At 64.9% G+C, this 56,907-nt stretch carries 55 protein-coding genes and 1 other RNA gene (1 of these 56 only partly in view); 22 read left to right on the forward strand and 34 right to left on the reverse strand.

The window, feature by feature from the left end; all coding sequences use genetic code 11:
- Positions 1-149: 149 nt before the first annotated feature.
- The gene (locus F812_RS0115295; RefSeq protein ID WP_020086858.1) at positions 150-926 is read left to right on the forward strand and encodes a helix-turn-helix domain-containing protein; all 777 of its coding nucleotides are present in this window, start codon (positions 150-152) and stop codon (positions 924-926) included.
- Between the two features lie 301 nt (positions 927-1,227).
- On the opposite strand, the gene F812_RS0115300 is transcribed toward F812_RS0115295, so the two are convergent.
- Together F812_RS0115300 and F812_RS0115305 are read right to left on the reverse strand one after the other, a co-directional pair.
- Positions 1,228-2,319: a patatin-like phospholipase family protein gene (locus F812_RS0115300; protein WP_020086859.1), complete on the reverse strand. Its 1,092-nt coding sequence runs from the start codon at positions 2,317-2,319 to the stop codon at positions 1,228-1,230.
- Positions 2,320-2,445: 126 nt separating this feature from the next.
- Complete coding sequence (locus tag F812_RS0115305; RefSeq protein ID WP_020086860.1) at positions 2,446-3,372, reverse strand: metallophosphoesterase family protein; 927 nt, start codon at positions 3,370-3,372, stop codon at positions 2,446-2,448.
- A 75-nt stretch (positions 3,373-3,447) separates the two neighbouring features.
- Between F812_RS0115305 and F812_RS24150 the strand changes: the two genes are divergently transcribed.
- Positions 3,448-3,915, forward strand: a complete 468-nt coding sequence (locus F812_RS24150) for an NUDIX domain-containing protein (RefSeq protein ID WP_020086861.1) — start codon at positions 3,448-3,450, stop codon at positions 3,913-3,915.
- A 183-nt stretch (positions 3,916-4,098) separates the two neighbouring features.
- Positions 4,099-4,608, forward strand: coding sequence for a GNAT family N-acetyltransferase (locus F812_RS0115315; RefSeq protein ID WP_020086862.1), 510 nt, complete (start codon positions 4,099-4,101; stop codon positions 4,606-4,608).
- 30 nt (positions 4,609-4,638) lie between these two features.
- Here F812_RS0115315 and F812_RS0115320 read toward each other — a convergent pair whose 3' ends face one another.
- The 24 genes from F812_RS0115320 to ruvC all read right to left on the reverse strand — a co-directional run bounded on the left by F812_RS0115320 (position 4,639) and on the right by ruvC (position 29,853).
- On the reverse strand, positions 4,639-5,931 hold the full coding sequence (locus F812_RS0115320; RefSeq protein ID WP_020086863.1) for an adenylosuccinate synthase: 1,293 nt from the start codon (positions 5,929-5,931) through the stop codon (positions 4,639-4,641).
- A 191-nt stretch (positions 5,932-6,122) separates the two neighbouring features.
- Positions 6,123-7,841, reverse strand: coding sequence for a mucoidy inhibitor MuiA family protein (locus F812_RS0115325; protein WP_020086864.1), 1,719 nt, complete (start codon positions 7,839-7,841; stop codon positions 6,123-6,125).
- Positions 7,842-8,153: 312 nt separating this feature from the next.
- Entirely contained in the window at positions 8,154-8,987 is an 834-nt protein-coding gene (locus tag F812_RS24155) for an outer membrane beta-barrel protein (RefSeq protein ID WP_020086865.1), read from the reverse strand.
- A gap of 203 nt (positions 8,988-9,190) precedes the next feature.
- Complete coding sequence (glmM, locus tag F812_RS0115335; protein WP_020086866.1) at positions 9,191-10,543, reverse strand: phosphoglucosamine mutase; 1,353 nt, start codon at positions 10,541-10,543, stop codon at positions 9,191-9,193.
- A gap of 409 nt (positions 10,544-10,952) precedes the next feature.
- On the reverse strand, positions 10,953-12,053 hold the full coding sequence (gene folP, locus F812_RS0115340; RefSeq protein WP_020086867.1) for a dihydropteroate synthase: 1,101 nt from the start codon (positions 12,051-12,053) through the stop codon (positions 10,953-10,955).
- 77 nt (positions 12,054-12,130) lie between these two features.
- Positions 12,131-14,056 carry an ATP-dependent zinc metalloprotease FtsH gene (gene ftsH, locus F812_RS0115345; protein WP_020086868.1) on the reverse strand — a complete coding sequence of 642 codons (1,926 nt, stop codon included), beginning with the start codon at positions 14,054-14,056 and terminating at the stop codon, positions 12,131-12,133.
- Positions 14,057-14,259: 203 nt separating this feature from the next.
- Positions 14,260-15,609 carry a tRNA lysidine(34) synthetase TilS gene (gene tilS, locus F812_RS24160; protein WP_020086869.1) on the reverse strand — a complete coding sequence of 450 codons (1,350 nt, stop codon included), beginning with the start codon at positions 15,607-15,609 and terminating at the stop codon, positions 14,260-14,262.
- Between the two features lie 87 nt (positions 15,610-15,696).
- Entirely contained in the window at positions 15,697-16,782 is a 1,086-nt protein-coding gene (gene ybgF, locus F812_RS24165) for a tol-pal system protein YbgF (protein ID WP_020086870.1), read from the reverse strand.
- 213 nt (positions 16,783-16,995) lie between these two features.
- On the reverse strand, positions 16,996-18,057 hold the full coding sequence (locus tag F812_RS25595; RefSeq protein ID WP_020086871.1) for an OmpA family protein: 1,062 nt from the start codon (positions 18,055-18,057) through the stop codon (positions 16,996-16,998).
- Between the two features lie 268 nt (positions 18,058-18,325).
- Positions 18,326-18,835 (reverse strand): peptidoglycan-associated lipoprotein Pal, encoded by a 510-nt coding sequence (gene pal / locus F812_RS0115365; RefSeq protein WP_020086872.1) that lies wholly within the window; start codon positions 18,833-18,835, stop codon positions 18,326-18,328.
- A gap of 571 nt (positions 18,836-19,406) precedes the next feature.
- Complete coding sequence (locus tag F812_RS27140; protein ID WP_020086873.1) at positions 19,407-19,529, reverse strand: hypothetical protein; 123 nt, start codon at positions 19,527-19,529, stop codon at positions 19,407-19,409.
- A gap of 40 nt (positions 19,530-19,569) precedes the next feature.
- The gene (locus F812_RS27145; RefSeq protein ID WP_020086874.1) at positions 19,570-19,704 is read right to left on the reverse strand and encodes a hypothetical protein; all 135 of its coding nucleotides are present in this window, start codon (positions 19,702-19,704) and stop codon (positions 19,570-19,572) included.
- 271 nt (positions 19,705-19,975) lie between these two features.
- Positions 19,976-21,505, reverse strand: coding sequence for a Tol-Pal system beta propeller repeat protein TolB (gene tolB / locus F812_RS24175; protein ID WP_245257687.1), 1,530 nt, complete (start codon positions 21,503-21,505; stop codon positions 19,976-19,978).
- 64 nt (positions 21,506-21,569) lie between these two features.
- Positions 21,570-22,652, reverse strand: coding sequence for a hypothetical protein (locus F812_RS0115385; RefSeq protein ID WP_020086875.1), 1,083 nt, complete (start codon positions 22,650-22,652; stop codon positions 21,570-21,572).
- 204 nt (positions 22,653-22,856) lie between these two features.
- Positions 22,857-23,315, reverse strand: coding sequence for a protein TolR (gene tolR / locus F812_RS0115390; protein ID WP_020086876.1), 459 nt, complete (start codon positions 23,313-23,315; stop codon positions 22,857-22,859).
- A gap of 171 nt (positions 23,316-23,486) precedes the next feature.
- Positions 23,487-24,200, reverse strand: a complete 714-nt coding sequence (gene tolQ, locus F812_RS0115395) for a protein TolQ (RefSeq protein ID WP_020086877.1) — start codon at positions 24,198-24,200, stop codon at positions 23,487-23,489.
- Between the two features lie 384 nt (positions 24,201-24,584).
- Positions 24,585-24,911 carry a YnfA family protein gene (locus tag F812_RS0115405; RefSeq protein WP_020086879.1) on the reverse strand — a complete coding sequence of 109 codons (327 nt, stop codon included), beginning with the start codon at positions 24,909-24,911 and terminating at the stop codon, positions 24,585-24,587.
- Positions 24,908-25,576 carry a carbonic anhydrase gene (locus F812_RS0115410; protein ID WP_020086880.1) on the reverse strand — a complete coding sequence of 223 codons (669 nt, stop codon included), beginning with the start codon at positions 25,574-25,576 and terminating at the stop codon, positions 24,908-24,910. Before F812_RS0115410 ends, F812_RS0115405 begins: the two co-directional genes overlap by 4 nt.
- 67 nt (positions 25,577-25,643) lie before the next feature.
- Complete coding sequence (locus F812_RS0115415; RefSeq protein WP_020086881.1) at positions 25,644-26,144, reverse strand: YbgC/FadM family acyl-CoA thioesterase; 501 nt, start codon at positions 26,142-26,144, stop codon at positions 25,644-25,646.
- Between the two features lie 35 nt (positions 26,145-26,179).
- Positions 26,180-27,115 carry a metallophosphoesterase gene (locus tag F812_RS0115420; protein WP_020086882.1) on the reverse strand — a complete coding sequence of 312 codons (936 nt, stop codon included), beginning with the start codon at positions 27,113-27,115 and terminating at the stop codon, positions 26,180-26,182.
- A gap of 142 nt (positions 27,116-27,257) precedes the next feature.
- Entirely contained in the window at positions 27,258-28,307 is a 1,050-nt protein-coding gene (gene ruvB / locus F812_RS0115430; RefSeq protein WP_020086883.1) for a Holliday junction branch migration DNA helicase RuvB, read from the reverse strand.
- 82 nt (positions 28,308-28,389) lie between these two features.
- Positions 28,390-28,632, reverse strand: coding sequence for a hypothetical protein (locus F812_RS0115435; protein WP_020086884.1), 243 nt, complete (start codon positions 28,630-28,632; stop codon positions 28,390-28,392).
- A gap of 67 nt (positions 28,633-28,699) precedes the next feature.
- On the reverse strand, positions 28,700-29,326 hold the full coding sequence (gene ruvA, locus F812_RS0115440; RefSeq protein ID WP_020086885.1) for a Holliday junction branch migration protein RuvA: 627 nt from the start codon (positions 29,324-29,326) through the stop codon (positions 28,700-28,702).
- On the reverse strand, positions 29,323-29,853 hold the full coding sequence (gene ruvC, locus F812_RS24180) for a crossover junction endodeoxyribonuclease RuvC (protein WP_020086886.1): 531 nt from the start codon (positions 29,851-29,853) through the stop codon (positions 29,323-29,325). The genes ruvA and ruvC overlap by 4 nt, the downstream gene beginning before the upstream one ends.
- Before the next feature lie 98 nt (positions 29,854-29,951).
- Here ruvC and F812_RS25600 point away from each other — a divergent pair, with 98 nt between their 5' ends.
- The 3 genes from F812_RS25600 to F812_RS0115460 all read left to right on the forward strand — a co-directional run bounded on the left by F812_RS25600 (position 29,952) and on the right by F812_RS0115460 (position 32,121).
- Positions 29,952-30,275 (forward strand): hypothetical protein, encoded by a 324-nt coding sequence (locus F812_RS25600; protein ID WP_020086887.1) that lies wholly within the window; start codon positions 29,952-29,954, stop codon positions 30,273-30,275.
- A 65-nt stretch (positions 30,276-30,340) separates the two neighbouring features.
- Positions 30,341-30,688, forward strand: a complete 348-nt coding sequence (locus F812_RS0115455; protein WP_020086888.1) for a hypothetical protein — start codon at positions 30,341-30,343, stop codon at positions 30,686-30,688.
- A gap of 95 nt (positions 30,689-30,783) precedes the next feature.
- Positions 30,784-32,121: a ferredoxin reductase family protein gene (locus F812_RS0115460; protein WP_020086889.1), complete on the forward strand. Its 1,338-nt coding sequence runs from the start codon at positions 30,784-30,786 to the stop codon at positions 32,119-32,121.
- Positions 32,122-32,185: 64 nt separating this feature from the next.
- On the opposite strand, the gene gap is transcribed toward F812_RS0115460, so the two are convergent.
- Positions 32,186-33,193, reverse strand: a complete 1,008-nt coding sequence (gap, locus tag F812_RS0115465) for a type I glyceraldehyde-3-phosphate dehydrogenase (RefSeq protein ID WP_020086890.1) — start codon at positions 33,191-33,193, stop codon at positions 32,186-32,188.
- A gap of 284 nt (positions 33,194-33,477) precedes the next feature.
- Here gap and F812_RS0115470 point away from each other — a divergent pair, with 284 nt between their 5' ends.
- From F812_RS0115470 to F812_RS0115490, 6 genes are all read left to right on the forward strand, one after another.
- Positions 33,478-33,729 (forward strand): DUF4164 family protein, encoded by a 252-nt coding sequence (locus F812_RS0115470; protein ID WP_020086891.1) that lies wholly within the window; start codon positions 33,478-33,480, stop codon positions 33,727-33,729.
- 34 nt (positions 33,730-33,763) lie between these two features.
- Positions 33,764-33,927: non-coding RNA, 6S RNA (gene ssrS / locus F812_RS26130), on the forward strand.
- Between the two features lie 59 nt (positions 33,928-33,986).
- Complete coding sequence (locus F812_RS0115475) at positions 33,987-34,589, forward strand: 5-formyltetrahydrofolate cyclo-ligase (RefSeq protein ID WP_026868170.1); 603 nt, start codon at positions 33,987-33,989, stop codon at positions 34,587-34,589.
- 238 nt (positions 34,590-34,827) lie between these two features.
- On the forward strand, positions 34,828-35,652 hold the full coding sequence (locus F812_RS0115480) for a TIGR00282 family metallophosphoesterase (protein WP_020086893.1): 825 nt from the start codon (positions 34,828-34,830) through the stop codon (positions 35,650-35,652).
- A 341-nt stretch (positions 35,653-35,993) separates the two neighbouring features.
- Positions 35,994-36,743, forward strand: coding sequence for a YebC/PmpR family DNA-binding transcriptional regulator (locus tag F812_RS0115485; protein ID WP_020086894.1), 750 nt, complete (start codon positions 35,994-35,996; stop codon positions 36,741-36,743).
- A gap of 57 nt (positions 36,744-36,800) precedes the next feature.
- The gene (locus F812_RS0115490; RefSeq protein ID WP_020086895.1) at positions 36,801-37,835 is read left to right on the forward strand and encodes a class I fructose-bisphosphate aldolase; all 1,035 of its coding nucleotides are present in this window, start codon (positions 36,801-36,803) and stop codon (positions 37,833-37,835) included.
- Between the two features lie 207 nt (positions 37,836-38,042).
- Here F812_RS0115490 and F812_RS24190 read toward each other — a convergent pair whose 3' ends face one another.
- Positions 38,043-39,779: a L,D-transpeptidase family protein gene (locus F812_RS24190; protein ID WP_156827450.1), complete on the reverse strand. Its 1,737-nt coding sequence runs from the start codon at positions 39,777-39,779 to the stop codon at positions 38,043-38,045.
- Between F812_RS24190 and F812_RS26625 the strand changes: the two genes are divergently transcribed.
- From F812_RS26625 to F812_RS0115510, 4 genes are all read left to right on the forward strand, one after another.
- Positions 39,712-40,668: a hypothetical protein gene (locus F812_RS26625; protein ID WP_156827451.1), complete on the forward strand. Its 957-nt coding sequence runs from the start codon at positions 39,712-39,714 to the stop codon at positions 40,666-40,668. The genes F812_RS24190 and F812_RS26625 overlap by 68 nt on opposite strands.
- A 206-nt stretch (positions 40,669-40,874) precedes the next feature.
- A complete protein-coding gene (locus F812_RS25610; RefSeq protein ID WP_020086898.1) occupies positions 40,875-41,519 on the forward strand; it encodes a thiamine phosphate synthase in 645 nt (214 codons plus the stop codon).
- Between the two features lie 32 nt (positions 41,520-41,551).
- Positions 41,552-42,550 (forward strand): tetratricopeptide repeat protein, encoded by a 999-nt coding sequence (locus F812_RS0115505; RefSeq protein WP_020086899.1) that lies wholly within the window; start codon positions 41,552-41,554, stop codon positions 42,548-42,550.
- A 168-nt stretch (positions 42,551-42,718) separates the two neighbouring features.
- Complete coding sequence (locus tag F812_RS0115510) at positions 42,719-43,507, forward strand: inositol monophosphatase family protein (RefSeq protein WP_156827452.1); 789 nt, start codon at positions 42,719-42,721, stop codon at positions 43,505-43,507.
- Between the two features lie 445 nt (positions 43,508-43,952).
- Here F812_RS0115510 and trpE read toward each other — a convergent pair whose 3' ends face one another.
- A complete protein-coding gene (trpE, locus tag F812_RS0115515) occupies positions 43,953-45,512 on the reverse strand; it encodes an anthranilate synthase component I (RefSeq protein WP_020086901.1) in 1,560 nt (519 codons plus the stop codon).
- A gap of 15 nt (positions 45,513-45,527) precedes the next feature.
- Positions 45,528-47,432 (reverse strand): SurA N-terminal domain-containing protein, encoded by a 1,905-nt coding sequence (locus tag F812_RS0115520; RefSeq protein ID WP_020086902.1) that lies wholly within the window; start codon positions 47,430-47,432, stop codon positions 45,528-45,530.
- A 280-nt stretch (positions 47,433-47,712) separates the two neighbouring features.
- Between F812_RS0115520 and tpiA the strand changes: the two genes are divergently transcribed.
- The 5 genes from tpiA to F812_RS0115545 all read left to right on the forward strand — a co-directional run bounded on the left by tpiA (position 47,713) and on the right by F812_RS0115545 (position 52,081).
- Positions 47,713-48,480: a triose-phosphate isomerase gene (gene tpiA / locus F812_RS0115525; protein ID WP_020086903.1), complete on the forward strand. Its 768-nt coding sequence runs from the start codon at positions 47,713-47,715 to the stop codon at positions 48,478-48,480.
- A 100-nt stretch (positions 48,481-48,580) separates the two neighbouring features.
- Complete coding sequence (locus tag F812_RS25615) at positions 48,581-49,087, forward strand: hypothetical protein (protein ID WP_156827453.1); 507 nt, start codon at positions 48,581-48,583, stop codon at positions 49,085-49,087.
- 157 nt (positions 49,088-49,244) lie between these two features.
- The gene (gene secG / locus F812_RS0115535; RefSeq protein ID WP_020086905.1) at positions 49,245-49,598 is read left to right on the forward strand and encodes a preprotein translocase subunit SecG; all 354 of its coding nucleotides are present in this window, start codon (positions 49,245-49,247) and stop codon (positions 49,596-49,598) included.
- A 180-nt stretch (positions 49,599-49,778) separates the two neighbouring features.
- Positions 49,779-50,270 carry a CC0125/CC1285 family lipoprotein gene (locus F812_RS0115540; protein ID WP_040498527.1) on the forward strand — a complete coding sequence of 164 codons (492 nt, stop codon included), beginning with the start codon at positions 49,779-49,781 and terminating at the stop codon, positions 50,268-50,270.
- 182 nt (positions 50,271-50,452) lie between these two features.
- The gene (locus F812_RS0115545; protein WP_020086907.1) at positions 50,453-52,081 is read left to right on the forward strand and encodes a CTP synthase; all 1,629 of its coding nucleotides are present in this window, start codon (positions 50,453-50,455) and stop codon (positions 52,079-52,081) included.
- Here the strand turns inward: F812_RS0115545 and F812_RS26630 are convergent.
- Positions 52,044-52,937: a hypothetical protein gene (locus F812_RS26630; RefSeq protein WP_156827454.1), complete on the reverse strand. Its 894-nt coding sequence runs from the start codon at positions 52,935-52,937 to the stop codon at positions 52,044-52,046. The genes F812_RS0115545 and F812_RS26630 overlap by 38 nt on opposite strands.
- A gap of 704 nt (positions 52,938-53,641) precedes the next feature.
- Entirely contained in the window at positions 53,642-54,790 is a 1,149-nt protein-coding gene (locus F812_RS0115550) for a hypothetical protein (protein WP_156827455.1), read from the reverse strand.
- Between the two features lie 884 nt (positions 54,791-55,674).
- Between F812_RS0115550 and F812_RS0115555 the strand changes: the two genes are divergently transcribed.
- Positions 55,675-55,908 carry a hypothetical protein gene (locus F812_RS0115555; protein ID WP_020086909.1) on the forward strand — a complete coding sequence of 78 codons (234 nt, stop codon included), beginning with the start codon at positions 55,675-55,677 and terminating at the stop codon, positions 55,906-55,908.
- On the opposite strand, the gene F812_RS0115560 is transcribed toward F812_RS0115555, so the two are convergent.
- Entirely contained in the window at positions 55,880-56,467 is a 588-nt protein-coding gene (locus tag F812_RS0115560; RefSeq protein WP_020086910.1) for a hypothetical protein, read from the reverse strand. The genes F812_RS0115555 and F812_RS0115560 overlap by 29 nt on opposite strands.
- Before the next feature lie 198 nt (positions 56,468-56,665).
- Positions 56,666-56,907: the 3' portion of a PepSY domain-containing protein gene (locus tag F812_RS0115565; protein WP_333780418.1), read on the reverse strand. It continues 34 nt past the right edge of the window; only the last 242 of its 276 coding nucleotides appear in the window; its start codon lies beyond the right edge, outside the window; its stop codon occupies positions 56,666-56,668.

Genomic DNA, 56,907 nt, shown 5'->3' on the forward strand with positions numbered 1-56,907 from the left:
CGCCTTTCTTCTTTAAACTGACAGTCTGAGCGGGCAAAAAAGGCGGGCCGTACCGCGCTCTTCACCACCATGTCGCTTAGCGCTTGGGGTGTCGGCAAAATTCGGTATATTGCGGAAAGTTGTTATCTGCGACTTGGGCCTCCGCCGCGATGAAATCGACACCCAACACGAAGGAGCGGGCAGCGGCGGTTCAGATCATCCGCACCGCCATGGTCGAGAAGAAGCTGACGCAAGCCGAGCTGGCCGACGCAGCCGACTGCCACGAGAAGACCATCCAGAACCTTCTGCACGGAAAGCCCGTGCGCGAGCAGACCCTGTTCGACGTGGCGATGGTGCTTGGGCTCGACTATCAGCGGCTCAAGGAATCCTGGTTCGGCTCCATGTCGACAGCCCAGCCCATGGAGCTCAAGGGCGAAGGCGGCGTCGTCGCTCCCGTCTATATGGGCGCCTACACCCGTGCCGCAGTCGACCACTATATCGGCAGCTACCTCACCATCCGCCCGGCCTTCGCCAAGCCCGATGCCATCGTCGCCTATCGCACCGACATCGTGTGGGATCCGGAGTGGCCGAGCCTGCTGTTCGAGGAGCGCGAGCGCCCGGACGCGCCATTCTCCCACCGCGGCCGCCTCTACGTGCCCGCATCCTCCATGTACATTCATCTGGTCTCGTTGACCAAAGGCGCCATGCGCATGGTTCTGATCTCACAGATCGACCAGAGCGGAGAGATGCGCGGCCTCATCACAACCCTCAACAAGCAGCGCGCAATGTTCGTGCCCGTCTCGGCACCCATCGTCTATCTGAAGCGGCAGGAGTTCAAATCGCTGTCGCTGGGCGAGATCATGCCCAAGAACCCCGACTACAAGATCTACAAGGGCCTGCTCGAAACCTCGATGGAGGAAGGCTACGCCCGCCTCGTCGGCCCCTGATCACCCGGTTTGCCGGACGCGCGTTCGTCGGACCGAGGGGCAACGCCGACATTCACATGCGGGAGCCACGGACGCAGCGTCCGCAAGAGCACATTCATAACCGAACGGCCGTCGCCCGCTCCATTGCCCGCAAATCCGGTTCAGGCCCATAATTCATCGGTCTAGACACCGGCCTTCGCCGGTGTGACGTGCAGTTTGCACTTGCGCGCACGCCCGCCAAAACATCATGCCGGCGATCATGGCGGAGCCATGCTTCGCAGGGACGGCCGGCATCCAGACACGCGAGCCGCAAAACGTCCGCTCAAGCGCGCGACGAGACGGCCTCGGTGTCGCTGCTCGCGATCGGCTCATCCTCCGCCGCCGTGAGGCTGCCGGCTGCCTGAAAGCGCTGCGCGAGATCCACCGTCTCCTGCTTGCCGATGAACTTGAGGTTCTGAGCGAGCCATTTGTGGGTCTGCGTGCGCCCGGCGGAATGCAGATAGGTGAGCAGCCCAAGATCGGGCTTGAGCTTGCTGTCGTCCGAAAGGGACGAGGTGTAGCGCCCCGCCTCGATCATGTGAAAACGATGCGCGGCGAGCGGATTCTGCCGCCCGCGCCGGATCGATCCGAACCGCCCGCGCATCGCTTCGCGCACGGCCAGGATCAATTCCACGTCCCTCAACAGCGGTGCGTTGAAGGTCAGCCGGTTCGCCGTCCCAGCGATCTCCCGCGCCCCCTTCGGCAACTCGCGGCGCACCAGCGGATTGATCTCGATGATCAGCGTGTCCCTCACCGGACTTTCGAGCGCGAGCGTCACGATGTCAGGGTTCTTAGAGAACCCGCCATCCCAATAGCCGACGCCGTCGATCTCGACTGTCCGGTGCAGTGTCGGCAGGCACGCCGATGCCAGCACCGATTCCACGGTGATCTCCTCACGCCGGAACAAGCGCGGACGCCCCGTCGCAACCTCCGTCGCCGCGATCAGGAGACCGACCGGCGCCTTCTCGCGAATGGCTTTGAAGTCGATTGTCTCCGCGAGCAGGTTGCGCAGAGGATCGAAGCCCAGCGGATTGAAGTCATAAGGCGAGAGGATGCTCGCCACCTGCGCGAGCGTGGTCGCATTGCTGAGACCGAACAGGAACGGGTTGAGACGCAGGAGATCCGGCACACCGGCCTTGTGCACCGCTTCCCACACTTGCCGAAGCTTCGCGCGCGCGCCTTCGCGTCCACCCTCGGCAAGACCCGCAGCCAGCGCAACCGCGTTCACCGCACCCGCGCTCGTGCCCGAGACCCACTCGAACGAAAGGCTCTCCTCCTCGAGCAGGCGATCGAGCACGCCCCACGTGAAGGCGCCGTGTGCGCCGCCACCCTGGAGAGCGAGGTTGATCTTGAGATGACGTCTGAAGCGCGGCAAAAAACGAGGCTCCTCGAGTGCGTTCAGAGAAGCGCGAACCCTAGCACGATCGCGGCGCGTGTCTGCCCCCGCAATCAGCCGCACGAGCGGTGCGTGCCTGCCACAATTGCTGTCACAAACTGCGTTTCATCGAGGCGGAGCAACGAGATCGCGCCGGCCGAGACTGATCACCTCGCCATCCGGTGAGGCAAGTCCGCGCGTCTCGCAGTGAATGTGAACGGCGCCATCGTCGCGCTTGATACGCAACAGATAATAGCGTGCCAGCGGTTCGTCCTTATGCGCATGCGCGCTCGAGGCGGAGGAAACACCGAGAACCGGTACGCCACGGCCGGAATGGGCGCGCCACGAGAGCATCTCCCGATGGTTGTGCCCGTGCAGAACCAGCTCCGCGCCGTATCTGTCGAGCACGTCGGAGAACGCGGCCGCATCCTGAAGCGCGCGTCGCGGCGGAGCGAGGCCCGGAAGTGGCGGATGGTGGATCAGCACGACACGAATGAACTTCGCCTCGGCGAGCCGTTCGAGACAAAGCGCAAACTGTTCGAGCTGCGCCCGCCCGAGCTCTCCCGCCGCAACGAACGGCGGCGTGGGCACCGCGGAGTTGAGACCGATCAGCGCCACCGGGCCTTGCGTGCGCACGTAAGGAAATCGCACCGCCTCGTCCCGCTTCCAGCTTTCGCTGTTGCGCATGTAGGGCGCCCAGCTATCGAGACACGAGGCGCCGCCGAGGCGGCCCGTGTAGATGTCGTGATTGCCCGGCACCACCGAGACACGCTCCGGCTCGCCCAGGGCCTTAAGCCACTCGAGCGCGGCGGCGTATTCGCCCGGCAGGCCGAGGTTCGCGAGATCGCCCGTCACCGCGATATGATCCGGCGCCTGCGCCAGCGCATCCGCCGCAAGCCTCTCCGCGACTGATCTCAGATGCACGCGCCGCCGTCCGCGTTGCCAATTCAGGAATCCAAGCGCACGCTTGGCATTCCAATGCCGCGCATGAAAGCCCGTGATCGGCGAGAGATGGACGTCCGAGAGATGGACAAGCGTAAAAGTGTCAGTCATATGCCCTCGAGCCGTGGCGGCTTGCGTCGTCCTTCGACCGCCGCCGCACGGCGATCATGATGCGGGAGAACGCGCGTGTCGCCTGACAAGATGATCAGCAAGGTGTTGCAACGCTACTGGCGCCACTCTCGCGGCTTGACGCTGGGTGCGCAAGGCGTCGTGCTCGATGACGCGAACCGGGTGCTCCTCATCCGCCACACTTACCGCCCCGGCTGGCATTTTCCCGGCGGCGGCGTCGAGAAGAACGAGACGGTGGAGGATGCGCTCACCCGCGAGCTCAGGGAGGAAGCGGGCGTCGATCTCAAAGGCCCGCCGGAGCTGTTCGGCATCTACGCCAATCACCGCCTGTTCCCGAACGATCACATCGTCCTGTTCCTCGTGCGGGCCTGGCACCAGCCCGCGATCCCCCGCCCGAATGCCGAGATCGCCGAGCAGAAGCTGTTTCCCTGGGACGCGCTCCCCGAGGCCGTGAACGGCCCGACCCGCGAGCGCATGCTCGAAATCAGGGGCCTCCGGCCACGCTCCCACAACTGGTCTCCGTGACGGTTATGCGACGATTTACGACGTCGGACCAAGGGTCTGGACCCATCCCGGACCCCGTGCTAAAGCCCCGCCCATGAGCAGTCTATCCGCGAGCCTGAGACCGATGCCGCCGCGACGAGCGCGCTCGTCGCGCCATGCGCATTGAAAGATAGCCGTCCGCACTCAGCCCAGGATCTGCCCCCGATGCTCTCGAAAGTCTTGAGCCGGCCCGCGACGCCGGAAGACATCCCTCTGATCTCCGCCCTGCACGACCGCGTGTTCGGCCCAGGCCGTTTCGCGCGTACGGCCTATCGCGTGCGCGAGCAGAAGGGCACCGGCGCCGAAATCTCCCGCTTCTGCCGGCTCGCCGCATCCGACGACAACCGGCTGATCGCGGCTCTCCGCATGTCCGAGATCTCCATCGGCGGAAAGAAAGGCGCAATCCTTCTCGGGCCGCTCGTCGTCGCGCCGGAGTATGCAGGCCAGGGCTACGGCCGTGCCTTGGTCACGGAAGTAATCGAGGCCGCGAAAGCCGCGGGCCTCAAGCTCATGGTGTTGGTCGGAGACGAGCCCTACTACGGTCGCTTCGGCTTCAAGCCCGTGGCTCCCGGCACCATCACCTTCCCGGGCCCCGTGAACCCGCAGCGCATTCTCGCGCTCGAGCTGGAAAGCGGGGCGCTCGCAAGCTTCAGCGGCCAGATCTCCGGCCGCTGACGGCACCCAGTCAGCGCAGGCCTACTGCCCTCAATCCGCAAACGGATCGCGCATCAGGATGGTGTCGTCGCGCTCGGGGCTCGTCGAGAGCAGCGTGACCGGGCACTCGATCAGCTCCTCAATGTGGCGGACATACTTGACCGCCTGCGCCGGAAGGTCCGCCCAGCGCCGCGCGCCCCGCGTCGACTGCGACCAGCCCTCGAACGTCTCGTAGACCGGCTCGACACGCCCCTGCGCGTGCGCGCACGCCGGAAGACGCTGCAGCTTCTTGCCGTCGAGCTTGTAGCCGACGCACACCTTGATCTCGGAGAAACCGTCGAGCACGTCGAGCTTCGTCAAGGCGATGCCGTTGATGCCGGAAACCTTCGCCACCTGCCGCACCAGCACCGCGTCGAACCAGCCGCAACGCCGCTTGCGTCCGGTCACCGTGCCAAACTCGTGGCCGCGCACACCGATGGTCTCGCCGATCTCGTCGGTGAGCTCTGAGGGGAACGGCCCCGCGCCCACGCGCGTCGTGTACGCCTTGGCGATGCCGAGCACGAAGCCGAGCGAGCCCGGCCCCATGCCGGACCCGGTCGCGGCCTGCGCCGCTACCGTATTGGACGAGGTGACGAACGGATACGTGCCGTGATCCACATCGAGCAGCGCACCCTGTGCGCCTTCGAACAGGATGCGCTTACCCGCCTTCCGCTCTTGGTCCAGCAGATCCCACGTGACATCCACGTAAGCGAGCACCTTGGGCGCGATCTCCTGCAGATCCGCCATCACCGCGTCCTTGCTGATCTCGGGCTTGCCGAGGCCGCGGCGAAGCGCGTTGTGATGCAGTAGAAGACGGTCGACCTTGGGGCCGAGCGTGTCGACGTTGGCGAGATCCTGCACGCGGATCGCGCGCCGCCCCACCTTGTCCTCGTAGGCCGGCCCGATGCCGCGCCCCGTGGTGCCGATCTTCCCGTCTCCGGCCGCGTCCTCGCGCATCACGTCGAGCTCGCTGTGGAACGGCAGGATGAGCGTCGCGTTCTCCGCGATACGCAGGTTGTCCCGGGTGATGGAAACGCCCTGCGCCTTGAGCTTCTCGATCTCGGCGGAGAGCGCCCACGGATCGACCACCACGCCGTTGCCGATGATGCCGAGCTTGCCCTCGCGCACCACCCCCGAAGGCAGCAGCGAGAGCTTGTAGGTTTTGTCGCCGATCACCAGCGTATGGCCTGCGTTGTGTCCGCCTTGGAAGCGCACCACCACATCGGCCCGCTCGGAGAGCCAATCGACGATCTTGCCCTTCCCCTCGTCGCCCCACTGCGCGCCGACGACCACGACGTTAGCCATGTCTTCCACCAATTCTCATGAAATGGCCCCGGCTGATCGAGCCGGGGCCGGAACCATCTGATTTACATTTAGCGTCGGTCGCGGCCCTGGCCAACAACTATCCGCCACCGCCCGCACGGCTCCGCAGGAAGGATTTCCCGGGACAGAAATACTCCGACCAAAGTCGTGCAGCCACAACCGCGCCTGCGCGATTATTGCCGGTAAATTATGGACTTAGCGGAGGGCCAGGAGACCCGGTAACCAAACTCGATGGTCTGCTCCTGGTCCGGTTCGAGTTTGCCCTCCCACACGAGAACGCCGCGCTTGTCGTCGACGTTCTGCTTGCTCGGCGTCGTCCGGCCCGTCAGCTCCACCTTGATGTCCTGGTTGGCCGAAACCGGGATCTGATCGAACACCGCGAGCGCGATCGCCCGCTCGTGCATGCTCTTCACCGACAGCACGTAGTTGCGGCTGTCCGTGCGCGAGGTCGAGATCAGGCCCGTCTCCCCGCGCGTCTCCTGCGCAACGGCATGACGCACGCGGACGAGGTCGTCCGTGCCGAAGCCGAGCTCGTGCTCCTCGCCCGGCGAAAGCAGCGGCAAGCGCCCCGTGCCGACGAACGTGCCGTCACGGAAGAGCGCGACGGAGCCCGGCAGTAGCGGCGACCCCTTCGGCAGCGTGAACTTGGCATAGAGATAGGCCTTGGCATCGACCTTCGGCACCGCGCGGATCGTGAGCTGCGGCTCGATGGTCTCGGCGCCGAGCTGAACGCGCTTGGCTTCCCCCGTCTCCGGAATGGTGAGCCGCCCCGGCACCGCATAGAGCGCGTGGAACGGCGCCTGCACGACCTCCGCCGGACGCTCCGCCAAGGCCGCCCTCTTGCGGGGGGCCGGAGCGGCAAGGCCGTCGTTGTCCTTGAAGCGGGCTTCCGCCTCGAACTGCGGGGCGGCCTCCTCCGGCGCCATGGCGCGTCCCGCTGCGGGAGCGGTCGTCGGCATCGCGACAGGCGGCGGAGGCGCCGGACGCACCTCCGGCTCGAAATCGACGATCAACGGCTTGAGATCCGGCGCGGCAGCCCCGGCGGTGGGGCGCGTCGTGGAAAGCGTGAGCGCGACGTTGTCCCAGCTCTCGCCCGTCTTCTGATTGATCGAAGCGCGCCGCGCGAGATCGATCTTGGGGGCAACCGTCTTGGCGCCCGTGGCGAGACGCACATCATAGAGAGGCGTCCAGGACGCATGCGAAACCTGATAGCGGATCGTGATGTCCGCTTCGAGCGGGGCCTGCGCCACCACGAACACCTTTGCTTCTGTACGCTCGGTCTTCTCCGGGGCAATCGACGCGAGCGACTTCTCGAGATCCTCGATCTTGCGGTCGGTCTCGCGAATACGAACCTGCGCATCCTGGATGGTACGCTGCGCGTCCGCCGAGCCTGCCGAGATCAAGGCCAGGATCGCAGACCAATCCTCGCCGCGCTCCGCACCCGCCGTGGGCGCCGGCCGCGTCGGAAGCTGTGTGAGATTGGAGATGAGCGTCTTCTGCGTCTCCGCGCTCTGCACCAGCGCATCGAGCCTGGCGCGATCGTCGCGCAGCGCTTCGATCTCCGTTTCGATCTTGCGCCGCTCCGTGGCGGAGACTTCCGCATCCGCGCGCGGCACGAGCAGCTTGCGCGTATCGACGGAGCCGATTTCGAGCTTGCCCGTGGCGTTGCCTTCGACGCGGATTGAGCCCTCGACCGCGCTCGCCGGCAGATCCTTGAACAGAAGCGTGTGCTCACCCTTCTCGAGCTGCACCTTGGCGACACGCAGAACCTCGGCTCCCATCGGGAACACGGTCACCGCATCGACGCGCGACTGGGCATCGACCTCGGCGGCGCGCACGAGCCCTGTGCTCGCCATGAGAGACAGAAGCGTGACAACAAGGACTTGCTTCACGGGGCGCGACCTTTCCGCTGGAAGTGAGATTGAGATGAAGGCGTATGGCATACGTCGCCACGGTTGCTCAGGCGTTTATGCTCCGAAGCGCGGCAGCCATCCGATGGCTCGTGTGCGGCCGTTTCGAGACCAAATTATGGCCGGGGCGTCCTTTTCTCACGAGCGTGCGACACGTCAGTGTCCGCACCGGCGCACATCCGTTAACCGTACCGAAAAACGAAACGGGGCCGGCAACAGCCAGCCCCGTTCGAGCGGTGAAAACCAACGAAGACGCAGCCCGGGACACGATACGTCGGGCCGCGCCTTCTATTCCTATTTGAACGACACCGGGTAGACCGGCTGCGGCTGATCGAGGCGATAGCGCGCGCTGAACAGAAGGTCGTGCGAGACGATGTCGCGAATTTCGAGGCCGCTGTAGCTGCTGGACCCGTCGAAAGCCGTCGCACGGCCGGTCTTGGCGTCGCCGAGATCGGTGTAGCGATAGCCGAGGTCGAGCGTGAACTGCGGGGTCACGTCGTAGCTGATGCCCGCATAGAGCGCCCAGGCGAAGTTGGTCGTCGCGGTATCCTTGTCGCCGTAGAACACGCTGTTGTTCGGGACGTTCACGTCCTTGAAGCCCTGCACATCGAGCGAGGCGATACCGATACCGCCGCCGACATAAGGCGTGACGCCGCGCCAGGTGCCGAGGTCGATATAGGCGTTGACGAGGCCGAGCCAGCTTTCGATATCGGCGGTGTATTCGTTCGTGCCGCAGTTTCCGGGCACGCCGCAAGCGCCATGGATGTAGGAATCCTGCGCGACGAAGAGCTGCTTGCCGCGATACTCACCAGTGATGTCGAAGCGCAGCCAGCGGCTGTGCTCGATACCGATGCCGAAGCCGTAAAGAGCCGTGCTCTTGATGTCTTCGTGATGCGTGGTGAAATCGCTGTTGTAGGACGGCTCGTTGATGTTGATGCTGCCGGGCTCGGCGTTCTTCATACCGATGGTGCCCTTGAGATACCAGGCGCGGCCCGACGGCGGCGGAGGCGGAATGTCCTTCACGCTTCCGTATCCAAGATCGGCAGCCTGTGCAGGCGCGACGGAGAACGAAAGAATAGCTGCGCTGACCGCTGCGCCCGCGAGGACGCAAACGCGTGAGAATCTCATGACTGTCCCTTTCGAATGCGGCCGCGCATGGGCACGCGGGCCTTAAACAGACGCAGCACTTCCTTCGAAGGACTCTGTCGGAGAACGTTTAATATACACTTAAGCGGTGTGCCGTTTCAGTGCGCACAACATGGCGACACCCGCACCTTGCGGCACGGGTGTCACACAGTCGTCGATGAAAGATTTCGTTAAGACTTGAAGCCCTACGCGGCCTGCGCGGCGGCCTTCACTGCTTCCACGATGTCGCCCACCACAGTGTTGACGAGCTTCTCGTCGTCACCTTCCGCCATCACGCGGATCACAGGCTCCGTACCCGAAGGACGAATGACGAGACGTCCGGCATCGCCCAGCCGCTCCTTCGCGCCCTCGATGGCGCGGCGGACACGATTGTCGTCGAGCGGCTTGCCGTTGGCATAGCGCACGTTCTGCAAAACCTGCGGCAGCGGCGTGAAGCGCGCGCACACTTCCGAAACCGGCTTGCCCGTTGCCACCACGCACGCGAGGACCTGCAGCGACGACACGAGACCGTCGCCCGTCGTCGTGAAGTCCGACAGCACGATATGGCCGGACTGCTCGCCGCCCACGTTGTAGCCGTGACGGCGCATGTGCTCGACAACATAACGATCGCCCACCGGCGTGCGCACGAGCGACAGGCCGTGCGACTTGAGATAGCGCTCGAGGCCGAGGTTGCTCATCACCGTCGCGACGATGCCACCCGCGCTGAGCTTTCCGCGCCGGTGCCAGCTTTCGGCGATCACCGCCATGAGCTGGTCGCCATCCACGATGTTGCCCTTCTCGTCGACGATCACCACACGATCCGCGTCGCCGTCGAGCGCGATGCCGATGTCCGCCCGGATCTCGCGCACCTTGTCGATCAGCGCTTCGGGCGAAGTGGAGCCGCACTTGTAGTTGATGTTGCGCCCGTTCGGATCGACGCCGATCTTGATCACCTCGGCGCCGAGCTCCCAGAGCGCTTCCGGCGCCACCTTGTAGGCGGCTCCGTGCGCGCAATCGATCACGATGCGCAGGCCGTTGAGCTTGAGGTTCTTCGGCAACGTCCGCTTGGCGAACTCGATATAGCGTTCCTGCGCGCTGTCCACGCGCGTGGCCCGGCCGATGCGGTCCGCCGGCGCCAGCAATTGCTCGCTCGGCCCATCTATCAGACGCTCGATCTCGAGCTCCGTCTCGTCGGAGAGCTTGTAGCCGTCCGGATCGAACAGCTTGATACCGTTATCGTCGTAGCGGTTGTGGGACGCGGAGATCATGACGCCGAGATCGGCGCGCAAGCTGCGCGTCAGCATGGCGACGGCAGGCGTCGGCATCGGCCCCAGCAGGAACACGTCCATGCCGACTGACGTGAAGCCGCTCATCAATGCCGCCTCCAGCATATAGCCCGAGAGGCGCGTATCCTTGCCGATGACGACCCTGTGGCGGTGCGTGCCGCTCTGGAAAAGCTTGCCGGCAGCCATGCCGACCTTGAGAGCGACCTCGGACGTCATCGGATGCTTGTTCGCCAAGCCCCGAATGCCATCGGTCCCGAAATAGCGGCGTGTCATCTGTTCCCTCACACGGAAGATCAACCCCGTGACCGCGCCCCGCAAAGGCTCCCCAGCCTCTTACCGCGAAGCGGTGTCTACGCTTTGAACCAGAGCCTGACCGGAGGATCGTTTCGACCGCCGCCCGCTACACCCGACTCTGGAAAGGAACTTTAGAGCACGTTTGTGCCCTGAAAAACGATTCCAAATTTTGCCTGTCGCAAGCCCCGGATGCTATCGGGCCGCTGTGCGCTCAACTGATCTTACGGCTGCGATTTTAAGCCGCCCGCGCCCCAGCGCCAAGACACCTTGGCGCACAAACCCCAGCCGGTTTGCGATGCCGTTTTGAACTGAAATTATTGACGGATTCGAAGACCACGCATGGGCGGCACGTCCGGCGCAAAAAAAATGCACGCGCCGCCTCGTCCCATCAGACCAGATTCGCCTCCGAGCCCGCCTGCGCCGCTTCCCAAACCGCGAGCGCCTGGCGCGTTTCCGCGACATCGTGCACGCGCACGATCTGAACACCTTGCGAAACAGAGTGCAGAGCCGCCGCGATCGACCCCGGCACGCGGTCGCGAGGTGCTTCGACATTGCAAAGCTGCCCGATCAGCTTTTTACGGCTCGCGCCCAGCAGCACCGGCACGCCGAGCCCATGATAGAGGCTCATCGCATTCAGCACGGCAACGTTGTGATGGAGGTGCTTGCCGAAGCCGATGCCGGGATCCGCGATGAGCCGCGACTTGGGAATGCCCGCCTCCATGCAGGCGCGGATGCGCTGCTCCAGGAAGTCGAACACGTCGAGCACCACGTCGCTGTATTGCGGATTGTCGTTCATAGTCTTGGGATCACCCTGAGCGTGCATCAGCATGACCGGCAGCCCGCTTTCCGCCGCCACGTCGAGAGCCGCCGGATCGTGCGTGAGCGCGGAGACGTCATTGAGAATGTCGGCTCCCGCCGCCGCCGCCCGCTGCATCACCTCCGCCTTGCGCGTATCGATGGAGATCAACGCGTCGGTCTTTGCGCGCAGCCCCTCGATCACGGGTATGACACGCCTCAGCTCCTCCTCCACCGGCACCGCATCCGAGCCGGGACGCGTCGACTCGCCGCCGATGTCCAGAATGTCGGCTCCCGCCTCCGCAAGCGCGAGACCGTGCGCCACCGCCGCTCCCCCCGTATCGTGCTGCCCGCCGTCGGAGAAACTGTCGGGCGTCACGTTCACGATGCCCATGATGCGCGGACGATCGAGCGAGAGCCCCGCGAGCCGGGGCCTGGGCGCGCGGATTTGCTCAAGGAGATCGGACGCGGCCAGCGTGTTCCGCCCCCAGTCGCGCTCGAACAGGTCTCCGAGGCCGATGGTCCGGCGCGACGTTCCGCGCGGACCACGCTCCAGCACTTCGAGCGCGGAGAAGGCAAGTGGCCCGCCCGCGAGCGGCAGACCGCCCCAGATCTCCTGCTGGGCCTCGAGCGTCTGGTCTCCCTGCCTCGCGGCATAGATCCCGAGCGGACGGATATAGAGGGAGCGTTGCATAATGAGACCCCGAAAAGAGAACGGCCGCGAAACCCTTCGCGGCCGTTCGAACTCTTAAGCGAGCACCCAGTGAGGCATCAAGCCTGCGGCTGAGGCTCCATGCCGCCGGTGCCGGGCTCCTCGCGCGGGCGCGTGCGGCCTGCGGTCGGAACAGCCGGGCCAGCCGAGCCCTTGGAAGAGTCGTCGTCACGGCGGATGATCTTATCGCCGCGCATGATCGCCGACACCTCTTCGCCCGAGATCGTCTCGAAATCGAGCAGCGCCTTGGCAACGGCATGCAGCTTGTCGATGTTGTCGGTCAGGATCTTCTTTGCCTTCTCCTCACCCGCGTGGATGAGGTTGCGGATCTCCTCGTCGATCAGCTTCGCCGTCTCGTCGGAGATGTTCTTGGTCTGGGTGACCGAGTGACCGAGGAAGACCTCCTGCTCGTTGCCGTTGTAGCGCACGCGTCCGAGCCTGTCGGACATGCCCCACTCCATGACCATGGCGCGCGCAAGCTGCGTCGCCATCTGGATGTCGCCGGTCGCGCCGTTGGTGACGTTGTCCGAGCCGCCGAGCAGGATCTCCGCCTCGCGGCCGCCGAACAGCACCGCAAGCCGCGCCTCGCACCACTGGCGCGTGCGGCTGTAGCGATCGCCTTCCGGCAGGTTCATGGTCACGCCGAGAGCGCGGCCACGCGGAATGATGGTCACCTTGTGCAGCGGGTCATAAGGCACCGACAGACCCACGATGGCGTGTCCCGCCTCGTGATAGGCCGTGTTGCGCTTCTCTTCCTCGCTCATCACCATGGAGCGCCGTTCCGCGCCCATCATGACCTTGTCCTTGGCGTCCTCGAACTCCGCCTGCGTCACGAGCCGCTTGTTGCGGCGCGCGGCGAGCAGCGCAGCCTCGTTGACGAGGTTCGCGAGGTCCGCGCCCGAGAAACCGGGCGTGCCGCGTGCGATGGTCTTGGCATCGACATCCGGAGCAATCGGGCTCTTGCGCATATGCACGCGCAGGATCTTCTCGCGGCCGATGATGTCGGGGTTCGGAACTACGATCTGGCGGTCGAAACGGCCGGGACGCAGCAACGCGGGATCGAGCACGTCGGGCCGGTTGGTGGCCGCGATGATGATGATGCCTTCGTTGGCCTCGAAGCCGTCCATCTCCACGAGGAGCTGGTTGAGCGTCTGCTCACGCTCGTCGTTGCCGCCGCCGAGACCCGCGCCGCGATGGCGGCCCACCGCGTCGATCTCGTCGATGAAGATGATACAGGGCGCGTTCTTCTTCGCCTGCTCGAACATGTCGCGCACGCGGCTTGCGCCGACGCCCACGAACATTTCCACGAAGTCGGAGCCCGAGATCGTGAAGAACGGCACGTTAGCCTCGCCCGCGACCGCACGCGCGATCAGCGTCTTGCCGGTGCCCGGAGGACCGACCAGAAGCGCGCCGCGCGGAATGCGTCCGCCGAGCCGCTGGAACTTCTGCGGATCGCGCAGGAACTCGACGATCTCCTCGAGATCGGACTTCGCCTCGTCCACGCCAGCCACGTCCTCGAACGTCACGCGGCCCTGCCGCTCGGTCAGGAGCTTTGCACGGCTCTTCCCGAAGCCCATGGCCCGGCCGGAGCCGGACTGCATCTGGCGCATGAAGAACACCCACACCGCGATCAGCAGCAGCATGGGGAACCAGTTGAGGATGACGGACAGGATCGACGGCACGTCCTCGTCCGACGGGCGAGCCTTGAACTTGACGTCCTTGGCTTTCAGCCGCTCCACGAGGCCCGGGTCAGCGGGCGCATAGCTGGTGAAGGGCGTCGCGTTCTCCCGCATCGTACCGTAGATGCGGTTTCCGGCCAGCGTCACCTCGGAAACGGTGCCCGCATCGACGGCGCTCAGGAAATCAGAGTAGCTGATCTCGCTCCCGCGACGGCTCTGTGACGGATTGTTGAACAGATTGAAGAGCGCGGCGAGCAGCACGAACACGGCTACCCAGATCGCAAGCTTCTGAAAGTTCGGATTCATCTGTGTTCCCAAAAAACCGGCCCAATACCGAGGGGCCGGAACGATCCGCGTCTAACTGGATGGTAAGATAGGTGCCGCGATCCTGTTTGCCAAGTTTATTGCCGGTCGCATCTGCCTCTATGACGAGGTAACGCTGCGGATTGGTGAAGGATATCGACACCGCGTTCAACAATGGCCCGCCGAAGCTGCCTTTGCGGCCCCTTTCAGCGCGTGCCACGCTTGAGCCCCAGGAATTGTGCCGTAAACCGGCTGTCGCTTTGCAGCGAGGGTACCGCAAGCAGCCGGTCCCCGTCCCAAAAAGCCGGCAAGCCCGCCGCGGCCCGTGCCGGCGGCCGGGAATAGGGGGAAAGACCATCCTTTAGGGTTGCATAAGCGGCCAGCCCGAGCGGTCGCACACTCACCGCCTGCGGGATGGGGGCCGGCGCGCCGCCAGCCTCCCCTTCGCCGTCACCCTCGCCTTCGAGAGGCTGATGCGGCTCGTAGCGCACCCGGAACCGCCAATCCCAGAGCGCCTCCCCGCCGCGAGACAGCATCATCTCGGGAAGCGCATGATGCCCGGGCTCCCGATAAAGCCGCAGCGTCGTGCGCCCTTGCGAGACGATGCAGCCGCCGAGCGTCTGGGCGAAAGGCATGCCCTGCGCGAGCACAGCCTCGAGCGCCTCCACCTGGGAGAGCTGGGCGGGCTTGGCATCGCCGCCAAAGGCCGCCAGGAGACGGGCGAGCATACGCACCCTCACCTCGCCCGGCTCGCCCCGCCAGACCCCTTGCGCCACCGATGCGAAGACGCCGTTGTGCTGGTCGACGAGGGCCGCGAGCCGCGCTTCCGTGATCTGCTCGAGCGCATCGCGCACTCGCAGCAGACGCGCCGCGCTGAGCGCAAGCTTCTCGTTGGAAAGGCCGAGCGCGCTGAGATGCTCACGGGCCATCCGCAGCCGGACCCGCTCGAAATCGAGCCGCTCGTTGGAGGGATCGTCGAGCCACGCTCCGTCCGTCTTCTTGAGAGTTCCGGCCAACTGCTCTTTCGAAAGGCCGAGCAGCGGCCTGACGAGATGAACGGAGCCGTCCGGCAGCAGCAGGCGGGACGGCGCCATGCCCGAAAGGCCGTCGAGGCCGCTGCCCCTGCCGAGGCGCATCAACAAGGTCTCGGCCTGATCGTCGGCCGTGTGCGCCGTCACGACGGCCGAAGGTGCCCCGCCGCGTGCGTGCGCGGCCAGCAAGGCATAGCGCGCCTCGCGCGCCCGTTCCTGGATGCTCGCGTCCGGCTTGTCGCCGCTCCACACCAGCGTCGTATGCTGAAAGCCCAGCGCCTTCGCGCGGTCCGCGACCCAGTCCGCCTCGCGTGACGACCCGGCACGCAGCCGATGATCGACCGTCGCGACATCGATGACGAGATCGTGCGGCGCCTGGCCGGACGCAATCCACCGCGCCGCGAGCACCATGAGCGCCATGCTGTCGGAGCCGCCGGACACGGCGAGCACCACGCGCTTGAACGGCGCCAGCAGCGGCGCGAACAGAGTTTCCAATGAATGATCGTGAAGGGGGCGCTCGTTCAAAGCCCGCTCCTGCTCCCCGGACGCAGTCCACGCAGGAGGATGTCGCCCGGAGCGGCCGTCATGCTTCCCACCGGGCCGCCGGCGCCGTCACGGGCAGCCGATCCTCTGCCGCTCGCTGTCCGCCTTCGCCTTGAGATGCGCCGGCGCGTTCGGATACTTCGAGGTGACCGCACGCAGGCTCGTGCAGGCATCCTGACGCTTGCCGAGCTGCGCCAGCGCCATGCCGCGCTTCAACTGGGCATCGGCCGCCTTGCCGCTGGTGCCATAGGCCGAGATCACGAGGTCGAATGCTTCCGCCGCGTCCGCGTAGTTCCGCTGCACGTAGTGAGATTCGCCGAGCCAATAGAGCGCGTTCGGCGCCAGCGGATCCTGCGGATAGGACTTCAGGAAATCGCGAAACCCGGCTTGGGCCGCACCATAGTCCTGCTGAAGCAGATGCCCGTAAGCCGTTTCATAGAGCTGCTTCGGATTGCCCGCAGCAGCCGGATCCACGGCCGCGAGTTGATTGCCGCCAGTGGCAGCCCCACCCGGCGGCGGGAGAGTTTCGGCGCCGTAGGTCGAAGGAGGCACGGGCGGCGCACCGGCTTGTGTACCGGGCGCGTAATTCGGGTCGGCGAGCGCCCCGATTGGATCGGCGTTGTCCGAGGTCACAGTGGTCGAGCCGAAGCGGCTCGTTTGCGGCTGGTCAAAGCCCGGTTGAGCTGCCCCGCCCGCATCCGAGCGGCGTTGCCCGCCAGCAGCCTGCTGGGCCCGCACCTCGCCCGCAAGCTGCTCGACCTGCGCGGTGAGAGCACGGATCTGTGTCTCAATGCTATCGAGCCGGGCGCGATCGCCGGCCGCCACACCGCCACTGGCCTCCGAACGCACCGGAGCCGGCGCAGCTCCGCCCGTGCGCGCGAGGGATTCGAGGGTTCCGATCACCACCTGCAGATCGACGAGCTGCTCCTCGAGCTGCTCCACACGCTGACGCAAACCGGCAGACTCGCCGCCCCCCGCCGGGGCCGTCGCCGCAGGCGCCTTCTGCGCCTTTCCTTGCGCGCCCTTCACATCCGGAAGCTGCTCGCTCTGAACCGTCTGGGCCGTGGCTGCGCCAGCGCACCACAGCGCCGTGAGCAGAACGCCGGCCGCAGCTCCAAACGAGCGCCGCATGGAAAAGGACTTGACCGAATACATGGGCGAAACGCCCTCCTTCCCTGAAACGGCCGGATCACCGGCGAAACTCAAATCGCGAATTTCGGGCCCACCTTAGGTCGCGCCTTCGGCGAAGACCATGGCGCAGAGCCCGATGCCGCACCGTGCGCGGACCTCTCCGCCATGGTGCTCGCAATCGGCCCTGCTGTCAGTCCTTCACACGCGCTTGTCAACTTGAACGATCCCGCCGCGGGCTCACTGTGTGGGCGAAAACCCCAAATCCGAGCTTTCTCCCTGGACGCGGCGTATGGCGCCGTCGCCCAGCAACAGCCGCCCATCCAGAAGAACGGTGATCGCACGCCGGTTCTGAGCCAGACATTCGGGCGCCGGACAGTCGGAAACACGATCCTCCCGCCCCCGGCCATAGGCCGTGAGCCGGTCGGCCTCGACCCCCTCGGCGATCAGCCGGTCGCGCACGACGGCCGCCCGCTCGTCAGAAAGCCTCTGCGTCTCGGCATCCGGCAGCGCGCCGTCATCCGCGTGGCCTTCCACGGCCGCCGAAAGCTCGGGATGGCGAATGAGGAATCGCGCCTGCGCCTGGATCACAGCCCGCGCCCGCACGCCGAGGTTCGCGCTCCCGGCGCTGAAGAACACCCGGTCACCCGCATCCGAAAGGAATTGCCCGTCGATCGCCGACGATACGCGCGCCCGGTAGAGCACGGAGCGCGGGAGCACCGGAGCGGTGTTCACCGAAGCCGTCGTGGCTGGCGCACCCTGCGTCGACCACGGCAGCGCGCCGGTTGCTGTGTCCGGGCTCGTGAGCGGAGAGCCGGCAACAGGAGCGGCCTCGGCGGGCTGCGAGGGCTTGGCGGCGACGCCGCGATAGATTCGGCCGAGATGCTGGCGCGCCTCGGTGGCCTCGGTGCTGGCCGGCGCTTCCGCGACGAGGCGTTCGAACAGGCGCTGTGCCTCGTCCGTATGGCCGGCGTCGAGCGCCTTCATCGCGTCACTGTAGAGGTCTGCGGGCGCATCCTGCGGCGGCGAGGTCTTCTCCCATCGCTGGAAAAACCAGCGTCCGCTGCCGTTGTCGGATTCGTCGTCCTTGGCTTCCGGCACGCCCGCCGGCGGCTCGACGACCGAGAAGCCGTCATGCGGCTTGCCAATCGTGAACGTGCCGATCGGAACCTCGCGAAATTCTTGATTGTCTTGAGCTTGCGCGACCTGCGCCACGCCGCCGAGCACACTCGCGGCCGCCAAGACGCTTGCGGCGATCGTGATCCGAAGTTTGCTGACGTCCGCCGCGCCCCGCTTGCGCATGGATGGCATCCTCACCTTCCGCGAGCGCCCGGATAGAGCCAAACGCCCAGATAGTCGGGAAAACCTGTGCGCTCGCAATGCGGCTAAACTTTGCCACCTAACAGCCGGTTTGAGCGGAAAAATAACGCGTCTCGTTAAGAGACGGAGGCGTGTGACGCACATCGCTCACACCGCCGGCTTGCAACACAGTGCGAGCAGAGGCCATGCACCGTCACGGCCTCTAAATCATATCCTATGGAGGACTTGAGCGGATCGCGCAGAGACGCCCTTACGACGCGACGCGGTTGTTGAGCACCGTTTGCGCGCGGCGATTCTGCGACCAGCACGAGATGTCGTTGCACACCGCCACCGGTCGTTCCTTGCCGTAGGAGATCGTGCGAATGCGATTCGCTGCGACACCATTCTGAGCGAGATAGTTGCGAACCGTCGTCGCGCGCCGGGCGCCGAGCGCGATGTTGTACTCGCGCGTGCCGCGCTCGTCGGCGTGGCCTTCGACGGTGATCGTGAACTGCGGATACTGGCGCAGCCACTGCGACTGCTTCTGCAGGATCGACTGAGCTTCCGGCGTCAGGTCGCTGCTGTCGGACGAGAAATAGACGAGGTCGCCCACGTTCACGCTGAAATCGCGCTGCGTGCCGGGCGTGACCGGACCCTTGCCGTCCGGGCCGAGCTGAGACGAAGGATCGTTCTGAGTGTTCGCGCAGCCTGCCATGGCCGCGGCCGCAACGAGAAGCAGCAGAGCGCTAGCGAACTTCGAGGCCCGAGAAACAGGCGCCATAAACATCATCCTTTCATCGGCTCGACGGCGCAGCGCGATGCACACCGGAACCAAATAATCCCCACGACCGACGGAAATAACCGAGCGATCGTACGAAAATGTGGCCACCCACTCTACCCAGTGCGGCAAATGACCATCGGAGTGGCCGTCTCCGTTGGCCCGCGGCGCATGCGAAATCCGCAAGACTTGCCTGCCGCCCTCTGCTCCCGAGCGTTTCCCGAATGCGTCGCCCGTGTCTCTCTGGACCGTCGAGGGACAGTCGGACGCGAACGGCATGAGCCGCCACGGCATTTGCCCCCGGGCACGCTTCAGCCGCGAAAATGAGCGATCTGGTTCGCGGCGACAAGCAACGAATGCGATCCCAATCAATTCCCCTGGGGAAAGGATCACCAATGCCACGCATGGCCTTGCAGCAAACGGCGCAGGTGAAAACCACCATGCGCGAGCGGAGCTCTCCCGCACTCGTATGAGCGTGCCCAAAAAGAAAAAGAGCTGTCGCAGCATTCGCTACGACAGCTCTTTTTTCTCCAAGTCAGCCAGAGCTTACGCCCAAGCCAACTTTGAATTCGCTTTAGCGAACGTCGGCAACAGCCGGAGCGTCGACGCCGAGCTTGAGCGGAGCAGCCTCTTCACGACGGCAAGCGCCGAGAGCGACAGCAACGATAGCGGCAGCGAGAACGATAGCGCCCTTCATGGTAGTATCTCCTGTTGTGTCCCAAAATAAATTTCGGACGTTAGCGAGCCACTTCCGTGGCAGTCGGAACCTCGACGCCGAGCTTCAACGGCGCCGCTTCTTCACGACGGCAAGCGCCGAGCGCAACAGCGACAACGGCAGCCGAAAGAACGATCAGCCCCTTTACACCCTGCATGGTCTTATCTCCTGATGCTTGTTCGGCAACGAGCCGAATATTTGGGTACTGGCCCGGCATGATTTGATCAAGAACTGAGGGTCGTGCGACACTGTTTTCCCCCCTCGTTGATGCGAAAATGCCACGCCGTTGTTGGTGCTCCTCGAGCCTCTGGACGGCCGCCGCACGCCGCATGGAAGCCCCTGATTTACAAAGATTAATGCCTCACCCTGACGCAGAGGCGCAGATGCAAGAATACGCGCGCCCGGTTAAGCTCCGGTTAAACACTGTATCAGTTTAAGAGGGGGGACCAAGCAGGGTCCGACCCGAACGAAGGGGTGTTCACGACTCGCTCGTTGTAGCCGGTGAGATCGACCGAGTAGATTCGCGCTCCGCCGGTCTCGCCCTGGCTCTCCCGGAAGAACATCAAAACACGCCCGTTCGGAGCCCAGGTCGGCCCCTCGTTGTGGTAACCCTCCGTCAGGATTCGCTCTCCGGACCCATCCGGACGCATCACACCGATCAGGAAGCGGCCAGCTAACTGCTTGGTAAACGCGATATAATCGCCGCGGGGCGACCACACGGGCGTGGAGTAGCGCCCCTCGCCCACGCTGATCCGCCGGGCTCCCGAGCCGTCAGCCCCCATCACGTAGAGCTGCTGGGTCCCCTCGCGGTCCGACTCGAACACGATCGAGCGCCCATCCGGCGAGTAGCAGGGACTCGTATCGAGCGCGCCGGAGTTGGTGAGCTGGCGCGACTGCCGGGTCCTGAGATCCATTTCGAAGATGTTGGAATCGCTTCCGTTCTGAAGGCTCATGATCACGCGCTGCCCGTCCGGCGAGAAGCGAGGCGCGAACGTCATGCCCGGAAACTCGCCGACGGCCTCACGCTTGCCGGTCTCGAGATTCATCAGGAACACATGCGGTTGATCGCGGGTGTAGGCCATGTAGGCGATCTCGCTCGCGACCGGATTGAACCGCGGCGTCAGCACCAGCTCCTGTCCCTGCGAGAGCAGCCGCACGTTGGCACCGTCCTGGTCCATGATCGCGAGGCGCTTAACCCGCTTCGCCTTGGGACCGGTCTCGTCCACGAACACGACACGCGTGTCGAAGTAGCCCTTCTCGCCCGTCAGACGCTCGTAGACCTGGTCGGCGACGAGGTGGCCGACGCGGCGCCAGTTCTGCGCGCCGGTCGTGAAACGCTGGCCCGCAAGCTGCTTGCCGCTGGTCACGTCCCAAAGCCGGAACTCCGAGGTGAGACGTCCGTCCGGACCACGCGTGACGCGGCCCACGGCGAGCGCTTCCGCGCCGATCTGGCGCCAATCGGGAAAGCGCGGCAACGCGTTGACATCACGAATGTTTTCAAGGAACGACGCCGGATCCAGAGGCTGAAACAGGCCCGACCGCTCAAGGTCCGCCATCAGCACTTGCGCAACGTCTGCGGCGAGCTTCGGATCATCCCCCACGAACACCGGAATCGCGATCGGAATCGGCGCAACCGTGCCCTGTCTCTGGGTGCCGCGAAGGCCTCCGCCTTCGCCTCCCGAGAAGCCGCCCCCTCCGCCTCCGCCGCCGCCGGCGCCACCACCGCCGCCACCCGGAGGCGGCGTCTGATAGCCCTGCTGGCGAAGCTGATCCTCGAAACCACCGCCGCCGCCTCCCCCGCCGGCCGGCGGGCGATAGGCGTCATCCACTTGCGCAAACGAGGCGGGCGCGAACGTCGTCATGGCCAACAGAACGAGCGTCGCGGCGAGCAAAGGGAGCTTGAGCATCAGGGTCCGGGCCAGGAGAGCGATGTGAGAAGGGGAACGGGGATCAGTCATGGTCCTCATCTTCAATACAAATCGTGGCACCAGAGTGCTTCCGGAAAGGTTTCAGCCGTAACGCTTACAGCATTTCGCGCGGATCAAAATCCCAGATGATCGATTTCCAGGCCCAGTAGCTATCGGGCGGAAGGTTGAACGGCGAGCACATCTTCACGGCGCGGATCGCCGCTTCCGCCGCGATCTGGAACACGGGCCCCGTCTGCGGCGCCTCGATAGTGGGCTCGCCGTCGAGCGAGCCGTCGGGATGAAGCCGCCAGCGGATCGTCACCACCGTCGTCTCGATACCGCCGCCACCGCCCGGAAGCTTCCAGCAACCCCGCAGCTGAGCGCTGATCTGGCTCTTGAGAATGTCCTGCTCGCGCGCCGATAGCCGCGGTGCGTCGCCCTCGCTCGCACCCGCCGTCGGCCCCGTATAGTCCGTCGGATTGGTCGGCGGTGTCGCGGAATTGGGCGCGCCCTTGCGTGTCGGATCCTTGTCCAACAACGCCGCGAGGCGGTCGGCCTGCTGCTGCTTTTTCTTCTTCTCTTCCTCTTTGCGCTTCTGCTCGGCGAGCTTTTTCTTCTGCTCCGCCTTCTTCTTCTCCTCGGCTTTGCGCTTCTCCTCGGCCTTCTTCTTTTCCTCTTCCGCCTTCTTCTGCTCTTCCGCCTTGCGCTTCTCTTCGGCCTGCCGCTGCTCCTCCGCCTTCTTCTCTTCCTCAACCTTCTTCAGCTCGTCGGGCGTCGGCCCCGGCGGCGGATCGGGCGGCATGGCAGCCAGCTTCTCCGCGATCGGATCGGATTTCGGGGGTTCCTGCTTAGGAGGCTCTTGCTTGGGAGGCTCAGGCGGGGGGGCCTCGGCCGCTTTCTTCTCCTCCGGAGGCGGCGGCGCAGGCTCGACCGGAAGCTCGGGCGCCGTCACCGGCTTGGGCTTCTCAGCTTCGAGCTTCGACACTTCGGGCTTGGGTTCGTCCTTGGCTTTCGCTTCGAGCTCCTTCGCCGTCTCGCTGCCCTTCTTGAGCGCGAGCAGCTCGGACGGCGTGATGAGCGCAACCGCAATCGGTTCGGGCTCGGGCGGCGCCAAAGGCGGCGTCGCGGCCATGGCGAGATACGCCCATAACAGGGCGCCGCCGTGTAGAAGAATGGAAACGGCCAGTCCGAACTGCACGGCTAGCCCCCGCTACGTGGCGTGAGGAGGCCGCCGGAGTGCGCGCAAGCACGCACGCTCAACTGCGCGCGAAGCTTCGCCCGGAATGATGTCGGGCGGCCGGCGCCTTGCGCCTCATGTGCTCGCCTGTGCTGCATCATGCCATTGTCCTCGTGCGGGCCCGGCGCCGGGCGTCGTCTCCGATCCGCGAGCCCGTCTCGATTCTCAAGGGGCCTTGGCCCCATCCTCCACCTCTGTTACGAGCGACACCTTCTTGAAACCGCCGGCACTGATGCGCCCCATCACGAGCATGACCGTGCCGTAGGTGATACCCTTGTCGCCGCGCACGAAGATCTGCTCGTCCACGCCGTTCTTCGCGATGGCCTTGAGCTTCTCCGCCACCTCGTCGAGCGCGACCTTCGTCTCACCGATGAAAACATCCCCGTTGGCCGAAACCGAGATGGTGAGCGGCTCCTTGTTGCTTTCGAGCTGCTTGCCCTGCGATTGGGGAAGCTCGATCGGCACGCCCACCGTGAGAAGCGGCGCCGCCACCATGAAGATGATGAGCAGCACGAGCATCACGTCCACCATCGGCGTGACGTTGATCTCGCTCATCGGCGCATGGCCGCGACCGCGCCGGCCCCGGCGCCTGCCGCCACCCCCCGCTTTGATGCTCATCCCCATCTAGTGTCCCGATTCCGAAGTTCGCTTGAGTTTGCGGCTAGGTCCCAGAGCGAACTTCGGAATCACAGGGGACACTAGAATCAAAGATTTACTCGTGTGGTTCAGATCGAGAAATGCGCTCTGAACCTGATCGCTCGATATGGCGAATTTCCCGATCATCCCACGAGGTCGTCAGCTCCTCACGTCGATCTGGCGAGAGACGATCGCGGCGAACTCGTCCGCGAAGGCTTCGAGGCGCTGGCTGATCTGCGCCGAGTCGGCTGAGAACTTGTTGTAGAAAACCACCGCCGGAATGGCCGCCATGAGGCCGAGCGCAGTGGCGAACAGCGCCTCCGCGATGCCCGGCGCGACGACGGCGAGGTTGGTATTCTTCGAGACGGCGATGGCCTGGAAGCTCGTCATGATGCCCCACACCGTGCCGAACAGACCGACGAACGGCGCCGTGGAGCCGACCGTCGCGAGAAACAGAAGCCTGCGGTCCAGCCGCTCCATCTCGCGGCTGATGGTGACGTCCATCACCTTCTCGACGCGAAGCTGGATGCCGCCGAGCGCACGGATGTTGCCCTCGACGGAGCGCTTCCACTCGCGCATCGCGGCGACGAACAGCGCGGCCATGGTGATCGTGCGCCCGCGCGAGAGCCCATTGTAGAGCTCGTCCAGCGACTGGCCCGACCAGAAGGTCTGCTCGAAGCGGTCCGCCTCGATCCGCGCGCGCCGGAACGCGATCAGCTTCTCGATGATGATCGCCCACGACCACACGGAGGCCAGCAGCAAGCCGCCCATCACGAACTGGACGGTCGGCGAGGCCTGCATGAAGAGTTCGATGAAGGATACGCCATGCGCCTGGGGCGCAAGGGTGGTTTGCGTCACGTCTGCGGGATTCATTGCGTCAACCGTCTTTCGAGACTTGGACCGTGATCGCCGCGGATCCTATCCATCCGAAGCGCAACTCGCCGGCATCGTCAGAGACCGAGAGCCCGGCCGCCGAGATGCGAGCGGAGCGCGCACCGGGAGCGAAACCGGACTCGAAACCAAAACTTAGCGCACGCTCCCCCTCACGGCCCGTTTCGAAGAAGAGCGAACGTGCTCTGGAGCGGGCGGCCGAGTGCCCCGTCGACATGTTGGTGCAGAATCAGCACTCCGCCCCCTGGCGTGTGCAACGTGCACTGGCGCGCACGGACCATCAAGACCCATGTTGCCGCGCAATATGACAAAACAAGGGCCAGCGACCGGTGCGGACAGCCTCGGGACGAGCGAAAAACGACACGCTCAGGCTGAACGCGGTCCATAGAGAATGAGCGCCGTTCCGGCGAGGCAGATCGCCCCGCCGATGAGGTCCCACCGGTCCGGACGGAAGCCTTCGTAAGCCCACAGCCATCCGAGCGACGCCGCGATGTAGACCCCGCCGTAGGCCGCATAGGCCCGCCCGGCGAATTCCGCATCCACCCGCGTCAGGAGCCAGGCGAAAGCGACGAGCGACATCACGCCCGGAACGAGCCAGAACGCTGGCGCGCCCTGCCGCGCCCAGGCCCAGAAGGCAAAGCATCCCGCGATTTCGCACAGCGCGATGAGCACGAAGAGAGCGATCGAGGTCATGCCGTCCCCGCCGCGGCGTCCTGAAGCCCGCGCCACGCGCCGGTTTTGGGATCGTAGGCCAGGATCTCGCCCAGCTCCATGTCGTAGAGCCAGCCGTGAATGCCGATCCGCCCTTCGGCGACGCCCTGAGCGACGATCTCGTAGGTCATCAGGTTGTCGAGCTGGAACTGGATGTGCGCCCGGATGGTCGCCGCCATACGTTCGGCCTCCGGCACGCGCGCGGCCGCCACGAGCTGATGGGCCCGCCGCGTGTACTCCACCCAGCGCCCCAGGTGCGCCTCCTGGCCGGGCGGAATAGGCTCCGCCAGCGCCTGGATGCCGCCGCATCCCGAATGTCCGCACACCACGATGTCGTCCACGCCGAGGTGCCCCAGAGCATACTCGATCGCGGCTCCCACCGTGTCGTCTTCCGCCCACGACGGCGGCACGCAGTTGGCAATGTTGCGCACCTCGAACAGCTCGCCGGGATCCGCCGAGGTGATCTGCGAGGGCACCACGCGGCTGTCGCAGCAGCCAATCCAGAGCAGTTTCGGCTTCTGCTTGCGGTTTGCGAGACCTTTGAAGAAGGCCCTGTCGCGCTCGAACTCGAGCCGGAAGCGCTCATAGCCTTCCACGGCATCCTTGATGTCGAGATCGACGCCGCGTGAATCCTTCGCGGTGGTCATGCTGCTCCCCCATAAACCCCTGTACGCCGGGCATCATTCCCGCATGCGCATGACTTGTCTATGCGCCTCACGCGCCGGGGGGAGCAACTTTCCCAGTATCTGCGCCCTCGAAAGCACTCCGGACGGCCGTCGAGAGCCGCACCGGCTTGCCGGAGACCGCCACCAGTACCACCGTCACCTCGGCTTCGAACACGCGCCGTCCCTGGTTCACCACCGCCTGCAGAAGCGTGACGCTCGCGCCGCCCAGTTCCTTCACCCGCGTCTCCACGATCAGAAGATCGTCCATGCGCGCGGGCCGCAGGAAATCGCACGTCATCCGCCTGACCACGAACGCGGCGGGCTCATGGCTCGCCGAGCCGTCGATCAGACGGCGGGAATCGGTGCCGAGAAGCCGCAGGAAATCCGTCCGCCCGCGCTCGCACCAGCGGATGTAGGAGGCGTGATAGGCGATGCCGCCCGCGTCCGTATCCTCGAAATAGACGCGCACCGGCAGGATATGCCGCCGCCCCGTCTCGTCGTCGATGATGCGGCCCGCAATGTCCGGCCAGGCGTTTGTCGTCTCGCTCATGAGGGTGTCTGAGATCCAATAGAAACGGCACTGCGTCAGGCGAAGTCGTGGCCCGACACGGCATCGATGACCACGATTTCCGGCGGCGCCCCGAAGCGGATGGGCAGCGTGGAGCAGCCGAGCCCCGCCGACACGATGAGGTTGCGCTCCTCCTCGACGATATGGCCGTAAACATAGCGCCGGCCGTAGCGCGAGGGAACGATGGGCGCGAACCCTGCGATCGTCACCTGCCCGCCGTGGGTATGGCCCGCCACCGTAAGCGACACGCGCGCGGGAACCTCGGGGAAGATATCGGGCTCGTGCACCATCAGGATCACCGGCGCATCGTCGCCGATCTTGGCGAGCGTGCCCGCGAGGTCGTCGACCCCCACATAGCCATCGCTCTTGTGGGCGAGCCCGCGCGTATCCTCTTTCGGCCAATAAGCCCATTGGTCTCCGAGACCGGCGAGCCAGAACGGCAGCCCCTCCTTTTCGATGCGCACCGCATCGTTCTCGTAGACGGGGATGCCCGCCGCCTCCAGCGCCTCCCGCGACTTGATGGGACCCGAGCGCCGCTCCTGCACCTCGGGGTCCTCCCACCAGTCGTGATTGCCGAGCACCGCATGAACGCCGAGCGGCGCCTTGAGCTCCGCGAGCACTCCTGCCCAATCCTCGTGCTTCACCGCGCGGCTGAACACGCCCATGCGCCAGCCTGCCACGTAGTCGCCGAGCAGCAGCACCATGTCGGCGGACAGCGAGTTGGCGCGCGCCACGATGCGGCGCAGCCGGTCGATGCCGAGCCACGGCTCGCAGATATGAAGGTCGGTGATGATGGCGATCCGCAGCGAGAGACCAGGCGTCCAGCCCGGAGGCGAGATCCGGTAGCGCGTGATGCCGAGACGGAACGGCTCGGCCAGCGCATAGCCACCGAAGCTCATGGACGCCACGCCGGAAAGCGCGAGCCCCTTGAGCAGCGTTCTGCGGGAGATCAACACGGGGCCTCTGAATTGTGCCGAAATTTATCGCGACGAAATGAGCGCGCCGGACCGGCGCCAAGCTCAGCACCAAATGATGACCAGAATGTTGCTGAGGCAGCGCACCGAGGACGCATAGACCGCACACAGAGGACGCCCGTCAAGCCGAGCTTCCTTCGTCGTCCTCGAAGATCGGCAGCTCCGGGCTCGATGCCCGCGCCGGTCCGGAAACTCCGAGATGGCGGAAGGCCTTGAGCGTCAGCACCCGCCCGCGCGGCGTGCGCCCGATAAACCCCTGCTGCAACAGATAGGGCTCCACGATCTCCTCCAGCGCATCCCGCGGCTCGGAAAGCGCCGCCGCGATGGTCTCGATGCCGACGGGACCGCCCTCGTAGGTCGTCGCGATGCAGGTGAGATAGCGGTGATCGAGCGCGTCGAGACCGGCGTGGTCCACCTCGAGCGCGCGCAGCGCCTTGTCGGCAATGGCAGCGTCGATGATGTCGGCCCCCGCCACCGCCGCGAAATCACGGACACGTCGCAAGAGGCGCCCTGCGATGCGCGGCGTACCCCGCGCGCGCCGCGCGATCTCGGTTGCCCCATCCGGACCGATCGGCGCGCCGAGCACGCGCGCGCCACGCGTCACCACGCTCTCCAACTCCTCGACCGTGTAGAAATTGAGCCGGATCGGAATGCCGAACCGGTCGCGCAGCGGCGTCGTCAGCAGCCCCGCCCGCGTCGTCGCGCCGACGAGCGTGAACTTCGCGAGATCGATGCGCACCGAGCGCGCCGCCGGCCCCTCGCCGATGATGAGGTCGAGCTGGAAGTCCTCCATCGCCGGATAGAGGATTTCCTCGATCGCCGGATTGAGGCGATGGATCTCGTCAATGAAGAGCACATCCCGCTCTTCGAGATTGGTCAGAAGCGCGGCGAGATCGCCAGCCTTGGAGATCACCGGCCCCGAGGTGGCGCGGAAGCCGACCCCCATCTCCTTGGCCATGATCTGCGCGAGCGTCGTCTTGCCAAGGCCGGGCGGGCCGGCAAACAGCACGTGATCCAGCGCATCGCCGCGCGTCCTCGCCGCCGCGATGAAGACGCGAAGGTTTGCGCGCGCCTGCTCCTGGCCCACGAAGTCGTCGAGCGAGCGCGGCCGGATCGACGCCTCGTAGGCATCCGCCTCGCGCTTCGCTCCGCTGATAAGGCGGTCGGTCATGATTTGTTCCTGACCGTGTTCGCACACGCCGTCAAGCGCACGGCGGCCACACGGGCGATCTCACACCAGAAAAGCAGCGAGGCTAGGCCCTCCGGCACACCAGCTTGCCGACAAGCAGCGCAATCGCAGGCGGTCCAGCTGCCAGCAGGCCGAACATGATCGCATGCTTGCTCGTCGCCGCCCTGAACGCCTCGAGGGTCCCCGGATCATTGGCCGAAACGTCGAGCGGCAGATGCGGCGCGGTCGTGTAGCCAAAGTAGGCGACGAGCCCAGTCCAGATCAGCGACAGCACGAGCCACACCGGAAACGAGAAAAGCCTGCACATCGAGCCAGTTCCTACTGCCTACTGCCTACTGCCTACTGCCTACTGCCTACTGCCTACTGCCTACCCCTCACCGCGCCAGCTCCTTGAGCCCGCGCCGGATCAGCTTCGCGGTATCCGCGTCCATTCCGAGCTCCTTCACGGCAGCCGCAACGGCCGCGGAGGCCTGCGCGGGGTTGTAGCCGAGGTTGGTCAGCGCGGAAATGGCCTCTGCAGTGGCAAGGCCGTCCGTCGGCAGCTCGGCGGCAACAGGCCCCCCCGGCCCTGCCACCGGCACGTGCAGGCCCGCAACCGAGAGCGCAGGCGCCTTGTCCTTGAGCTCCGCCACGATCCGCTGCGCGAGCTTCTTGCCGACCCCCGGCGCCTGCTCCACCGCCGCCCAATTGCCGAGCGCGATGGCATTGGCGAGATCGTGCGTGGACAGCACCCCGAGCACGCCCAGCGCCACCTTGGAGCCGACGCCCTGCACGTTCTGCAGCGTGCGGAACCAACTCCGCTCCACCTCGCTCTGGAACCCGAAGAGGCGAATGGCATCCTCGCGCACATGCGTATCGATGGTGAGCGTCACGTCCTCGCCGAGTTTGAGATTGCGCAGCGTGCGCGCCGAAAGCTGCACCTCGTAGCCCACGCCATGCACATCGATGATCGCATGGGCTTCCCCGATGGCGTCCACTTTGCCTTTGAGCTGCCCGATCATCCGCGCATCTCCTCCTTCAGCACGCGCCGCGCGAGCGCCGCCGCCCCGCGATGATTGGCGTGACAAATAGCGATTGCCAAGGCGTCCGCCTCGTCCGCGCTCTCGAATTTGGCCTTGGGCAGCAGAAACCCGACCATCGCCTGGATCTGCCGCTTGTCCGCGTGACCCGAGCCGACGACGGCCTTCTTGATCAGGTTCGGCGGATACTCGGCGACCCTGAGGCCCCGCATCGCAGGCGCCAGCAGCGCCATGCCGCGCGCCTGCCCGAGCTTCAGCGTCGAGCGTGGGTTCTCGTTGACGAACGTCTCTTCGACGGCCGCCTCGTCCGCTTTCGACGACGAAAGCACACCGAGAAGCCCCTCGAAAAGCTCTCGCAGCCGGTAGGACAGCTCTTCGTCGGAGGTCGACGTGATGAGGCCCGAAGAGACATAGCTGAGCCGCACGCCATCGCTTTCGATAACGCCCCAGCCCGTGCGCCGAAGCCCGGGATCGATACCGATGATGCGAACCAGCCTGTCCTTTTGCATCCCTCCCGATACCGCGATTCGCGCGACGGAGACTTACGAACGCTTTTCAGAAGTTATGCCCGGGGATAGGCTCAGCATACGGAACCCCAGAGGACACCATGCGCTTTTCCGCCCCCGCAGCACTTGCCGTCGCGGCCGCACTCATGACAGCGGCAAGCCCCGCCAGCGCCGGCGGCGCTTCCCCCGAATTCCTCTGCCTCAAGGATTTGAAAGCCTCGCTCGAAGGCCTGTCCATTGCCTGCTACAGCGAATCGGGTTGTGCCTACGTCGAGGCGCAGAAGGCCGAGCCCCTGCCCGATTACGACCAAGAAAGCGTGGCCTATGCCTTGGGGCGTGAGAAGATCGAGGGCATCGTCACCGCGTCCGAGCCGATCATGAAAAAGATCAAGGGCTTCGGATATTCCTGCCGCAAGCTGGATTGACGGCGCGCACGTCTCCACTCACCACCGCCGAGTTTCCAATCAACGCCGCCACACGGGGGACCCCTATGCTTCAGTCGCTGACGCTCGGCACCAACGAATGGATGATGATCTGGGGCGCGGGCATCGCCCTCTTCGCGCTCTTCATCATGTGGCGGGTTTCCCGCTACGACCTTGCGGGCGCCGCCGTCGACAGCGCCTGGCAGGTCGCTACCGGCCAGCGCACATCGGAGAACCCGACCGCGCTCGAGCAGAAGCTGCGCGACATCAATGCGGGAGCCTCCGTCGGTGGAAAGGCCAAGCGCGCAGCCGGCACCGTCATCGGCCACTTCGCCGCCAAGGTGGCGAACTTCATCGCCATTCTCATGCTGCTGGCCGGCGGTGGGCTCATCGCTGCGGGCTACTTCTGGCGCTGAGGCATCCGCACCCGGACCCATTTGTGATCGATCAAACCGCTCCGCGCTTCGCCCGTTAGTGTTCGATCCGCAAAGAAAAAACGCGGGCCCGAACTATGAGAAACATCAAGACAGCCCTCATCGCCTTCATCGCGATGCTCACGGCCCTCTGGCTCCTGGCCGATACGATCCTGCCCGACCCGCTGACCTATTTTTCGTTTCGGTCGGTGTTCGTCCAATACACGGGCATCCTCGCCATCGGCGCCATGAGCGCGGCGACGCTGCTCGCCGTCCGTCCGCTATGGCCCGAGCCGCTGCTCGGCGGCCTCGACAAAATGTACCGCCTTCATAAATGGCTCGGCATTACGGCGCTCGTCGCCGGCCTGCTCCATTGGTGGTGGGCCAAGGGCACCAAGTGGATGGTGGGATGGGGCTGGCTGACGCGGCCAGAGCGCCGGCACGGAGGCGATCAGGTCTTCGGTCCCATTGAGGGCTGGCTCAGAAGCCAGCGTGGCCTTGCCGAGTTCGTGGGCGAATGGGCCTTCTATGCCGCCGTCGTGCTGATCGCCCTCGCGCTGTGGAAGCGGTTCCCCTACCACTGGTTCGCGAGAACGCATAAGTGGATCGCGGTCGCCTACCTGATCCTCGTCTATCACGCGGTCGTGCTCACGAAGACCTCGTACTGGAACGAGCCCGTCGGCTGGGTCACCGCAATCTTGATGCTGGCTGGGTCGGTGGCTGCTGTGATGGCGCTCTTCCAGCGGATCGGCGCGGGGCGCACGGCGCAAGGCACCATCGAAACCCTCACCTACTATCCGGAGCTCCGCGTTCTCGAAACCTCCATCAGGATCGAGGATGGCCATTGGAAAGGGCACGAGGCAGGCCAGTTCGCGTTCGTGACGTCGAATGCGGTGGAAGGAGCCCATCCCTACACCATCGCATCCGCCTGGGACCCAGCCACCCAGCGCATCGTCTTCATCACCAAGGCGCTCGGCGACCACACAGGGCGCCTTCATGAGACGTTGAAAGCCGGATTGCCCGTCAGCGTCGAAGGCCCCTATGGCTGCTTCACATTCGGCGATAAGCAGCCGTGCCAGATCTGGATCGGCGCCGGGATCGGCATCACGCCGTTCATCGCGCGCATGAAGCAGCTGGCGCGATCCGGCTCACCCCAGGAGATCGTGCTCTTCCACCCGACCACCGATTTCGATCAGGCAGCCATCGACAAGCTCACCGCCGACGCCAAGGCCGCCAATGTGCGCCTGCACGTGCTCGTCGATGCCAGGGATGGCCTCTTGAACGCAGACCGCATCCGCGAGGCCGTTCCGGGTTGGCGAACGGCGAGCTTCTGGTTCTGCGGCCCGCCGCGATTCGGCGAAGCGCTTCGCAACGACTTCATCGCCCACGGTCTCGACGCCGCGAGCTTCCACCAGGAGCTGTTCGAGATGCGCTGAACGCAAAAACGCCCGCGGTCCGGCAGCCGGACAGCGGGCGCGAAGCGATCGGCGTAAGCCCGCCTTAAAGCAGCTTGCCCATGGCAACGGCCGTGTCGGCCATGCGGTTCGAGAAGCCCCACTCGTTGTCGTACCACGAGAGAACGCGTACGAGCGTGCCGTCCAGAACCTTAGTCTGGTCGAGATGGAAGATCGACGAACGGCTGTCGTGATTGAAGTCGATCGACACGTTCGGCTGATCGGTGACGCCCAGAATGCCCTTGAGGTGCTGGGATGCGGCCACCTTGATCGCAGCGTTGATCTCGTCCTTGGTCGTCTCGTTCTTGGCGACGAACTTGAAATCAACCACGGACACGTTGGGCGTCGGAACGCGGATCGCCGTGCCGTCGAGACGGCCGTTGAGCTCCGGCAGCACGAGGCCGACGGCCTTCGCAGCGCCCGTCGAGGTCGGGATCATCGACAGCGCCGCCGCGCGGCCGCGATAGAGATCCTTGTGCAGCGTGTCGAGGGTCGGCTGATCACCCGTATAGCTGTGGATCGTCGTCATGAAGCCCTTCTCGATGCCCACGAGATCGTTGAGCACCTTCGCCACCGGCGCGAGGCAGTTGGTCGTGCACGAGGCGTTCGAGACGACGAGATGATCCTTGGTCAGCTTCTCGTGGTTGACGCCGTAGACCACCGTGAGGTCGGCGCCGTCCGCCGGAGCCGAGACCAGCACGCGCTTCGCGCCCGCCGTGAGATGGGCGGCGGCCTTCTCCTTGCTGGTGAAGATACCGGTGCACTCGAGCGCGATATCGACGCCGAGGTCCTTGTGCGGAAGCTCCGCCGGGTTCTTGACCGCAGTCACCTTGATCGGCCCGCGGCCGAGGTCGATGCTGTCGCCCTTGACAACCACCTCGCCGGGGAAGCGGCCATGCACGCTGTCGAAGCGCAGAAGATGCGCGTTCGTCTCCACCGGGCCGAGGTCGTTGATTGCCACCACGTCGATATCCGTGCGGCCCGACTCGTAGATCGCGCGCAGCACGTTGCGGCCGATGCGGCCAAATCCGTTGATCGCGACCTTGAGTGCCATGAAAAGTCCTCCAAACCGGTGGTAAAAATTGTTGGGCGGGACGGCGCGGACAGAAGCGAAGCACCTGAAAATCCCGCCGGGCGGGCGCCATTAAGTTTGGGACCCCCCGCCCTGTCAATGCCATCTCCCGCCACACCGCGAGCCTCTGGCAAAATTGATCGCGTTGACCATCATTCCGGAAACCTCATTTCTTGCGCCGCAAGATGAGATTCCTTATGCTGTTACGGGGCGGTAGGCAGATCTGTTGCGTACCGGGGCTTACGAGGGAAAACACGGGTTAACTCATGGTGCAGCGGGTCAGAGAGAAAGCGAAACGTCCGGCCAGCCGCGCCAAGGAGCCGGCTTCCGCCGCTGCCCCTGCCGATCGCACCGAGGCACGCGTGAAGGCGCTCGAGCAGGAGCGCGACAAGCTCAAGGCGGAGCTCGAGATCGCCCGCTCACGGATCGCCGCGCTCGAAGAAAGCCGCAGCGCCGTCGCCAGCCGCATCGACTGGGTCATCGAGTCGCTCAGCGGCGTTGTCGACAGAACGGACTGAGCCCTCGCTTTTTTCCCGGCCGCATCCTATGTTGGAAAGGCTGCGGGGTTCGTCAGGAACACATGAATCTCCAGGGCCTATAAGATCTGCCTGGGAGCTGTCCCTGGCCGGGGCCGTGGCCCCGGACATATGGCGCCCACCTTACATTTGTAGGGACCCGGCGAGATCAACCGTTCCAACGGCCACCGCGGCACTTTCCCTTCCTCGTTGACCGCGCCCGTCTTGCGGACGTGCCCAAAACCTCCGCCGGACGCCTCGTGAAAGATTCCGCTTCGCCAGCCTCTGTAGACGACCAGAAGAAAGAGATGCGCCGCGAGGCCAAGGCCACGCGTAAGGACGCGTTCGCCCGTCACGGGGCCACCGCCGCCGCGGACATCGCTCGCCATGGGATCGCCTTCGCCGGACGCGCGGCCCCTGCCGTCGTCTCGGGCTTCCTGGCCATCGGCGAGGAGATCGACCCCACGCCTCTCATGCTGCGCCTCATGGCCGAAGGCTATCGCCTCTGCCTGCCAGTTATGGAGGCGAAGGGCAAACCTCTTCTGTTCCGCGCCTGGTCACCGGGCGATCCGCTGGGCGAAGTGACATGGGGCATCCGCGAGCCCCTGCCTGAGGCGCCCGTGCTCGACCCCGATATCGTGCTGGGTCCGCTGCTCGCCTTCGATACCCTCGGATACCGCCTCGGCTATGGCGGAGGCTTTTACGACCGCACCCTGGCGCGCCTCAGGGCGCTGAAGCCGGTCGTTTCGATTGGCCTCGCTTTCGACGAGCAGCGGGTCGACGCCGTGCCCCGCGTCGACTATGACGAACGCCTCGATTGGATCCTGACCCCTTCCGGGCCTCTGAAGTGCCAGTCCGCATGACGAACAAGCCGATGATCGCCCATTCCAAGCGTCGCGCGCGCCCTCTCCCCGTGTCCCGCAGAGCGGAGGCAAACGGCGGCGGAAAACCCACACGTGCCTGGACCTGGGCCTCCGCCGGGGTGATGGAGCGGGGAGGACTGCAGCTTTCCCATTTTCCAACGTCATCCCGACGCAGGTCGGGATCCAGACACGCATCGACGCACGACCGGCCGCCTCCATTCCTGCGAGGGCACGCCTGATGCGCCTGCTGTTTCTCGGAGACATCGTCGGCCGTGCGGGCCGTAAAGCAGCCGTCGAGGCGATTCCGCGCCTGCGCCAGCGCTACAAGCTCGATTTCGTCGTGATCAACGGCGAGAACGCGGCAGGCGGCTTCGGCATCACCGAGGCCATCCATCTGGAGCTGATCGACGCCGGCGCCGATGCCGTGACCCTCGGCAATCACGCGTTCGACCAGAAAGACACCCTCGTCTTCATCGGCCGCCAGGAGCGGCTGATCCGCCCTCTCAACTTTCCGCCCGGCACGCCGGGACGCGGCGCAGGGCTGTTCAAGGCCAGGAACGGCGCGGACGTGCTCGTCATCAACGCCATGGGCCGCGTGTTCATGACCGAAACCGACTGCCCCTTCCGCGCCATCGACCGCGAGATCACTGCCTGCGGCTTGAAAACCGGGGCCGATGTCATCCTGATCGACTTTCACGCGGAGGCGACGAGCGAGAAGCAGGCGCTTGGCCATTTCGTGGACGGCAGGGCCAGCGTCGTGGTCGGTACTCACACCCACACCCCCACGAGCGACGAGCGCGTGCTGCCCGGCGGCACGGCCTACATGTCGGACGCGGGCATGTGCGGCGACTACAATTCCGTGCTCGGCATGGAGATCGACGAGCCGCTCAACCGCTTCCTGACACGCCTCCCGCGCGAGCGCTTCGAGCCGGCCCTCGGCCCCGCAACCGTCTCGGGTCTCGCGGTCGAGATCGACGACAAGACCGGCCTCGCGACCCGCGTGAAAAGCTTGCGGCTCGGTGGCGTTCTGGAGCCTACCGAGCCGCTCTTTTGGGTCGAGTGAGAGATCGTCTATGGCAACCGCTGAGGATGGGTTAACCCGCCCTCGGCGCAATGGTGAGACATGCTCACCCTGGTCCGCAATTGGGCAATAGCGGGATATCCGAAAGTCTAGTTGATTCTACTCGCCCCCGCGAGGCCCGGCCAAAGCGGCCGGCCCTCAATCCGCCCCAAAACCCCTGTTTCAGAGCCGTTGCTCCCGATCAACCATCAGGACGCTTCCCTCCGCTATTTCCGGGCTTTTTGGGCCGTGAGGGGGTTGACCGGCGGCAGACGGCCGCTCATTAAATCGGACGCAAAACACGCCCTCGGGAACCATCCCCCAAAACAGCCTCGGAAGCGGACATGGCCGGCCATTCAGCATTTAAGAACATCATGCACAAGAAGGGCCGCAAGGATGCGGCCAAGGCCAAGATGTTCGCCAAGTTCGCGCGTGAAATCACGGTCGCCGCAAAGTCCGGCATGCCCGACCCCACCATGAACCCGCGCCTGCGCCTCGCCATCCAGACCGCCCGCGCCGAGAACATGCCGAAAGACAACATCGAGCGCGCCATCAAGAAGGCCCAGGGCGGTGACAGCGAGGCTTACGAGACGATCCGTTACGAAGGCTACGCCCCCGGCGGCGTCGCCGTCATCGCCGAAGCCCTAACCGACAACCGCAACCGCACCGGCGGCGCAGTGCGCGCGGTGTTCAGCAAGTACGGCGGAAACCTGGCTGCCACCGGCGCCGTCGCGCACATGTTCCAGCATGTCGGCGAAATCCGCTTCAAGCCAGCGGCAGGCTCACCCGACTCCGTCCTCGAAGCCGCGATCGAAGCCGGTGCCGACGACGCCGTGTCCGATGCATCGGGCCACCTCGTCACCTGCTCGTTCGACAACCTCGGCACGGTCGCTGCGGCACTCGAGGAAAAGCTCGGCGAGCCGGAGAGCGTGAAAGCCGTTTGGAAACCCAACCTCTCGACCGAGGTCGACGAGGAGAACGCCCAATCCATCATGAAGCTCATCGCGGCCCTCGAGGACGACGACGATGTGCAGAACGTTTTCGCCAACTTCGAAGTTTCAGAAGAAATCCTGAAGAAGCTGACCGCCGCCTAGAAGCAGCGGACCGCATCGGAATTGAACCTTTAAGAGAATGAACTGGACGAGAGGCACATGACCGAGAAGCTGGAAGACATCGCCCAAGCCATGGTGGCCCCCGGAAAAGGCATCCTGGCCGCCGATGAAAGCTCGGGAACCATCAAGAAGCGTTTCGACAAGATCTCCGTCGTCTCGACCGAGGACAGCCGCCGCGATTATCGCGAGATGCTGTTCCGCGCCAACGACGCGATGAAGAACTATGTCTCGGGCGTCATCCTGTACGACGAGACCATCCGCCAGAAGGCCAAGGACGGCACCCCGCTGGTCGAGGTCATGCGGGCCGCTGGCTCGATCCCCGGCATCAAGGTCGACATGGGCGCCAAGCCCCTCGCCGGCCCCACGGCCAAAGTCGAGACCATCACCGAAGGTCTCGACGGCCTGCGTGAGCGCCTTGCGGAGTACTACAAGCTCGGCGCCCGCTTCGCCAAATGGCGCGCCGTCATCACCATTGCCGACGGTCTGCCCACCTGGAACTGCGTCAAGGCCAACGCGCACGCACTGGCCCGCTACGCCGCCCTTTGCCAGGAAGCCGGCATCGTTCCGATCGTCGAGCCGGAAGTGCTCATGGACGGCGAGCACTCGAGCCATGACATCGACGAATGCTACCGCGTGACGGAGTGGACGCTCCGCACCGTATTCCGCGAGCTCTACGACGCCCGCGTTTCGCTTGAGGGCATGATCCTGAAGCCCAACATGGTGATCGCCGGACAGAAGTCCGCGCGCCAGTCCTCGCCCGAGGAAGTTGCCGAGAAGACGCTGCGCTGCCTGAAGTCGACGGTTCCGGCCGCCGTGCCCGGCATCGCCTTCCTCTCGGGCGGCCAGTCCGACGAAGCGGCAACGCAGCACCTCTCCCTCATGAACGCCGCAGGCGGCCTGCCTTGGGCCCTCACCTTCTCCTACGGCCGCGCCTTGCAGGCCGCAGCCCTGTCCGCCTGGGGCGGCAAGGCGGAGAACGTCGCGGCCGGCCAGCGCGCCTTCACCCACCGCGCCCGCATGAACAGCCTCGCTGCTCTCGGCAAGTGGGAAGCGAAGCTCGAAAAGGCCGCGTGATTTTTCTGCCGGGCCACGGAACCCAGGCACGCTGAACACGTTTCAACGAGGTCTTCGGGCCATTGGAGCGAAGGCAAAGCATCAAGGCGCAACGAGCCCCCCTCGTTGCGCCTTGATTGCATTTGAGGCGCGCTGCGCCTCCCCCGAATGAGCAAAAAAAGCGCCGAACCACGAGGTCCGGCGCCTTTTTTGTCGTTCGAGTTCGGCTCAGTTCAGCCAGAAGCCCGAGATGGCGTCAGCCAGCGTATCGGGCGGCGCGTAGGTGTTCTTCTTCTTACCCTTCCGCTCCTTGGTGTTGCTGGTCGCCGTGGTCTCGGACGCGTATGGCGGCTCCGAGGACGACGTCTCGATCACCGGATCGAGCCTGAGTGCACGGCCCGTGAGCGCAGCCGAAAGCTTGCTGTCGTGGCCGTAGATGTCGGCAAAGGTAGAGACCTTACCGTGCTCGTCGGCAACCGCCGTGAAATAGGTCATGTGCACGGGAATTCTGTGATCGAGATGAACCTCGCCGCCGCCCGCCATCGCACGCTGCACGCCCGCTTCGTCGAGGCCATTACCCTCCGACAGCATGATCGCCGCGAACTGCTTCGGGTTCTGTACGCGGATGCATCCGTGCGAGAGCGCCCGGCTCGATTGCGCGAAGAGCTCCCGCTCGATCGTGTCGTGCATGTAGACGTCATGCTTGTTCGGGAAGCGGAACTTCACGATACCGAGCGGGTTCTTGCCGCCCGGCGGCTGGATGAAGCTGTAGTTGCGAAGATCCGCGGTGCTCCAGTTCACGCTCTCGGGCGACACTTCACGTCCGCCGTAATAGACCTTGAGACCGTAGGCACGGATCGACGCGGCGCCGTTGCTGCCGCCGCCGAACAGGTTCGAGAAGAAATCACCGCCGCCGATGGCCTTGAGACGCGGCGCGAGCTCGCGCATCTTGATGCCATCCGGCATGCCCCATGACGGGTTGAAGCCGACGAACTCCATCTCCGCTGAAAACACCGGAGTGGCCCAAGCCGGAAGCCCGACGATGATCCGTTCCTTGAAGATCACCTCGTTGCCCTTGTAGACGCGGGTGATGTACTCGGGGATGTTGTTCTGCACGTAGATCTTGCCCAGGTTCTCGGGCATCCAGCGCCAACGCTCCATGTTGAGCACCAGGATCTGCGTCTTGCGCTCGGGATCGGGCGCCCTGTTGGCTTCGAACTCGCGGTTGAGCGCAGAGCGCGTCGCGTTGTTGAGCTGACCCGACGCCTTGAGACCCTTCTCGAGCTGGAAGGCCTTGAGCGCCGTCTCCACCTTCTCGTCGAACAGCGTGTCCTTGGCTCCGGCGTCCGCCGGAACCTTGAGGCGCTGGCGCAAGAGCGCGATCGCCGCGTCGTCGGCACCGGCCTTCAGAAGTTTGCCTTCCGGGATCCGCACCTTGAGCGCGGGATCGACATCGATCTCGGTCTTGGTGGGGCCTCCGCGCGCTTCCAGAAGCGCCTTGTGCAGCAGCTTGAACTGCGGATGCTGCGGATGCTGATCGCGCAGATAGGCATCCGGAGATGCCGCCGCCGAAAGTTCCGTCAGCACCACGTTGGGATCCTTGACGGGCGGCGTCTGATCCAGAATGCGGCTCAGCGACGTGGGATTGACGCGTCCGCCCTTGGCGAAGCGCGCATACTTGAGAAGCTCGAGCGTGAGTTTGCCCTCGGCCGCCGCGAGCGTCTCAGGCGTGTGAGAGCCGCTCAAATCCGGAAGATCGAAGGCAGCAGCCGAAAGGCCCCAGTCGTCGGCCTTGCGCACCTCATCCATCGCGGCCTTGGCCTTGGCGTTGAAGCCGGCGCTGTCGACCCACAGCGGCCCGCCCGTGCGCGCGCCGTAGAAGGCGACCGCAGCGGCCGTGTCATCCTTGTTGGACTTGGAGACGTTCGACGAGCTGCCGAGCCAGGTGCGCGCCGCTGCGATCACCGGATCGACCACGGGCGGAGGCGTTGCGGCCGCCGTTGCGGGAGCAGGCGCAGCCGCGGGAGCGGCTGCAGGTGTCGCGGTTGCTGCGGCCGCGGGCGGAGTTGCAGCCGGCGGCGTGGCAGTGGCGGCGGCGGGCTGTGAAGCAGTGGGAGCCGCCTCTTGCACGGTTGCGGCGGGTGGCGTGGCGGCCGCCGGAGCGGAAGCCGCAGCAGGCGGCGTGGACGCTGCGGGAGCCGCGGGCGCGGCAGTGCTCGCGCTCGAAGAAGGAGCGGCAGAAGGAGCCGCGGGCGGCGCAGCTGGAGCCGGGGTCTCCTGCGCAGCCGTAGCCGGTGGCGTGGCCGAAGGCGTTGCATCCGCGGCGGGCGGCGTGGTGGCCGCAGGCGCAGGCGTTGCAGCGGGCGCCGGTGTCACCGCGTTGGCGACCGCGCCGGAAGCGGCTGGGGTTTCCGACGCTGGCTTCTCGGGCGCCACGGTCGATGCGGCTGGCAAGGCAGAAGTCTCAGGGGGCGACGAGGACGATGACGACTGCGGCGCTGGCGTGCTCGGCGTCGTGCCCACGGCCGCTGTCTGCGCCTCGGCGCTCGAAACGGAAACGGTTATCGCCACGAGCGCGGTCGTAACGGCAGCAGTGCGCAAAAAAGCAGTCGTGAACATCAATCAGGCTCCGTCAAGCGAGACGCGGCACCCCAAAACTCGTGAAAACACCCTCAGAACAATTCCAGACAAAAGCAGGTATCAGCGTGGCGATTTCATGCCCAAGAACGCCAGGAAACGGATCATCGAAGAGAGCCCCGGGCCCCTTCACCGCCTTCCGGCGCCGCCGCCGGGTGAGCGGCCGTTTGCCGTCCAACCCGGACCCAACCTGCTCAAAACAGAGCCAACTCGTTAAGATGTCGGCACTTTACGCTTGGATTCGCATCTGGCGACGATAACGGAAAGGGCCAGAGGGCGATAGGGCAGAACGGCCAGCCTGCGCTTCTTTCCGCGAGTTCTCCCGCATCTCAACAGGGTGTCGCTTTTCCGCCGGATTTGGGCCAGATACGCTCGCGGAAGCAAAGCCCTGCCTCCGCTCCGGACGGAAAGAGACTGAAGGACATGACCCAAAAATCAGCAGCACCGGAGATTTGCCTCGTGGCCGAGGTTCTGGGCGACAAGGACTGGCCCGCCCATCTCGCGGCCGCCATCGACGCCACGGGAGCCGTCACGCTGGTGCTGACGCCCAAGGACGCGGGCGCGATCGATCCGTCGGCCGCGCGCGCGCTGGTTGAAATGGCCCAGAAAAAGAAAGTCGCCGCCCTCGTCGCGGACGATATCGGCTTGGCCCAGAACATCGGCGCCGACGGCGTACACCTGTCCGCACGCCCCGATATCGAGGAGGCCTACGACAACGCGCGCTCCAAGCTCGGGCCCGACTTCATCGTCGGCGCCGATGCCGGCGCCTCACGCCACGACGCCATGACATTGGGCGAGGCGGGCGCCGACTACGTCGCCTTCGGCACAGCTCGGGGCGACGCCGACCCCGAGGAGACGCAGCTCGATCTCGTTGCCTGGTGGGCGGACATCTTCGTCGTGCCCGTCGTCGCCTACGGCATCGAAACCGCGGGAGAGATCCCCGATCTCGTCCACGCACGCGCCGACTTCATCGCCGTGTCCGTTCCCCGCGATATCGCGGGCGAGGCGGGCAAGGCCTGGGCAGCCGGCATCGTCGCGGCGCTCAAAGCCCCGGCGAGCGCGGCCTAGAAGCCTCGAGGAAGCCCCAAGGAGCAGCGATCTTGAAAACGAGCCACCTTGTCGTTCTGGGCATTCTCGGCCTTTCCGTCGGCGTGCTGGGCGGCCTCGCCGCAACGGGCATGCTCGCCCCGTACCTTCCGCAGAGCACGGACCACACCGCCACGCCGGAGCTGAACAGCGAGCCCGCCAACCTCCCGCAGGACGACTCCGCCTACGCCGCCTTCGACCAAGGACAGTACCTCACCGCCTTGAAGCTCGCCGAGGAAGCCGCCCGCCGCGACGACCCGCAGGCGCATACTCTCATCGGGCGCATCTATGCCGACGGCCTCGGCGTCGCCAAGGACGAGACCACCGCCGCCCGCTGGTACGCGCGCGCCGCCGAGCTGGGCGACATCCCGGCCATGCTGGCGCTCGGCACCTTCCTCGCCGAAGGCCGCGGCGTCGCCAAGGACATGAACCTCGCCGCCGAGATGTTCGAGAAGGCCGCCGCGACCGGCGACCCGCTCGCGAACTACAATCTCGGCCTCCTCTTCCTGCGCGGAACCGGCAAGCCCGAGAACCCCTACCGCGCCGCCCAGCACATCCGCTACGCGGCCGAGAAAGGCATCGCCGCCGCACAGTACGACCTCGCCGCCCTCTACCTCGAAGGCAACGGCGTGCCCAACGATGCGCTCGAAGCCGCGCGCTGGAGCGCGAAGGCCGCCGAGCAGGGTCTCCCCGCCGCCCAATACGATTATGCCGTCATGCTGCTGCAGGGCCGCGGCCTGAAGGTGGATGAAGGCAAGGCCGTCACGTATCTCCAGGCCGCAGCCGACAAAGGCGTGGCAGGCGCCCAGAACCGGCTTGGTCACCTCTACGCCGAAGGCGTCGGCGTAGAGGCCAACCCGGTTGAAGCCGCCAAGTGGCGCTTCATCGCCAAAGCCGCCGGCGTGACCGACGACAAGCTCGACCTCTACGTCGCCGCCTTGCCGGATGCCGATAGAACGAAAGCCGAAGCCGCCGCGACCGAATGGCGCGAAAGGAAGCGGATCATGCCCTGAGCGGGCTGACGGCCTTGACGGAGGGGCTCACCCGCGCCCATTAACGACGTGGTCCCGCTCAACCCCGAAAAAGGTTGACGTTCCGTCCCGAACCCGTCAGAGCCTCGCCAATCCGTTTCCCAGCGAGGCTGCTTTCCAGCCCGCTTCAATCTCCAACTTTGGCCGATCATGCCCGCTTCAGCCCTGATGAATGTGATGGTCGCCGCCGCGCGCAAGGCGGGCCGCTCGCTCGCCCGCGACTTCGGCGAGGTTGAGCACCTGCAGGTGTCGGTGAAGGGGCCCGCGAACTTCGTCTCCGCCGCCGATCACAAAGCGGAGGAGATCATCTTCAAGGAGCTGTCGAAGGCCCGTCCGGGCTACGGCTTCCTGATGGAGGAGCGCGGTGAGGTCGAAGGCGTCGACAAGACCCATCGCTGGATCGTCGATCCGCTCGACGGCACCACGAATTTCCTGCACGGCATTCCCCACTTCGCGATCTCGATCGGCCTTGAGCGCGACGGCGTTCTGGTTGCGGGCGTCGTCTACAATCCCGCGACCGACGAACTGTTCGCCGCCGAGAAGGGCAAGGGCGCGTTCCTGAACGACAAGCGCCGCCTGCGCGTCGCCGCCCGCAAGACCCTGGCCGACGCCGTCGTCGTCACCGGCATTCCCCATCGCGGCCGTCCCGGACATCCCCGCTTCATGTCGGAGATGCAGACGGTGATGATGGAGGTCGCAGGCATTCGCCGCTCGGGCTCCGCCGCCCTCGATCTCGCGTACATCGCGGCCGGCCGCTACGACGGCTACTGGGAGCGGAACCTGAAGCCCTGGGACCTCGCGGCAGGCATCGTGCTCGTGCGTGAGGCGGGCGGCATTGCAACCGGCATCGGCGGCGGCGACACGGCCCTCGAAACCGGCGACATCCTCGCCGGCAATAACGCGATCACCAAGGCGCTCTCACCCCTCCTCGCGCGCTGAGCGCGGACCACCTGGCTCGCTGACATGCTTTTTAGCTGCCCAGCGCGGCAAGGCTTGCGCTGCGAGAGTTTGCAGCAGCGCGTCTCCCCGCCAACCTACGATGGCTCGACGCGAGCAAGCGATTTAGACAAAAACAAACGTCATCCTCGTGCAGACCGCTTGTCCGAGTGAACGAACACCACGCCCCTCCATGGCCGGGTCAAGCCCGGCCGTGGAGCTGGTGAAGGGCAGGACGAGACCGGAACCTGGAACGCGCCCGGGCAAGACCGACATGCGTGAGGCACGTCTGGGCTCCCGCCTCGCAGCAATAACGTTGTGTTTGGGCAATCGCGTCTCACAAAACAAACGTCATCCCGACGTAGGTCGGGATCCAGACACGCTGCAATGAGTCGCGAAAATAACCGGTCCAGTCCTTCGACGAGGTGACGTCAGGCTCACCCTGCGCCTAGCGCCCCGCCTTGTCGCGCCCCTTGCCGCGCGACGCGAAGCGCACCGCTTCCTCGGCCGCGCGAACGATCGCCTTGGCCTTGTTGATGCACTCCTGCTGTTCCTTCTCGGGAACGCTGTCGAACACGATACCCGCCCCAGCCTGCACGTAGAGACGGCCGTCCTTGACGAGCGCCGTGCGCAACACGATGCACGTGTCCATCTCGCCGTCCGCCGTGAAGTAGCCGACGCAGCCCGCATAAGGACCGCGCTTGGCTTTCTCCAACTCGTCGATGATCTCCATCGAACGCACTTTCGGCGCACCCGACACTGTGCCCGCTGGGAATCCGGCCATCAGCGCATCGATCGCATCGTGCTTTCCGGCCAGCTTGCCCACCACGTTCGACACGATGTGCATCACGTGGCTGTAGCGCTCGATGACGAATTTCGCCGTCACCTCGACGGTGCCGACCTCGGCGACGCGGCCGACGTCGTTGCGGCCGAGATCGAGCAGCATCAGGTGCTCGCTGCGCTCCTTGGGATCGCGCAGCAGAGCCTCACCCAGCGCCTTGTCCTCGGCATCCGTCGCCCCGCGCGGCGCCGTGCCTGCGATCGGACGGATGGTCACCTCGCCATCGCGCAGCCGCACCAGGATTTCCGGGCTCGACCCGACGAGGGCGAACGAGCCGAGATCCAGGTGGAACAGGAAGGGCGACGGATTGGTGCGCCGTAAAGCGCGATAGAGCGCGAATGGCGGCAGCGCGAACGGCGCCGAGAAGCGCTGCGAAAGCACCACCTGGAAAATGTCTCCGGCGCGGATGAACTCCTTGGCCTTCTCGACCATGGACATGTATTCGCGCGGCGTGGTGTTGGAGCGCGGCTCGGGCTGAGCGAGCTTCTTGGGCGTGAGCGCTCCGCTGTGAGGCAACGGCTCGTCGAGAGCCTGCACGGCGCTCTTCAACCGCTTCAACGCGGCCTTGTAGGCCTTCTCCGCGTCGGATTTGTCGCCCGGGCGCACCGGCGTCACCAGGCTGATCTCGTCTTTCACGGAATCGAAGATCACGATCACCGTCGGGCGCATGAGAACGGCATCGGGCACGCCGAGCTCGTTCTCCTTCACCTCCGGCAGCTTCTCGATGAGCCGAACCGTGTCGTAGCCCATGTAGCCGAACACGCCAGCCGACATCGGCGGCAGCTCGGCAGGCAGAGACAAGCGCGACTGGCCCAGAAATTCGCGCAGCGAGACGAGCGCAGGCTTACCGTCCGTCTTGAAGGCGTCCGGCTTGCGAACCGGATCGCGATTGATCTCCGCGACCTCGCCGTTCGCCCGCCAGACGATATCCGGATCGAACCCGACCACCGAGTAGCGCCCGCGCGAAGCGCCGCCCTCGACCGACTCGAGCAGGAACGAGAACGGCCGGCTGCGCGCGAGCTTGAGGTACACCGAAACCGGCGTCTCGAGATCGGCGACCAGCCGCGTCCACACCACCTGCGGCTCACCGGCCCGATAGCGTTTCGTGAAGGCATCGAGCGATGGCAACGCTTCGATGCCCGAGGTTCTCTGCGAGAGCGTGCTCAAGAGAACGGACTCCCCTTACTGCTCGGTGCCTGTCCCCGCACCCGTGGCCCGCGCAAGCTCGGCCTCGTTGATGTGCACCTTGAGGTCGGCCTTGAGCGCGTTGACGTAGGCGATCAGGTCATCGTTGGCGAGCTGGTCGGCGAGCTCCTTGTTGAGCGCGTCGCTCTGTTCCTTCGTGGGAGCCCCCGCGGGAACGATGTCCTTGATCTGGAAAATGATGCGGCTCGCCCGGTCGCTCGTCTCCGCATAGCCCGCGCCGCCCTTGGGCAGGGCGAACGCCTGCTTCACCGCCTCCGTCGTGAGGCCCGGGGGCGAGAGATTGCGCTTGATCATGTCAAGCACCTCGGCCTTGCCGCCCGCTTCCCCGGCGATCTTCTCGAAAGGCTCGCCAGCCTTGAGACGATCCACGAGCTTCTGCGCCAGATCGTTCAGGAGACGCGACTTCTCCTTGTCGATGTAAAGCGTCTTCACCTCGGCCTTCACCTCGTCGAACGGCTTCTGCTTGCGCTCCGTCACGCCGAGCACGTCGAACCAGGCAAATGCGGGGCCGGGAAGCTCCACGGCGTCGGGCTGCGTGCCGACGCCCGTCGCGAACACGTCCTTGAGCACGATGGCGGCATCCGGAATGTCGATCGCGGTCTTGCCGTCGGGCGTCTTGTTGTCCCGGTCCACGGCGTCGATGTCGAAGAACTTGAGCTTCTGCTCCTCGGCGATCTCCTTGAGAGTCTTGCCGGCGTTGCGGCCTTCCTCGATGAGATCGAAACGCTCCTGGATCAGGCCCTGCGCACGCTCACCCGCGAGCTTGTCGCGCACCTTGTCCTTCACCTCCTCGAACGTGCTTTCCTTGCCCGGATCGATCTCCACGGCTCGCACCAGCACGGTCGCGAAACGGCCCTCGATCACGTCGGAGATCTTGTCGCGCTCCAGGCTGAAAGCCGCATCCGCGATCTTGGGATCGATGAGCGCGCTCTTCGTCACCATGCCAAGACTGACATCGGCCTCGGTGGCACCGGCTTCCTTCGCGACATCGAAGAAGTTCTTCTTGCCCTCGGCCAGGTCCTTGCGGGCCGCTTCCGCGGCAGCCTTGTCCTTGAAGGAGATCTGCTGGATGCGGCGGCGCTCCGGCTTGTCGTAGGTCGCCTTGTGATCGGTGTAATAAGTCTTGAGCTCATCGTCGGTCAGCGTGATCTCGGACTTGAGCGCATCCGACGACAGCACCAGCATCGCCACCTTGCGATACTCGGGCGTCATGAACTCCGTCTTCTGCGCCTCGTAGGTCTCGTTCAGCTTCGCCTCGTCCGGATCGGGCACGGTGATCTTGGACGCATCGATGTTCACGAGCTCGATGGTGCGCGTCTCCTCCCGCCACTTGTGGAGGTCCTCGATCATCGGCTTCGGCACCACGATGGCGGACGAGAGCGCGTCAGAGATCTGCCCGCGCACCTCGTCGTCACGGCGGATTGCGAGGAAGCCCTGCTCGCTGAGGCCCATCTGGCGAAGCAGACCGTCGAAGCCCAGTCGCGAGAACTTGCCGTCCGGCCCGTGGAAGTTCGGATCGTTGCGCACGCCTTCCGCCAGCGTCTCGTCAGAGAGCGAGAGGCCGAGCTTCTCGGCATGGCTCTTGACGGCCGCCTGCGCGATCAGCTCGTTGAGCGCCTGACGGTCGAGACGCAGCATCAGGCCCTGCTCGGTGGTAAGGCGTCCGCCGTCCTGGAGCTGCACCGAGCGCAGCTTGCTCTGAAATGCGCGCTGGAAGTCGGTCACCGTGATGTCGGTGTCACCCACCTTCGCCACCGATCCGCGCCCGAATCCTCGGAACACGTCGGCAACGTTCCAGAAGATACCGAAGCTCACGATCAGGACCGCGAACAGGAGCTTGGCCAGCCAGCCTTGGGCGCCGCGTCGGAGGGCGTCGAGCATAGAAAATGATCTTCCTGTTAAATGCGGGCCGACGAGCGCACATTGTTCTTTTGGGCTCGGCCGCACCGCTTGCAGAAAAAGTTTATCCCGTCCATGACGGGACGCACGGGACTGATATGAAGCCCAGCCCGCTTCTGAATGCAAGACCGAGCTGCGCAACGGACATTAAACAAAGTTCCGGCTTCCCGGCCAACCCCTTAAGGGGCAAAAGCGGGGCCGGGAGGCGCGGCCCGCGGGGCAGGCCGGCGAAACGAACAAAGATGACGGAGCATCCGAGCCGATGAGCGAAGCTGAGAGCGCAATCCGCCCCTTGGTCGCCGGAAACTGGAAGATGAACGGACTCGCGGCCGCCCTCGGAGAGGCCGCCGCCGTGCGCGACGCCCTCCCGGGTCTAGGCACGGGCGCTCCAAGTGTCATGATCTGCCCGCCCGCAACCCTCCTGGCCGCCCTCGCAGCGGCCGCCAAGGGCTCGAACCTCGAGGTCGGCGGACAGGACTGCCACGCAGCGGCTTCGGGGGCTCACACTGGTGATATTGCAGCCGAAATGCTGAAAGATGCGGGCGCCGCCGCCGTCATCGTCGGCCATTCCGAGCGCCGCGCCGACCACGGCGAGCTGGACCGGGTCGTCCGCGCCAAGGCCACCGCCGCCCACCGGGCCGGGCTCACGGCCATCATCTGCATCGGCGAGACCAAGGGACAGCGTCTCACCGGGCTAACTCTCGATGTGGTCGACCGCCAGCTCAAAGCGTCCCTGCCCGACTCCGTATCCTGCACCAATACCGTGGTTGCCTATGAGCCTATCTGGGCCATCGGCACCGGTTTGACGCCCGAGCCCCGGGATGTGGCCGAGGTCCATGCCGCCATCCGCAAGAGCCTCGAGGCGCGCTTCGGCGAGGCTGGCCGGCGCATCCGCATTCTTTACGGCGGCTCCGTAAAACCCTCCAACGCCAAGGAGTTGCTCTCACTCCCAAACGTGAATGGCGCCCTCGTTGGCGGGGCGAGCCTCAAGGCCGCCGATTTCCTCGCCATCATCCGGGCCTACGCGTAAGACCCCTCGGCACCCGGCCGGGGCTGAAAATTCATCTCGCCGGCCGAAAACGAACGGCATAAGTAGCAGCCCTGAATTGCAGGCACACGGAGCAACGGCCATGAAGGGACACCCAAACGAGCGAGGTGGAACCATGCGGATCGGCCGTTCACGTCTGCTCGCTGCCATCCTTCTTGTGGCCGCACCCGCCGCCGCCAGCGCCGCGCCGCTCGATGCGCCAGCCTGCACCGCGCTCAAGACCGAGTACGACGGCCTCGTCTCGGGCGGCGCCAAAGCCGATATGGACCGCGGCCCGGCATGGGCGAAGACGAACCTCAGCCCCGACAAACTGCAGAAGATCGAGCGCCTGATCGCGCTTCAGGAGCAGCTGAGCTTCCGCTGCGGCGAGTTCCTGACCGCCCGCCCGCTCCTCAAGGAACCGCCCAAGCCGCCGCAGGAGGCCGGCGCGGAAGGCAAGGACGGGAAGGACGGGAAGGACGGCAAAAAGGCTACCGCCAAGGCGGCAGCCGATTCCCAAGATGGCGCAACGCCTTCCAACATTCCTCCGCCCAAGCGGAAGAACAAGGACGCCGCCTCTGCCGCGGGCAAGACCTCGAGCAGGAACTGACCTGGACCACTCCGCGCGCCCGCCGCCGCGACAACCCGAGCATCCTGAGGAGCCAAAGACGCGCCGCCATCTAGCCCTCGCGGCCCGGCTGGTGTAGAAGCCCAGAAAAATCCCCCCAAATGGCCCTCGCGGGAGAGGGCATGGAGCCCATCACCACATGATCACGGTTCTTCTCGTCATCCATCTTATGGTTGCAGCCGCACTGGTTGCCGTCGTGCTCTGGCAGCGCTCCGAAGGCGGCGCGCTCGGCATCGGCGGCGGTGGCGGCGGCTTCCTCACCGGCCGCGGAACCGCCAACCTGCTCACGCGCACCACGGCCATTCTCGCCGCCTGCTTCTTCCTGACGAGCATTCTCCTCACGCTCGTCTCCCAGCATTCGGCACCCAAGGGATCGGCCTTCGACAACGCGGCACCCGCTTCCTCGTCCGCACCGGCCGCGCCGGCTGGTACGCCGACGCCTGCCCCTGCCGACAACGCCCCGCGCGGCGGCATTCTCGACAAGCTGCAGTAAGAGCCAGCAGCCGCTTGCGAGATCTGAGGATGTGGCCGGTGCGCAACTGGCCACAGCCCCGGCGTGTTGCTAGCGTGCTTCCGGGTTGGGGAGCGGAGAACGGCCATGCATCGGGGACACGAGCATCGGGGCACCAGGCGTCGCGGACTGAGCAGCGCCTCCGGAGCAGCGATCGCGAGCATGGGAGCAGCCATTGCGCTGTCGGCCTGCTCGGCGGGCATGCCCGGCCTCGCACCCGGCGCGCTCCCCTATCAGCGCTCGAACGCCATCGTCACCACCGGCTTCAAGGAAACCGAGGTCGCGCCCAACCAGTACCGCATCGAGGTCGTCGGCAACGCCAACACGCCGCGGGAACGGCTCGAGAAAATCGCAGCCACGCGCGCAGCCGAGATCGGCACTGAAAACCGCCTGGGCTATTTCCGCATCGACGGCGTGGAGCTCGCCACCCGCTGCGAGCAATACACCGTTGGCGGCCAGCGCGGCGGTAGCGGCACGGAAAAGCGCAGGCAGCAGCACACCGTCTTGACCGCGAACGTCACCTACACCAAGCAGCCGGCGGACCCGAGCTACGTGGAAGCCAAGACGGCCTTCCCGCAGTATCGCGCCGAGCTGGACCAGGACCTGTCGGCGCCTCTGCCCGCCGATCCCGCGCTCTCGGCCCAGTGCAGCTAGACGTGCAGCTAGACGTGCAGTTAACAAGACGCGGCCGAGACGCCACGACCTAACCCCCGCCCGCCTCGCGGCGACGCCAGCCGTCCCGCCGGATGGAACGGCCCGCCCGCTCCACGCGCAATCGTGGATGAGACAAGAAAACCGCTTCGAATCACGAAGGTAGAGCTGTAATGTTAAAGCCCATGCAACGGTACATCTTCATTACCGGCGGCGTGGTCTCCTCCCTCGGAAAAGGCCTTGCTTCCGCCGCCCTCGGCGCGCTCCTACAGGCGCGCGGATATTCCGTCCGTCTCCGCAAGCTCGACCCGTATTTGAACGTCGACCCCGGAACGATGAGCCCCTACCAGCACGGCGAGGTGTTCGTCACCGACGATGGCGCGGAGACCGACCTCGACCTCGGCCACTACGAGCGCTTCACCGGCGTCCCGGCCAAGAAGTCCGACAACATCACCACCGGCCGCATCTACCAGGACATCCTCGCCCGCGAGCGCCGCGGCGACTACCTGGGCGGCACGGTGCAGGTCATTCCCCACGTCACGGATGCGATCAAGCAGTTCGTCACCACCGGCAACGAGGACGTGGACTTCGTGCTGGTCGAGATCGGCGGCACGGTGGGCGACATCGAGGGCCTGCCGTTCTTCGAGGCCATCCGCCAGCTCGGCAACGAGCTGCCGCGCCATTCGTCCATCTTCATCCATCTGACGCTTCTCCCCTTCATCCCCTCCGCGGGCGAGCTCAAGACCAAGCCCACGCAGCACTCGGTGAAGGAGCTGCGCTCCATCGGCATCCAGCCCGATATCCTGCTCTGCCGCTCCGACCGCGAGGTGCCGAAGGGCGAGCGCAAGAAGATCGCGCTCTTCTGCAACGTGCGCGAGGAAGCCGTCATCCAGGCCCTCGACGCCGCCTCCATCTACGACGTGCCGCTCGCCTATCACCGCGAGGGCCTCGACGAGCAGGTGCTCGAAGCCTTCGGCATCACCGGCGCGCCGAAGCCCGACCTCACGCGTTGGGAGACCATCTCGCGCGGCATCGCCTCGCCCGAGGGCGAGGTCACCATCGCCATCGTCGGCAAGTACACCGGCCTCAAGGACGCCTACAAATCGCTGATCGAGGCGCTGGTGCACGGCGGCATCGCCAACCGCGTGAAGGTGAAGCTCGAGTGGATCGAGAGCGAGATCTTCGAGCGCGAGGACCCGGCGCCCTATCTCGACGGCGTGCACGGCATCCTCGTGCCCGGCGGCTTCGGCGAGCGCGGCTCGGAGGGCAAGATCCTCGCCGCGAAATTCGCGCGCGAGCGGCGCGTTCCCTATTTCGGCATCTGCTTCGGCATGCAGATGGCGACCCTCGAAGCGGCCCGCAATCTCTGCGGCATCACGGGCGCGGGCTCGACGGAGTTCGGCGCGACGGACGAGCCCGTCGTCGGCCTCATGACGGAATGGATGAAGGGCAACGAGCTGGAGCAGCGGCGCCAGGGCGGCGACCTCGGCGGCACGATGCGCCTCGGCGCGTTCCCCGCCTCCCTCGGCAAAGACAGCCACATCGCGCGCATCTACGGATCGAACGAGATCTCGGAGCGCCACCGCCACCGCTATGAGGTGAACACGGACTACCGCCAGCGCCTCGAAGGCGCGGGCCTGCGCTTCGCGGGCCTCTCACCCGACGGACTGCTGCCCGAAACCGTGGAATACCCGGACCACCCCTGGTTCATCGGCGTCCAGTTCCACCCGGAGCTGAAGAGCCGCCCCTTCGAGCCGCACCCCCTGTTCCGTTCGTTCATTGCGGCGGCCGTTGAGCAGAGCCGGTTGGTTTAGGCTCCGCTTCCTTACTCTGGGCCGAGTTCGACGACCCAGGCGTACCTCGTCTTGAAGCACCACTCTCCAACTTTTTATCGTGCCGCCGAGTTAAGATAAGCGTTTCAATGGTGCGCCAATTGATAGTCCTCAGAAAAGTCTCGAAATCGAATCTTTCTTGTAATTCTGCCCTAAAGGAGTCCAGCCAGCCGTAATACTGCCAACCGAAATTCGTAATCAGCGAAAAGGCGTTGACTTGCCCCCAAATCTCTATCCGTACGCCGAGAGCGGTGATGTCTTTCCAACTTCTACCCATATACTTTTCTATAAAAAGCGGAGGCACAACAGCGTTCGTCCCATGCCAGCTGCCCCTGAGATTAAGGGATAGCCGCTTGGTTTTCACTTCGATCTGACCTTCGGGTCGAATATTTATTGAACTACCGACCGGCAAAACCATATCAAATCTTGAAAAACTAGAACCGTCAGCGCATTGCAACATGTATATTTCTCCGGGCGGCCTACCACCCTGATCAGGGAACGCCCTCAAGAAAACATCCCTCTCCTCAATCGGCTTACACAGAAGATCCAATACCCTATTGTTCAAAAGAGCCATGGGAACATCTGATCTGCCGAGTTCATGAACTAAATCTACATCCGCGGTAAGATCAAAGTACGCCGACAGATGAAGAGACAATTCCTCCAGCAAAACAAACTGCATTGCTTCGTGAAGAATGCGCCTTGCGGGCATTAATTCCTGGTCCTGCCCGTCGGCCACCTTCATTTTTGTCACAGCCACATACTTCAGCGTCGGGGCATCATCTGCACCGCAAGACTTTCCCGATTTTTTTCCCGCGGCGGCAGCAAGCCCTTTTGCCACGAAGCATCTAGCGATTTGCTCTCCACCGTAACAGCGCGCATTGTGGTTGCGAGGCTCTCGGAGAACCTATAGTCGCGGGCAGCTAAGACCTCACGTGTTTCACAATCATAAAACAGGACAGCCTCGGCAGTATCGCGGAATTTTAATGAAGAAAATAAATCGACACACAAAATAAGTATGGGCAGAAGAATAAGAGCCCCAGCCGCAATAAGAACAATCCAGCTAGAGGGCGCTGCCGCAACAAACACGCTCGACAGCGAACTCACTCCAAAGGCAAGACACGCCGCGACTATGATAAGGCGAACAAGTTCTTTCCTATGAGTAAGAACACCGTCGAGCGATATCGAGCGATTGCGCAAGTTACCCCCTATTGGCCGATCTAAAACAGTGACCAACTCTAACATTCATCGGCTGAGCTTCCGCATTCAATCCCCAACCAATTCACAGCCCTTTCCACACCGCCGAACCGAATCAGAGCACACACAAAGTTGCCGCTCCCCCGTGCGCGTCGCGGCGATGAGGGCAGAGACGTGCTCGGATTCATCTCCATCTTCGCGGCCAGCGTCGCGGGCTTCGCTGACGTTGGCCTTTGGGCAATCGCCGCCTGCGCGATCGCGCTCGCGTCAACATCCTACGCCGAGCACCACGCGCTCTACCGGCGCGGCCAGGAGCTTGGCCTAACCGACACGCTCCGCGGCGCCATGTTACGTAGTTTCGGGAACGGCCTGATTGCCTCCGGCGCCGCTTACTTCTGTGGCTGGTTTCTGCGCCTGATCTGACCAGCGCGGCAGCCACGCCCTGTCATATCGATTCTGTGTACGCGCCTGCTCGACACGCCGCCGTCCGTCCCGGATGCGTTTCCGCAACCGCGACGTTGATTTCCCGATCTCCCAGCGCTTCCTTCTGATTGCGCGGAGCGCAGCCTCATAGGCCGCATGGGCGTCTTCAAGATTTCGATCCTCGATGAGGTTGAAATCATACTCATGGGCAAGAAAGGCCGTGAAGTAGTGCGCGTCGCCTTTCTCAACCCACTCCCACGAGGAAAGCGGCTGACAACGATCCATGAGCGGTATCGGCCCAGGCGCATAGGGACTGCCTTCTAAGCCCGCACGCATACGGAGATAGGCAGTGTAGGAACTCCCATCTATTTCCGCGAGATATCGCTTCGCTCTGGCAGTAACTATATCCCGATCCCGTTCGGATGGCAGGTTGCGCGCCAGCTCAATCACCACTTCGTACGCCTCTTGGGCGGCATCAAAGTGCCCCAGCTTGCGAAGCTGGTGCGCTTCAAGCTCCTTGATTTGAAGATCGTTCGCATGGCCGGGCAGACTGAGAGCTGTGCGAAAATGAGAGAGCGCATCCAAATGGGCTTCCGCACCTGAACGAGCGGACGCAACCGCACCGCGCAAGCTGTAGGCCGTGCAAAGTTCTTGCCTGAGCGAAACGGCCTCCCGCTCCGCGATCGAAAGCTTGTTGGAAATTGACGTGATGGCCTTGGCCAACTGCCAGTCTGCACTCATGAACACCGACGGAGCCACCGCGCTGTTGTCCCAGCGGTTTTCCCGCAGGACCGCTTTCAGATCGCGATTGACGAAGGATGGCGCAGCCAGTGTCTGCCCGGGAGCCGGCCGTTGAACGGCATCGAGCGCCTTATCCCGCACATCTCTGAGGCGCGCGTCTCTCGCGCTGATGTAGCTGTCTAAGCGCTTGTGAAGAACGCGCTCGTGATAGAGCCACCACTTCCATGCACCGAACGCGGCGCCAAAGAGGCCCACGATCGTGGAGCCATACTTCTGTAGGAAAGCGACGACAAGCGCGGTGGTACCAGTGGTGTCCTGGCCAAACTTGACCAAGGCGTCATTGATCTTCCGCGCCGCTAGCTCATTCTCCGTGATCCATGTCAGAACATGGCAAAGCGTTTCCTGTGACCCGCACTCCATTGCCCACCCCGCACGACATACAAATGGCAATGGCGAGTACAATGCGCCCGCGCATTGCGCGTGTACAGACATCCGTGCACCTACCCGCACGCGAATCCACAATGTTGCGTGGCACACCGGCAACAAATCTTATCCCCGCCCTCTCCACGCGCACATACCCTCACCCCATCCCACTCATTCGGGGGCGCTCTGTTTGGGCGTGCCTTCGGCACGACGTGAGCTGGGCGTGTAATGCCGGAGGCATGCTTCCAGCATGGTGAGCGGGAGCTGCGCCTCCCCTCAACGCTGATACCATCAGCCCGGAGCATTTTCCGGCGAAGTGGAAACCGGTTCGCCGCCCGAATATGCGACCACCAAGCAGGAGTTGGAAAGGTGCGGAGCTGCGCTGCACGACGGATGGGGCGGGCAGCCGAACGCGTGCACGGTAGATGTTCGGGGTCATGTCGAAGACATGCTTTCAGCATGCGCGGTTCCGCGCCGGTGGAGGTTGCGTCACCGTGGGCCGATCCGCGCTGGAGTCATGCCCAGCGCGCCGGATTCAATTTCGCGGTGGCTCGCAGCAGCAGCGGAGCGGCATGGCCGCATCTGCGAATGTTACCCACGGCCTGCCGCTCCGCTCCCCGAGCCGTGCCGAAAGCATGGAAACGGGTACTCAGCGCCGCTCTTTGACCCGCTTCGAACACCCGTCCGCGATCCCGGCACATCGCGGTTATCCCGCCGTGCGCGCCGTCAACGCACCGCGTCGGAGGGAACTTGTCCGCCCCGCAGCCGTTCAAACAGGCAAAGTGGAGGATCGCATGGCCGAGCGCAGATTGAACCCGAACCAAATCCCGAAAGCCCACGCCAAGGAGGACCGCAACACGCCGGGCGAGAGCAGCGGCGAGCAATGCCCGGGCGGCGAGATGAGGCAGCAGTCCGGCCCCGTCGCGCCCACGCCGCACTCCGAGCACGACACCGAGGTGTGCGTGCGCCCGGCGAACGGCAAGCGCGAGACCCGCACGTCTAATCCACCGCGGCCGGCGTCTCGCTGATTGACTGGAGAACCTGCGCGGCAAGCGCGGCGTTGCGCGTCCGCGCCATCTCCGCGAGGTCCGCCTTCGAGTAGTCGCCCACACTGTCCACCAGGCGCGGCGCGATCTGCTCTGCGCCGAACGGACACCTGCGGAATACGAAGGCGGGAAGATCGGGCAGGCGCTCCGCGCTATCGCTCTCGCCGAGCGTCAACATCGACACCGCGTCGTCCCGGAGCACCGTCACCTTCGCGCGGTCCGGCTTCGAGTCCTCAACGTCCGCGATGTGATGGGTGTGCGTCACGCAGTTGTCGATGGCCAATGCGGCATCGAACGTGCACCTGCCGGATTTGTAGCGGATGAAACGCGCTTGCCTGTGCGCGTCCCAGTGGCGCTTGTCGAGCAGGTAGCCGCTGAAAGCGCCATCCCGCGACTGATGCAGGATATCGAAGCCGCAGCCTTCGAGCGTCTTGCCCGGCGTCTCCAGGGCAAAATACCCCTCGAACGGATAGGGATCACTTGCAGCGGCGGCTCCGCAAAGCATCGCGCTCAGCGCAGCGAGCAAAAAACGCAGCTTCATTGTCCCCTCCTCCCGGCCGCACTTATGCTGGCTAGTCTATTCCGCGCACAACCGGCCACGCCTATTGGGCAAACTCGAAGAGCAGGGTCAATTCACGTTTGCCGGATCAAAGCACCGCACGAGCGAGAGGCCGCGCAGAAGAAAGCCCCGGACGCAGCGCGCCGGGGCTTCCGAGACCGAAGGCGTTTCGCAAATGCCTCAGTGCTTCTCCACCTCTTCCTTCACGATCGAGCCGTCGACCGGATTGAAGTAGACCTCGACGTCCTTGCCGTCCTTGTTCTTCCCGTAGATCTCGTAGCAGTTGCCGGAGACCTTGAAGACGTCATGCGTGTAACCGAGCTCGGCGACCTTCTTTTTCATATCCGCTTCCGAAAGCCACTTGTCTTTCGGAGCCGCAGGGCAATCGGCATCCGCCAGCGCAACGCCGGAGCCCAGCGCAA

It is taken from the genome of Hyphomicrobium zavarzinii ATCC 27496 (assembly GCF_000383415.1).
GTDB classification, from domain to species: domain Bacteria; phylum Pseudomonadota; class Alphaproteobacteria; order Rhizobiales; family Hyphomicrobiaceae; genus Hyphomicrobium_C; species Hyphomicrobium_C zavarzinii.

Excerpts from the sequence above, each read along its gene's own strand:
- tolR (WP_020086876.1), bottom strand. The coding sequence starts at position 23,315 with ATGGGGATGAGCATCAAAGCGGGGGGTGGCGGCAGGCGCCGGGGCCGG.
- pal (WP_020086872.1), bottom strand. The coding sequence starts at position 18,835 with ATGGCGCCTGTTTCTCGGGCCTCGAAGTTCGCTAGCGCTCTGCTGCTT.
- F812_RS0115415 (WP_020086881.1), bottom strand. The coding sequence starts at position 26,144 with ATGAGCGAGACGACAAACGCCTGGCCGGACATTGCGGGCCGCATCATC.
- ftsH (WP_020086868.1), bottom strand. The coding sequence starts at position 14,056 with ATGAATCCGAACTTTCAGAAGCTTGCGATCTGGGTAGCCGTGTTCGTG.
- F812_RS0115510 (WP_156827452.1), top strand. The coding sequence starts at position 42,719 with ATGCCCGCTTCAGCCCTGATGAATGTGATGGTCGCCGCCGCGCGCAAG.
- tolB (WP_245257687.1), bottom strand. The coding sequence starts at position 21,505 with ATGACTGATCCCCGTTCCCCTTCTCACATCGCTCTCCTGGCCCGGACC.
- F812_RS0115410 (WP_020086880.1), bottom strand. The coding sequence starts at position 25,576 with ATGACCACCGCGAAGGATTCACGCGGCGTCGATCTCGACATCAAGGAT.
- ruvC (WP_020086886.1), bottom strand. The coding sequence starts at position 29,853 with ATGCAAAAGGACAGGCTGGTTCGCATCATCGGTATCGATCCCGGGCTT.
- folP (WP_020086867.1), bottom strand. The coding sequence starts at position 12,053 with ATGCAACGCTCCCTCTATATCCGTCCGCTCGGGATCTATGCCGCGAGG.
- F812_RS0115485 (WP_020086894.1), top strand. The coding sequence starts at position 35,994 with ATGGCCGGCCATTCAGCATTTAAGAACATCATGCACAAGAAGGGCCGC.
- F812_RS0115405 (WP_020086879.1), bottom strand. The coding sequence starts at position 24,911 with ATGACCTCGATCGCTCTCTTCGTGCTCATCGCGCTGTGCGAAATCGCG.
- F812_RS25610 (WP_020086898.1), top strand. The coding sequence starts at position 40,875 with ATGACCCAAAAATCAGCAGCACCGGAGATTTGCCTCGTGGCCGAGGTT.
- F812_RS0115560 (WP_020086910.1), bottom strand. The coding sequence starts at position 56,467 with ATGAAGCTGCGTTTTTTGCTCGCTGCGCTGAGCGCGATGCTTTGCGGA.
- F812_RS27140 (WP_020086873.1), bottom strand. The coding sequence starts at position 19,529 with ATGAAGGGCGCTATCGTTCTCGCTGCCGCTATCGTTGCTGTCGCTCTC.
- F812_RS0115490 (WP_020086895.1), top strand. The coding sequence starts at position 36,801 with ATGACCGAGAAGCTGGAAGACATCGCCCAAGCCATGGTGGCCCCCGGA.
- F812_RS0115455 (WP_020086888.1), top strand. The coding sequence starts at position 30,341 with ATGCTTCAGTCGCTGACGCTCGGCACCAACGAATGGATGATGATCTGG.
- F812_RS0115540 (WP_040498527.1), top strand. The coding sequence starts at position 49,779 with ATGGGAGCAGCCATTGCGCTGTCGGCCTGCTCGGCGGGCATGCCCGGC.
- F812_RS27145 (WP_020086874.1), bottom strand. The coding sequence starts at position 19,704 with ATGCAGGGTGTAAAGGGGCTGATCGTTCTTTCGGCTGCCGTTGTCGCT.
- F812_RS0115480 (WP_020086893.1), top strand. The coding sequence starts at position 34,828 with ATGCGCCTGCTGTTTCTCGGAGACATCGTCGGCCGTGCGGGCCGTAAA.
- F812_RS0115435 (WP_020086884.1), bottom strand. The coding sequence starts at position 28,632 with ATGTGCAGGCTTTTCTCGTTTCCGGTGTGGCTCGTGCTGTCGCTGATC.
- F812_RS24155 (WP_020086865.1), bottom strand. The coding sequence starts at position 8,987 with ATGAGATTCTCACGCGTTTGCGTCCTCGCGGGCGCAGCGGTCAGCGCA.
- F812_RS0115320 (WP_020086863.1), bottom strand. The coding sequence starts at position 5,931 with ATGGCTAACGTCGTGGTCGTCGGCGCGCAGTGGGGCGACGAGGGGAAG.
- ybgF (WP_020086870.1), bottom strand. The coding sequence starts at position 16,782 with ATGTATTCGGTCAAGTCCTTTTCCATGCGGCGCTCGTTTGGAGCTGCG.
- ruvA (WP_020086885.1), bottom strand. The coding sequence starts at position 29,326 with ATGATCGGGCAGCTCAAAGGCAAAGTGGACGCCATCGGGGAAGCCCAT.
- F812_RS0115555 (WP_020086909.1), top strand. The coding sequence starts at position 55,675 with ATGGCCGAGCGCAGATTGAACCCGAACCAAATCCCGAAAGCCCACGCC.
- tpiA (WP_020086903.1), top strand. The coding sequence starts at position 47,713 with ATGAGCGAAGCTGAGAGCGCAATCCGCCCCTTGGTCGCCGGAAACTGG.
- gap (WP_020086890.1), bottom strand. The coding sequence starts at position 33,193 with ATGGCACTCAAGGTCGCGATCAACGGATTTGGCCGCATCGGCCGCAAC.
- F812_RS0115520 (WP_020086902.1), bottom strand. The coding sequence starts at position 47,432 with ATGCTCGACGCCCTCCGACGCGGCGCCCAAGGCTGGCTGGCCAAGCTC.
- F812_RS0115460 (WP_020086889.1), top strand. The coding sequence starts at position 30,784 with ATGAGAAACATCAAGACAGCCCTCATCGCCTTCATCGCGATGCTCACG.
- ruvB (WP_020086883.1), bottom strand. The coding sequence starts at position 28,307 with ATGACCGACCGCCTTATCAGCGGAGCGAAGCGCGAGGCGGATGCCTAC.
- F812_RS0115470 (WP_020086891.1), top strand. The coding sequence starts at position 33,478 with ATGGTGCAGCGGGTCAGAGAGAAAGCGAAACGTCCGGCCAGCCGCGCC.
- F812_RS25595 (WP_020086871.1), bottom strand. The coding sequence starts at position 18,057 with ATGCGCAAGCGGGGCGCGGCGGACGTCAGCAAACTTCGGATCACGATC.
- F812_RS25615 (WP_156827453.1), top strand. The coding sequence starts at position 48,581 with ATGAAGGGACACCCAAACGAGCGAGGTGGAACCATGCGGATCGGCCGT.
- F812_RS25600 (WP_020086887.1), top strand. The coding sequence starts at position 29,952 with ATGCGCTTTTCCGCCCCCGCAGCACTTGCCGTCGCGGCCGCACTCATG.
- secG (WP_020086905.1), top strand. The coding sequence starts at position 49,245 with ATGATCACGGTTCTTCTCGTCATCCATCTTATGGTTGCAGCCGCACTG.
- F812_RS0115305 (WP_020086860.1), bottom strand. The coding sequence starts at position 3,372 with ATGACTGACACTTTTACGCTTGTCCATCTCTCGGACGTCCATCTCTCG.
- F812_RS0115545 (WP_020086907.1), top strand. The coding sequence starts at position 50,453 with ATGCAACGGTACATCTTCATTACCGGCGGCGTGGTCTCCTCCCTCGGA.
- F812_RS0115295 (WP_020086858.1), top strand. The coding sequence starts at position 150 with ATGAAATCGACACCCAACACGAAGGAGCGGGCAGCGGCGGTTCAGATC.
- glmM (WP_020086866.1), bottom strand. The coding sequence starts at position 10,543 with ATGACACGCCGCTATTTCGGGACCGATGGCATTCGGGGCTTGGCGAAC.
- F812_RS0115315 (WP_020086862.1), top strand. The coding sequence starts at position 4,099 with ATGCTCTCGAAAGTCTTGAGCCGGCCCGCGACGCCGGAAGACATCCCT.
- tolQ (WP_020086877.1), bottom strand. The coding sequence starts at position 24,200 with ATGAATCCCGCAGACGTGACGCAAACCACCCTTGCGCCCCAGGCGCAT.